Annotated in this window: 53 protein-coding genes and 4 pseudogenes (1 of these 57 only partly in view); 28 read left to right on the forward strand and 29 right to left on the reverse strand. The window is 70.3% G+C overall.

What is annotated here, in order from left to right:
• Positions 1-98 precede the first annotated feature (98 nt).
• From ABZ876_RS36030 to ABZ876_RS36040, 3 genes and pseudogenes are all read right to left on the reverse strand, one after another.
• Positions 99-635 carry an NUDIX hydrolase family protein gene (locus ABZ876_RS36030; protein ID WP_361789725.1) on the reverse strand — a complete coding sequence of 179 codons (537 nt, stop codon included), beginning with the start codon at positions 633-635 and terminating at the stop codon, positions 99-101.
• Positions 636-729: 94 nt separating this feature from the next.
• Entirely contained in the window at positions 730-954 is a 225-nt protein-coding gene (locus tag ABZ876_RS36035) for a hypothetical protein (RefSeq protein ID WP_361789727.1), read from the reverse strand.
• A gap of 65 nt (positions 955-1,019) precedes the next feature.
• A pseudogene (locus ABZ876_RS36040) lies at positions 1,020-1,482 on the reverse strand (carboxymuconolactone decarboxylase family protein).
• A 128-nt stretch (positions 1,483-1,610) separates the two neighbouring features.
• On the opposite strand from ABZ876_RS36040, the gene ABZ876_RS36045 reads away from it, so the two are divergent.
• Together ABZ876_RS36045 and ABZ876_RS36050 are read left to right on the forward strand one after the other, a co-directional pair.
• Positions 1,611-2,600, forward strand: a complete 990-nt coding sequence (locus tag ABZ876_RS36045) for a pirin family protein (protein WP_361789835.1) — start codon at positions 1,611-1,613, stop codon at positions 2,598-2,600.
• 41 nt (positions 2,601-2,641) lie between these two features.
• Complete coding sequence (locus ABZ876_RS36050; RefSeq protein WP_361789729.1) at positions 2,642-2,980, forward strand: GNAT family N-acetyltransferase; 339 nt, start codon at positions 2,642-2,644, stop codon at positions 2,978-2,980.
• 153 nt (positions 2,981-3,133) lie between these two features.
• Here ABZ876_RS36050 and ABZ876_RS36055 read toward each other — a convergent pair whose 3' ends face one another.
• On the reverse strand, positions 3,134-3,700 hold the full coding sequence (locus tag ABZ876_RS36055; protein ID WP_361789731.1) for a TetR/AcrR family transcriptional regulator: 567 nt from the start codon (positions 3,698-3,700) through the stop codon (positions 3,134-3,136).
• Positions 3,701-4,082: 382 nt separating this feature from the next.
• Here ABZ876_RS36055 and ABZ876_RS36060 point away from each other — a divergent pair, with 382 nt between their 5' ends.
• Positions 4,083-4,967: a glutathione S-transferase C-terminal domain-containing protein gene (locus tag ABZ876_RS36060; RefSeq protein WP_361789733.1), complete on the forward strand. Its 885-nt coding sequence runs from the start codon at positions 4,083-4,085 to the stop codon at positions 4,965-4,967.
• Between the two features lie 407 nt (positions 4,968-5,374).
• Here ABZ876_RS36060 and ABZ876_RS36065 read toward each other — a convergent pair whose 3' ends face one another.
• The 5 genes from ABZ876_RS36065 to ABZ876_RS36085 all read right to left on the reverse strand — a co-directional run bounded on the left by ABZ876_RS36065 (position 5,375) and on the right by ABZ876_RS36085 (position 11,527).
• Positions 5,375-7,594 carry an NADP-dependent isocitrate dehydrogenase gene (locus ABZ876_RS36065; protein WP_361789735.1) on the reverse strand — a complete coding sequence of 740 codons (2,220 nt, stop codon included), beginning with the start codon at positions 7,592-7,594 and terminating at the stop codon, positions 5,375-5,377.
• Positions 7,595-7,753: 159 nt separating this feature from the next.
• Positions 7,754-8,155, reverse strand: a complete 402-nt coding sequence (locus tag ABZ876_RS36070; protein WP_361789737.1) for a DUF4186 domain-containing protein — start codon at positions 8,153-8,155, stop codon at positions 7,754-7,756.
• Positions 8,156-8,336: 181 nt separating this feature from the next.
• Positions 8,337-9,434 (reverse strand): mechanosensitive ion channel family protein, encoded by a 1,098-nt coding sequence (locus ABZ876_RS36075; RefSeq protein WP_361789739.1) that lies wholly within the window; start codon positions 9,432-9,434, stop codon positions 8,337-8,339.
• Positions 9,435-9,651: 217 nt separating this feature from the next.
• On the reverse strand, positions 9,652-10,416 hold the full coding sequence (locus ABZ876_RS36080) for a crotonase/enoyl-CoA hydratase family protein (RefSeq protein ID WP_361789741.1): 765 nt from the start codon (positions 10,414-10,416) through the stop codon (positions 9,652-9,654).
• Positions 10,417-10,564: 148 nt separating this feature from the next.
• Positions 10,565-11,527: a lysylphosphatidylglycerol synthase transmembrane domain-containing protein gene (locus ABZ876_RS36085; protein WP_361789743.1), complete on the reverse strand. Its 963-nt coding sequence runs from the start codon at positions 11,525-11,527 to the stop codon at positions 10,565-10,567.
• A gap of 153 nt (positions 11,528-11,680) precedes the next feature.
• Here ABZ876_RS36085 and ABZ876_RS36090 point away from each other — a divergent pair, with 153 nt between their 5' ends.
• The 4 genes from ABZ876_RS36090 to ABZ876_RS36105 all read left to right on the forward strand — a co-directional run bounded on the left by ABZ876_RS36090 (position 11,681) and on the right by ABZ876_RS36105 (position 16,446).
• Entirely contained in the window at positions 11,681-13,600 is a 1,920-nt protein-coding gene (locus tag ABZ876_RS36090; RefSeq protein ID WP_361789837.1) for an ABC transporter ATP-binding protein, read from the forward strand.
• A 165-nt stretch (positions 13,601-13,765) separates the two neighbouring features.
• Positions 13,766-14,308 (forward strand): NUDIX hydrolase, encoded by a 543-nt coding sequence (locus tag ABZ876_RS36095; RefSeq protein WP_361789745.1) that lies wholly within the window; start codon positions 13,766-13,768, stop codon positions 14,306-14,308.
• A 98-nt stretch (positions 14,309-14,406) separates the two neighbouring features.
• Complete coding sequence (locus ABZ876_RS36100; protein ID WP_361789747.1) at positions 14,407-15,102, forward strand: hypothetical protein; 696 nt, start codon at positions 14,407-14,409, stop codon at positions 15,100-15,102.
• A 99-nt stretch (positions 15,103-15,201) separates the two neighbouring features.
• Positions 15,202-16,446 carry a SpoIIE family protein phosphatase gene (locus ABZ876_RS36105; protein WP_361789749.1) on the forward strand — a complete coding sequence of 415 codons (1,245 nt, stop codon included), beginning with the start codon at positions 15,202-15,204 and terminating at the stop codon, positions 16,444-16,446.
• Between the two features lie 199 nt (positions 16,447-16,645).
• On the opposite strand, the gene ABZ876_RS36110 is transcribed toward ABZ876_RS36105, so the two are convergent.
• Positions 16,646-16,981: a hypothetical protein gene (locus ABZ876_RS36110; RefSeq protein WP_361789751.1), complete on the reverse strand. Its 336-nt coding sequence runs from the start codon at positions 16,979-16,981 to the stop codon at positions 16,646-16,648.
• 47 nt (positions 16,982-17,028) lie between these two features.
• Between ABZ876_RS36110 and ABZ876_RS36115 the strand changes: the two genes are divergently transcribed.
• The 5 genes from ABZ876_RS36115 (at position 17,029) to ABZ876_RS36135 (ending at position 20,151) form a co-directional block, all read left to right on the forward strand.
• Positions 17,029-17,343: a type VII secretion target gene (locus ABZ876_RS36115; RefSeq protein ID WP_361789753.1), complete on the forward strand. Its 315-nt coding sequence runs from the start codon at positions 17,029-17,031 to the stop codon at positions 17,341-17,343.
• Between the two features lie 29 nt (positions 17,344-17,372).
• Positions 17,373-18,119, forward strand: coding sequence for a hypothetical protein (locus ABZ876_RS36120; RefSeq protein ID WP_361789755.1), 747 nt, complete (start codon positions 17,373-17,375; stop codon positions 18,117-18,119).
• 26 nt (positions 18,120-18,145) lie between these two features.
• Positions 18,146-18,544, forward strand: coding sequence for a hypothetical protein (locus tag ABZ876_RS36125; protein ID WP_361789757.1), 399 nt, complete (start codon positions 18,146-18,148; stop codon positions 18,542-18,544).
• A gap of 182 nt (positions 18,545-18,726) precedes the next feature.
• Positions 18,727-19,527, forward strand: a complete 801-nt coding sequence (locus ABZ876_RS36130; RefSeq protein WP_361789759.1) for a DUF427 domain-containing protein — start codon at positions 18,727-18,729, stop codon at positions 19,525-19,527.
• A 261-nt stretch (positions 19,528-19,788) separates the two neighbouring features.
• Positions 19,789-20,151 carry a DUF5335 family protein gene (locus ABZ876_RS36135; RefSeq protein ID WP_361789761.1) on the forward strand — a complete coding sequence of 121 codons (363 nt, stop codon included), beginning with the start codon at positions 19,789-19,791 and terminating at the stop codon, positions 20,149-20,151.
• Positions 20,152-20,595: 444 nt separating this feature from the next.
• Here the strand turns inward: ABZ876_RS36135 and ABZ876_RS36140 are convergent.
• A pseudogene (locus ABZ876_RS36140) lies at positions 20,596-21,344 on the reverse strand (transposase); the annotation flags it as partial.
• 106 nt (positions 21,345-21,450) lie between these two features.
• Between ABZ876_RS36140 and ABZ876_RS36145 the strand changes: the two are divergent.
• Both ABZ876_RS36145 and ABZ876_RS36150 read left to right on the forward strand, forming a co-directional pair.
• Entirely contained in the window at positions 21,451-22,074 is a 624-nt protein-coding gene (locus tag ABZ876_RS36145) for a hypothetical protein (protein WP_361789763.1), read from the forward strand.
• A gap of 446 nt (positions 22,075-22,520) precedes the next feature.
• Positions 22,521-25,364, forward strand: a complete 2,844-nt coding sequence (locus ABZ876_RS36150) for a lectin (RefSeq protein ID WP_361789765.1) — start codon at positions 22,521-22,523, stop codon at positions 25,362-25,364.
• Positions 25,365-25,436: 72 nt separating this feature from the next.
• Here ABZ876_RS36150 and ABZ876_RS36155 read toward each other — a convergent pair whose 3' ends face one another.
• The 14 genes from ABZ876_RS36155 to ABZ876_RS36220 all read right to left on the reverse strand — a co-directional run bounded on the left by ABZ876_RS36155 (position 25,437) and on the right by ABZ876_RS36220 (position 38,423).
• A complete protein-coding gene (locus tag ABZ876_RS36155) occupies positions 25,437-26,543 on the reverse strand; it encodes an ABC transporter substrate-binding protein (RefSeq protein WP_361789767.1) in 1,107 nt (368 codons plus the stop codon).
• Between the two features lie 229 nt (positions 26,544-26,772).
• Positions 26,773-26,874 (reverse strand): putative leader peptide, encoded by a 102-nt coding sequence (locus tag ABZ876_RS36160; protein ID WP_361789769.1) that lies wholly within the window; start codon positions 26,872-26,874, stop codon positions 26,773-26,775.
• Between the two features lie 138 nt (positions 26,875-27,012).
• Entirely contained in the window at positions 27,013-27,471 is a 459-nt protein-coding gene (locus tag ABZ876_RS36165) for an Rrf2 family transcriptional regulator (protein WP_361789771.1), read from the reverse strand.
• A 91-nt stretch (positions 27,472-27,562) separates the two neighbouring features.
• Entirely contained in the window at positions 27,563-28,462 is a 900-nt protein-coding gene (locus ABZ876_RS36170) for a TauD/TfdA family dioxygenase (RefSeq protein ID WP_361789773.1), read from the reverse strand.
• Between the two features lie 56 nt (positions 28,463-28,518).
• Positions 28,519-28,887, reverse strand: coding sequence for a ferredoxin family protein (locus ABZ876_RS36175; protein ID WP_361789775.1), 369 nt, complete (start codon positions 28,885-28,887; stop codon positions 28,519-28,521).
• Entirely contained in the window at positions 28,884-30,506 is a 1,623-nt protein-coding gene (locus tag ABZ876_RS36180; protein ID WP_361789777.1) for an FAD-binding protein, read from the reverse strand. Before ABZ876_RS36180 ends, ABZ876_RS36175 begins: the two co-directional genes overlap by 4 nt.
• Positions 30,503-31,858 carry an LLM class flavin-dependent oxidoreductase gene (locus ABZ876_RS36185; protein WP_361789779.1) on the reverse strand — a complete coding sequence of 452 codons (1,356 nt, stop codon included), beginning with the start codon at positions 31,856-31,858 and terminating at the stop codon, positions 30,503-30,505. Before ABZ876_RS36185 ends, ABZ876_RS36180 begins: the two co-directional genes overlap by 4 nt.
• Before the next feature lie 86 nt (positions 31,859-31,944).
• Positions 31,945-32,895 carry an ABC transporter permease gene (locus ABZ876_RS36190; RefSeq protein WP_361789781.1) on the reverse strand — a complete coding sequence of 317 codons (951 nt, stop codon included), beginning with the start codon at positions 32,893-32,895 and terminating at the stop codon, positions 31,945-31,947.
• The gene (locus ABZ876_RS36195) at positions 32,892-33,734 is read right to left on the reverse strand and encodes an ABC transporter ATP-binding protein (protein ID WP_361789783.1); all 843 of its coding nucleotides are present in this window, start codon (positions 33,732-33,734) and stop codon (positions 32,892-32,894) included. Before ABZ876_RS36195 ends, ABZ876_RS36190 begins: the two co-directional genes overlap by 4 nt.
• A 4-nt stretch (positions 33,735-33,738) precedes the next feature.
• Positions 33,739-34,773 (reverse strand): ABC transporter substrate-binding protein, encoded by a 1,035-nt coding sequence (locus ABZ876_RS36200; RefSeq protein ID WP_361789785.1) that lies wholly within the window; start codon positions 34,771-34,773, stop codon positions 33,739-33,741.
• A gap of 235 nt (positions 34,774-35,008) precedes the next feature.
• The gene (locus ABZ876_RS36205; protein ID WP_361789839.1) at positions 35,009-35,092 is read right to left on the reverse strand and encodes a putative leader peptide; all 84 of its coding nucleotides are present in this window, start codon (positions 35,090-35,092) and stop codon (positions 35,009-35,011) included.
• 179 nt (positions 35,093-35,271) lie between these two features.
• Complete coding sequence (locus ABZ876_RS36210) at positions 35,272-36,501, reverse strand: acyl-CoA dehydrogenase family protein (protein ID WP_361789787.1); 1,230 nt, start codon at positions 36,499-36,501, stop codon at positions 35,272-35,274.
• A gap of 13 nt (positions 36,502-36,514) precedes the next feature.
• Positions 36,515-37,030: a winged helix-turn-helix domain-containing protein gene (locus tag ABZ876_RS36215; RefSeq protein ID WP_361789789.1), complete on the reverse strand. Its 516-nt coding sequence runs from the start codon at positions 37,028-37,030 to the stop codon at positions 36,515-36,517.
• Between the two features lie 346 nt (positions 37,031-37,376).
• The gene (locus ABZ876_RS36220) at positions 37,377-38,423 is read right to left on the reverse strand and encodes an amino acid ABC transporter permease (RefSeq protein WP_361789791.1); all 1,047 of its coding nucleotides are present in this window, start codon (positions 38,421-38,423) and stop codon (positions 37,377-37,379) included.
• Between the two features lie 700 nt (positions 38,424-39,123).
• Here ABZ876_RS36220 and ABZ876_RS36225 point away from each other — a divergent pair.
• From ABZ876_RS36225 to ABZ876_RS36270, 10 genes and pseudogenes are all read left to right on the forward strand, one after another.
• Positions 39,124-40,251 (forward strand): LLM class flavin-dependent oxidoreductase, encoded by a 1,128-nt coding sequence (locus tag ABZ876_RS36225; protein ID WP_361789793.1) that lies wholly within the window; start codon positions 39,124-39,126, stop codon positions 40,249-40,251.
• An 8-nt stretch (positions 40,252-40,259) separates the two neighbouring features.
• Positions 40,260-40,484, forward strand: a pseudogene (locus tag ABZ876_RS36230) (hypothetical protein); the annotation flags it as partial.
• An 11-nt stretch (positions 40,485-40,495) separates the two neighbouring features.
• A complete protein-coding gene (locus ABZ876_RS36235) occupies positions 40,496-41,437 on the forward strand; it encodes an ABC transporter substrate-binding protein (RefSeq protein ID WP_361789795.1) in 942 nt (313 codons plus the stop codon).
• Positions 41,438-41,458: 21 nt separating this feature from the next.
• Positions 41,459-42,496 (forward strand): amino acid ABC transporter permease, encoded by a 1,038-nt coding sequence (locus tag ABZ876_RS36240; RefSeq protein WP_361789797.1) that lies wholly within the window; start codon positions 41,459-41,461, stop codon positions 42,494-42,496.
• The gene (locus ABZ876_RS36245) at positions 42,493-43,257 is read left to right on the forward strand and encodes an amino acid ABC transporter ATP-binding protein (protein ID WP_361789799.1); all 765 of its coding nucleotides are present in this window, start codon (positions 42,493-42,495) and stop codon (positions 43,255-43,257) included. The genes ABZ876_RS36240 and ABZ876_RS36245 overlap by 4 nt, the downstream gene beginning before the upstream one ends.
• A gap of 321 nt (positions 43,258-43,578) precedes the next feature.
• Positions 43,579-43,761 (forward strand): annotated as a pseudogene (locus tag ABZ876_RS36250) (TetR family transcriptional regulator); the annotation flags it as partial.
• A 34-nt stretch (positions 43,762-43,795) separates the two neighbouring features.
• Positions 43,796-44,191, forward strand: a complete 396-nt coding sequence (locus tag ABZ876_RS36255) for a hypothetical protein (protein ID WP_361789801.1) — start codon at positions 43,796-43,798, stop codon at positions 44,189-44,191.
• 409 nt (positions 44,192-44,600) lie between these two features.
• Positions 44,601-44,939 carry an ATP-binding protein gene (locus tag ABZ876_RS36260; protein WP_361789803.1) on the forward strand — a complete coding sequence of 113 codons (339 nt, stop codon included), beginning with the start codon at positions 44,601-44,603 and terminating at the stop codon, positions 44,937-44,939.
• A 168-nt stretch (positions 44,940-45,107) separates the two neighbouring features.
• Entirely contained in the window at positions 45,108-45,308 is a 201-nt protein-coding gene (locus ABZ876_RS36265) for a hypothetical protein (protein WP_361789805.1), read from the forward strand.
• 127 nt (positions 45,309-45,435) lie between these two features.
• Positions 45,436-45,624, forward strand: coding sequence for a hypothetical protein (locus tag ABZ876_RS36270; protein WP_361789806.1), 189 nt, complete (start codon positions 45,436-45,438; stop codon positions 45,622-45,624).
• Between the two features lie 91 nt (positions 45,625-45,715).
• On the opposite strand, the gene ABZ876_RS36275 is transcribed toward ABZ876_RS36270, so the two are convergent.
• The 3 genes from ABZ876_RS36275 to ABZ876_RS36285 all read right to left on the reverse strand — a co-directional run bounded on the left by ABZ876_RS36275 (position 45,716) and on the right by ABZ876_RS36285 (position 50,951).
• Positions 45,716-47,887: an FUSC family protein gene (locus ABZ876_RS36275; protein WP_361789808.1), complete on the reverse strand. Its 2,172-nt coding sequence runs from the start codon at positions 47,885-47,887 to the stop codon at positions 45,716-45,718.
• Between the two features lie 431 nt (positions 47,888-48,318).
• Complete coding sequence (locus ABZ876_RS36280) at positions 48,319-49,494, reverse strand: glutathione-independent formaldehyde dehydrogenase (protein WP_361789810.1); 1,176 nt, start codon at positions 49,492-49,494, stop codon at positions 48,319-48,321.
• Positions 49,495-49,784: 290 nt separating this feature from the next.
• On the reverse strand, positions 49,785-50,951 hold the full coding sequence (locus ABZ876_RS36285) for a hypothetical protein (protein WP_361789812.1): 1,167 nt from the start codon (positions 50,949-50,951) through the stop codon (positions 49,785-49,787).
• A gap of 953 nt (positions 50,952-51,904) precedes the next feature.
• Here ABZ876_RS36285 and uvrA point away from each other — a divergent pair.
• The 4 genes from uvrA (at position 51,905) to ABZ876_RS36305 (ending at position 55,674) form a co-directional block, all read left to right on the forward strand.
• Positions 51,905-54,373, forward strand: coding sequence for an excinuclease ABC subunit UvrA (gene uvrA / locus ABZ876_RS36290; RefSeq protein WP_361789813.1), 2,469 nt, complete (start codon positions 51,905-51,907; stop codon positions 54,371-54,373).
• 174 nt (positions 54,374-54,547) lie between these two features.
• Positions 54,548-55,210, forward strand: coding sequence for an SDR family oxidoreductase (locus ABZ876_RS36295; protein ID WP_361789815.1), 663 nt, complete (start codon positions 54,548-54,550; stop codon positions 55,208-55,210).
• A gap of 82 nt (positions 55,211-55,292) precedes the next feature.
• Complete coding sequence (locus tag ABZ876_RS36300) at positions 55,293-55,490, forward strand: hypothetical protein (protein ID WP_361789817.1); 198 nt, start codon at positions 55,293-55,295, stop codon at positions 55,488-55,490.
• A gap of 19 nt (positions 55,491-55,509) precedes the next feature.
• Complete coding sequence (locus ABZ876_RS36305) at positions 55,510-55,674, forward strand: hypothetical protein (RefSeq protein WP_361789819.1); 165 nt, start codon at positions 55,510-55,512, stop codon at positions 55,672-55,674.
• Between the two features lie 57 nt (positions 55,675-55,731).
• Here the strand turns inward: ABZ876_RS36305 and ABZ876_RS36310 are convergent, their stop codons facing one another.
• Positions 55,732-55,902: the 3' end of a hypothetical protein gene (locus tag ABZ876_RS36310; RefSeq protein WP_361789821.1), read on the reverse strand. The gene runs 192 nt beyond the window's last position; only the last 171 of its 363 coding nucleotides appear in the window; its start codon lies beyond the right edge, outside the window; it ends in the stop codon at positions 55,732-55,734.

The following is a 55,902-nucleotide window of genomic DNA, read 5'->3' on the forward strand; positions in this document are numbered from 1 at the left end:
GCGGCGCGCCCCGGCCCCCCCCCCCCCCGCCCGCCCCCCCCCGGGGGGCGGCGGGACCGGACGGGAGGGGCGCCGTGGGGTACCGCCGGGCGTGTCGTTCAGGACAGACAGCCGACGTGGGCCAGGGCCTGCTTGAGGACGACGCCCTGCCCGCCCGGCATGTCGGCCTGGACCACGGCCGAGGACGCCTCCTGCGGACTGAACCACTCGAGGTCGAGCGCGTCCTGGCGGGGGCGGCAGTCCCCGGCCACCGGGACGATGTAGGCGAGGGCCACCGCGTGCTGGCGGGGGTCGTGGAGCGGCGTGATCCCCAGGGTCGGGAAGTATTCGGCCACGGTGAAGGGCTGGAGGGAGGGCGGGACGCGGGGGAGCGCCACCGGCCCGAGGTCCTTCTCCAGATGCCGCAGGAGCGCGTCCCGCACCCGTTCGTGGTGCAGCACCCGCCCGGAGACGAGGGTGCGGCTGACGGTCCCGTCGGGACCGATCCGCAACAGCAGTCCGACGCTGCTGACTTCGCCGCTGTCGTCGACGCGCACGGGCACGGCCTCCACGTACAGGATCGGCATGCGGGCACGCGCCAGCTCGAGTTCGTCGGGAGTCAGCCAGCCGGGCGAGGTTTCGGTCGTGTCAGGCATTGCCTGATCGTACGTTCAACAGTCGGCGTCGTGCGTGTGTCGCTCGGCACCGTACGCACGTCACACGGACGGGGCCATGCGCGCGGCGGCGGTGTCACCTGATGTGCCGCGGCAAGGCCGCGGCCGCCGCGGGCGGTTCGCCGGGCGGACGCACCACCATCACCTGCCAGGCCGGCGCGTGCCGTTCGTACCGGTAACGGTCCAGGTCCGGGAAGTGCGAGGCGATGGACGGGGGCCTGACGCACACGTCCAGACCGTGGCGGACCGGCTCGGCCGCCGCGATGACGTCATCGGCCTCGAAGTTCGTGACGCGGTCCACGCCGGCGGCGCGAGCGGCCCGGTCGACGGAGTGGCGGACGGCCCAGCCGGGCGTGAATGGGGATGTCAGTCATCTCGTGCGGAGATGACCGTCCGGCTGTGGCCGTCGATCCGCCGGACCGGGTGCCTGCTCATGATCGAGAGCCGGTCGAACGCGTTGATGGTGATCGCCATCCAGACCACCGCGGAGATCTGGTCGTCCGTGAGCACCCGCCGGGCCGCCTCGTACGCGGGTTCCTGGGCGGCGTCCCTCGGATCCGTGGTGGCCTCCGCCAGGGCGAGTGCGGCGCGCTCCTTGGGTGTGAACAGCTCGGTGTCCCGCCAGGCCGCCAGCACGCCCGGCCGCTGCGCGGTCCGTGATCTGCGACACGCGGAGGTTGATCAGCTCGACGAGAGCACGATCGAGTCCCGTGCCGGCGGCGACGGCGTGCACCGCCTCCGATGTCCCGAGCAGTGCGCGGTAGGCCGCGGGGCTCTGCTTGCCGACGAAGATCCGCGGGTGGGCGGGGTGCGTCACGGGGCTGGTCAACTCGGGACTCCTTCGGTGGCCGCTTCCGGCCCGTCGCTCGATCGTGTACGTGACACCGCCATCGTTCTATGATCGCAACGAAAGTTGTTTAATATAAAACCATCATGGACGACCGGGAGGTAATCACGGTGAGCAACGTCGAGACAGAGCCGGTCGAGGTGCGCTGCAAGGCGGCGGCCGACGGCGGGCGGCCGACGCAGGGGCCGCGGGTCGATGTGCTCACCCCGCGTGACGTGCCGCTCGGCGGCCCCCGGGCGATGAGCGTGCGGCGCACCCTGCCTCAGCGGGCCCGGACCCTGATCGGAGCCTGGTGCTTCGCCGATCACTACGGTCCCGACGACGTCGCCGCGACCGGGGGCATGGACGTCGCCCCCCACCCCCACACCGGGCTTCAGACGGTGAGCTGGCTCTTCAGCGGCGAGATCGAGCACCGCGACAGCCTGGGCAGCCACGCCTTCGTCAGGCCCGGCGAGCTGAACCTGATGACGGGCGGGCACGGCATCAGCCACTCGGAGGTCTCCACCCCGCGGACCACGGTTCTGCACGGCGTCCAGCTCTGGGTCGCGCTGCCCGCGGAACATCGCCACGCGCCCCGGGACTTCCGGCACCACGTGCCCGAGCCCGTGCGCATCGACGGCGCCGAGATCAGGGTCTTCCTCGGCTCCCTCGCGGGAGCCTCGTCCCCGGTAGGGACCTTCACGCCCCTGCTCGGCGCCGAGATCGTCCTCGAGCCCCATGCGACGGTCACGCTCGCCGTCGACCCGGGCTTCGAACACGGGCTCCTCGTCGACCGCGGGAACATCCGGATCGCCGATGTGAGCCTGCGTCCCGCGGAGCTGGCCTACGTCCACCCCGGAACCGGCGCGCTGACCCTGACGAACGATTCGCAGGACCCGGCGCGAACGGTGCTGCTCGGCGGAACTCCCTTCGAGGAGGAGATCGTCATGTGGTGGAATTTCATCGGCCGCAGCCACGAGGACATCGTCAGGGCGCGGGCGGACTGGGAGAACCGTTCCGACCGCTTCGGCGCCGTCGAGGGGTACCCGGGGAACCGGCTTCCGGCGCCCGCTCTGCCGAATGCCGTCATCACGCCGCGCAGGAATCCACCGCGTCGCTGACCCGCGCTCCAAAGCGCCGACACCCAGTCGAAAGGCATCCCATGAGCCAGTCTTCCGCCGCTCCGGTCGTCGTGCGGGCAGACGCCAGGAACCGCTACGAGATCCTGGTGAACGGCAAGCGTGCCGGTCTGACCGCGTACCGCGACCGTGGCGCCCAGCGCGTCTTCTACCACACGGAGGTCGACGAGGCGTTCGCCGGACAGGGTCTGGCCTCCCGGCTGGTCCAGGAGGCGCTCACCGATGTGCGCGCCCAGGGCAAGCGCATCGTTCCGGTCTGCCCGTACGTGGCGAAGTTCTTGCAGAAGCACGAGGAGTTCACCGACATCGTCGACCCGGTGACGCCCGAAATCCTCAGCTGGCTGGACACCGAACGCGGCTGATCCCCGGCACCGCTCGCAGCCCCCGGCCGCCGGCCGGGCGGGCTGTCCCGACCGCGATGTGAGTGTATGGTCAGTCACTCGCTACGCGGGCGAAACGGCCGAGGAGGTGGAAGGCGCTTGGCCTCGAAACGCCCGCCGGGCCTCGCCCCCCGGTCAGTAGTGGGTGATCCCCGCCGTAAGGGTCCGTGTCCAGGGGGCCTCCACCTCGTCGGCCCCCATGGAGACGATCAGATGGCACAGCATGCCCACGGCGAAGAAGTTCTGGATCTGTTCTTCGCTGCCCCCGGACGCGCCGCGGACGTACTCCACCAGCCGGGCGTACCCCTGCCGGGCGGCCTCGCGCACCGCGGGTTCCGAGACGGCCGCCGCCTGGGCGTGCAGCTGGATCAACATCAGGTCGTTGTTGCTGATCAGCTTGGCGTAGGCGTCCCCCATGGCCGACAGCACCACCTCCGGGGAGCTTCCCCCGGCCTCGGCGGCCGCACGTTCCAGGCTCGCCCGCACCTGTACGAAGCAGTGCTCGACCACGGCGACGAACAGCAACTCCTTGTTGGGGAAGAGCCGGTAGACGTACGCCTGGGAGATGCCCGCCGCCTTGGCGACCTCCGCCGTGGTGGTGCCGAAGTACCCGCGCGCGGCGAATGCGCCGATCGCGGTGCGCAGCACCGTCTCGCGGCGTTCCTCGGCGGTGGACAACTGGCGGGGACGATCCTTCTGCATGTGAGTACTCAATCAGTCACACTCTGGACCGTCAAGGGACGGCCGGGTGCACCGGACCGTCGGCCGGCTCGCACCGCCCTCTTGACGCGGAACGGAGCCGGACCGACACTCCAGTAGGGATTTCCTAGTGGACAGGTAGGGAATGATGGGACGCCTGAAGCCGGTCAGCGGCCGTGTGCGGCGCACACGCCGGCAGTCCCTCCTTCTGACCTCCCGCCGGCACATCGATCTGCTGCGTGTCTGCAGCGCATCCGGCCCGCTGCGCTGAACCGGCGCTACCGGGCCCGCGCCACATCCCGTCGTCCCGCCGGAGAGCGCCGTCCGCCCGTGGGCCGCCACCCACCGCACCTTCGCGCAACCCGACTCGACTCCGGGGAGAGACATGTCCGCCCGTGCCCTGACCGCACTTCCGTCCGCCCATCCCGCCCCCGCCTTCCGCGGCAGGATCGGCTGCGACGCCCGTAGCGGCCACTACGCCGTACCGCGTCGCTACCGCCTCCACCTGTCCCTGGCCTGTCCGCGCTGTCTGCGGATCGCCGTCATCCACAGCCTGCTCGGCCTCGAGGAGGTCGTGCCCGTGACCCTGCTGCCCGCGGTGCCCGACGGACCCGCGGGCGAACACTCGTCGCTGCGCCCGCTCTACGAGGCGAGCGCCCATCGCTACCCCGGTGCCGCCGTGGCGCCGGTGCTCAGTGACGACTGGTCGGGCCGGATCGTCAGCACCCACGCCCCCGACATCATGCGCGACATGGCGCGCCGCTTCGGTGCGGGCAGCCCCGCGCTGTACCCGCAGGGCGCCGACGGGGAGACGGAGGGCATTCGGAGCCTGTGCGCACAGGGCATCGACGCGGCCGCCCAGCGCGCGGGACGCGCCGACGCCGATGCCGAGGAGCGGGACGCCGCGCTCGCCTCGCTGCTGTGGACCCTGCGTTCACTCGAGGGCCGCCTGGCCCGCCGGGAGTATCTGCTCGGCGAGCAACTCAGCGCCGCCGACGTGGAGTTGTGGGTCGGGCTGGTGCAACTCGACACCGTGCACCGCTGGCATCTGGACGCCGTCGCGGTGCAGCGCATCGCCGACCATCCGCACCTGTGGGCCTACGCCCGCCGGCTGGCCGCCCATCCCGCCTTCGGTCCGCACCTCGACCTCGACGGCATCGCCCGACGGCATCACGCGCGCTGCCGGGGACTGGAGGCCGCCGGCGCCGCGGTGCAGATCCTGGACTGGGCAGCGCACGTGCCCGACGGGCCGATGCCCCGGCCCTGTTGACCGAGCGGCGGCGCCTGCGCGCATGTATCACCTCGGCGCCGACTCCGGTCCGCGGGGATGCGGCTGTGCTGGTTGGTTCGGTTCTGGTCCGCGGGGATGCGGCTGTGCTGGTTGGTTCGGTTCCGGTCCGCGGGGACGCGATCGCCCTGGCTGGTTCGGTTCCGGTCCGCGGGGATGCGGCTGTGCTGGTTGGTTCGGTTTCGGTCCGCGGGGACGCGATCGCCCTGGCTGGATCGGTTCCGGTCCGCAGGGATGCGACCGCCCCGGCCGGATCGGTTCCGGTCCGCACGGACGCGACCGCCCCGGCCGGATCGGCTCCCCGCACGGACGCGACCGCCCCGGCCGGATCGGATCCGGCCGGGGCGGTCGTGGTCACGCCGGTGCGGGTGCTGCCGCGCAAGCCCCGCTTACGCGAGCGACGTCAGCAGCTGGTTCCAGGTCGCCGAGGGACGCATGACCTCGGAGGCCTTGGCCGGGTCGGGCTGGTAGTAGCCGCCGATGTCGGCCGGCTTGCCCTGGACGGCGATCAGCTCGTCGACGATCTTCTGCTCATTGGCGGCGAGCCCCTCGGCGAGCGGGGCGAACGCCTTGGCCAGCTCAGCGTCGTCGGTCTGCCGGGCCAGCTCCTGCGCCCAGTACAGGGACAGGTAGAAGTGGCTGCCGCGGTTGTCGATGCCGCCGACGCGACGGGTCGGGGACTTGTCCTCGTTGAGGAAGGTCGCCGTGGCGCGGTCGAGGGTGTCGGCGAGGACCTGGGCGCGCTGGTTGCCGGTGGTCTTCGCGTACTGCTCGAAGGACGGCACGAGCGCGAAGAACTCGCCGAGGGAGTCCCAGCGCAGGTAGTTCTCCTTGACGAGCTGCTGGACGTGCTTCGGGGCGGAGCCGCCGGCGCCCGTCTCGAACAGGCCGCCGCCCGCCATCAGCGGGACGACCGACAGCATCTTGGCGCTGGTGCCCAGCTCCAGGATCGGGAACAGGTCGGTCAGGTAGTCGCGCAGCACGTTGCCGGTGACGGAGATGGTGTTCTCGCCGCGGCGGATGCGCTCCACGGACAGCTTGGTCGCCTCGACCGGGGGCAGGATGCGGATGTCCAGGCCCTCGGTGTCGTGCTCCCGCAGGTACTCCTCGACCTTGGCGATCAGGTTTGCGTCGTGCGCGCGGGTCTCGTCCAGCCAGAACACGGCCGGGTCGCCGGTGGCGCGGGCACGGGTGACGGCGAGCTTCACCCAGTCCTTGATCGGGGCGTCCTTGGTCTGGCAGGCGCGGAAGATGTCACCGGCGGAGACGGTCTGCTCCAGCACGACGTTGCCGGCCTGGTCCACGAGACGGACGGTACCCGTGGTGGGGATCTCGAAGGTCTTGTCGTGGCTGCCGTACTCCTCGGCCTTCTGCGCCATCAGGCCCACGTTCGGCACGGAGCCCATGGTGGAGGGGTCGTAGGCGCCGTTCGCGCGGCAGTCGTCGATCACGGCCTGGTACACGCCGGAGTAGCTGGAGTCCGGCAGCACCGCGAGGGTGTCGTGCTCCTGGCCGTCCGGGCCCCACATGTGGCCGGAGGTGCGGATCATGGCCGGCATGGAGGCGTCGACGATGACGTCGGACGGGACGTGCAGGTTGGTGATGCCCTTGTCGGAGTCGACCATGGCCAGCGCCGGGCCCTCGGCCAGCTCGGCGTCGAAGGAGGCCTTGATCTCCTCGCCGTTCGGCAGGCCCTCCAGGCCCTTGAAGATGCCGCCCAGACCGTCGTTCGGGGTCAGGCCGGCCGCGGCGAACGTCTCGCCGTACTTCGCGAACGTCTTCGGGAAGAAGGCGCGCACCACATGACCGAAGACGATCGGGTCGGAGACCTTCATCATCGTGGCCTTCAGGTGCACCGAGAACAGGACGCCCTCCTCCTTGGCGCGGGCGACCTGCGCGGTCAGGAACTCGCGCAGCGCGGCGACGCGCATCACCGAGGCGTCCACGACCTCGCCCTCGAGGACCGGCACGGACTCGCGCAGCACGGTGGTGGAGCCGTCGTCGCCCTTCAGCTCGATGCGCAGCGCACCGGCCTCGGAGATCACCGCCGACTTCTCGGTGGAGCGGAAGTCGTCCACACCCATGGTCGCGACGTTCGTCTTCGACTCCGGCGTCCAGGCGCCCATGCGGTGCGGGTGGGTCTTGGCGTAGTTCTTCACCGAGGCCGGGGCACGGCGGTCGGAGTTGCCCTCGCGCAGCACCGGGTTCACGGCGGAGCCCTTGACCTTGTCGTAACGGGCGCGGATCTCCCGCTCCTCGTCGGTCTTCGGCTCGTCCGGGTAGTCCGGCAGCGCGTAGCCCTTGGCCTGAAGCTCGGCGACGGCCGCCTTCAGCTGCGGGACGGACGCCGAGATGTTCGGCAGCTTGATGATGTTGGCCGCGGGGGTCTTGGCCAGCTCGCCCAGCTCGGCGAGGTCGTCGTTGATCCGCAGGCCCTCGTCGAGGTACTCGGGGAAGACCGCGAGGATGCGCCCGGCCAGCGAGATGTCACGGGTCTCCACAGCGACACCCGCCTGCGAGGCGTAAGCCCGGACCACCGGCAGGAAGGAATACGTCGCCAGGGCCGGGGCCTCGTCAGTGTGCGTGTAAATGATGGTCGAGTCAGTCACCGGGTGCTCCGCTCCACGTCTGCAACATTGCTCGACATCAAGATATCTCGTGCGTGCACCCCACTCGACAGTGGCCCGCGCCCTGGAAGCCCCGAAGGGGCCGCCCGGGCGCCAGACCCGCGTCCCGGCGTGGCGGGAGGCCCGACCAGGCGGGTCGCGTCAGGGCCGGTCCTCCCATGCCGAGCCGGTGCCGGACCCCGGCGCGCCCACCATCTCGCGCTCGATCCACCGGCAGATCACTTCCACGACATAGGCACGCTCCGCACGGCTCAGCTCCCGGCCCTTCGGGATCCCGTGCCAGCGCTCCAGACACGTACGGCAGCATGTCGCGGTCGCGTGCTGGGCGACGAAGACCGGGTGGCCCCGGTAGGGGGTCTGCTTCCCGTCCTTGTACGGCTCGGCCGGTGCCAGCCGCTTGGCGATGAGGTCGTACGCGTGCCACCGGAGGGTGGAGGGGCCGCTCAGCTCGGCGGTGGCTCGGTCGCGTCCGCGCAGACGGAACTTCGCGCGGAAGGGATGGCGCGCGATCCGGTCCAGCCGTTGGTCGAGCGAGCGATCCATCCGGCCTGGAGCTCCGGGCCTCGGGTCACCGGGAGTCCGAGGTCCGTGCATCGGGGATTCGGGGGAAGGGTTCATGCTCCTTCGAGCATATGACGGCCGGACCGGCCCGGCCGGTCCGGCGAGCCCCACGGCGGCCCGCAGGCCAAGGGGTGTCCCGAAGGCCAAGGGGGGTGCCCGAAGGTCAGGGGCTGTTCCTGCCGCTGTGCTCGGCCACCACGTCGTCGCCGCTGCGAGGCGGCGGTATGGCGGCCGCGCCCTGGTGCAGCGCCACCGTCCGCGTCGGCGCCGGGATGCGGATCCCCTCGGCCCGGTACCGCTTGTGCAGGCGCTTGATGAACTCGTGCTTGATCCGGTACTGGTCGCTGAACTCGCCGACGCCCAGGATCACCGTGAAGCCGATCCGGGAGTCGCCGAACGTGTGGAAGCGGACCGCCGGTTCGTGGTCCGGGACGGCGCCCGTGATCTCCGTCATCACCTCGGCGACGACTTCGGTGGTCACCTTCTCGACATGTTCCAGATCACTGTCGTAACCGACCCCCACCTGCACCAGCACGGTCAACTGCTGCTCGGGACGGGTGTAGTTGATCATGTTGGTCTTGGCGAGCTCCCCGTTGGGGATGACGACCAGGTTGTTGGAGAGCTGGCGGACGGTGGTCTGCCGCCAGTTGATGTCGACGACATACCCCTCCTCGCCGCTGCTCAGCCGGATGTAGTCACCCGGCTGAACGGTCTTGGAGGCGAGGATGTGGATGCCCGCGAACAGGTTCGCGAGGGTGTCCTGAAGGGCGAGGGCGACGGCCAGACCACCCACACCCAGGGCGGTGAGGAGGGGCGCTATGGAGATGCCCAGTGTCTGAAGCGTCACCAGGAAGCCCAAGGCCAGCACCACGACCCGGGTGATGTTGACGAAGATCGTCGCCGATCCGGCGACCCCGGAGCGGGACTGGGTGACCGTCCGCACCAGACCCGCGACGACCCGGGCGGCCGTCAGCGTCACGACGAAGATGAGCAGCACGCTCAGGGACTGGTTGACGTGGTGCTGCACCGTCCGGGTGAGCGGCAGTACGGCCGCCGCGGAGGCCGCGCCGCCGGCGATGGCCGACCAGGGCACCACGGTGCGCAGCGCGTCCACGATGACGTCGTCGCCGCTCCACCGGGTGCGGCTCGCGTGCCGGCCCAGCCAGCGCAGCAGCACGCGCAGCAGGAAGGCCGTCAACAGGCCCGCGGCCAGGGCGATCCCGGCAAGCATCAGGTCGTCGAGAGTGAGCGCACGGTTCACCGGTCACCTCCCGCGCCGAAGAAGGGGCCCCAGGGCCGGATGTGAGGAGTCGTCACTTGCCACCTGCTCGTATCACGGGATGCACGATCACGCCCGGACCGGTGTCGGTCGTCCGGAGCGAGGATTCATCCTGCCGTATGACGGTGTCCGACCGTGAAAGGGGCGGCGTGGACCGGCCGTTCACCGTACGGAGGCGTGCCCTCGGCCCGGCCCGCGGTCACAGGTCCCTGAACGACCCGTGCCGCCCGGCCCCGGTCGCGAAGCGGCCCGCACCTTCCAGCCCCTCCGCCAGGACATCGATGCCGTAGCGGAGTTCGCCGCGCATCGCCGTCTGCTCGTCCAGTCCCTCCTGGTCGAGGACCGAGGCGCGGTCGCCGCGCAGGCACGCCTGCGGAAAGCGGGCGATCTCGGCGGCCAGTTCCTCCGCCTCGGCGCGAGCGCGGCCGGTCGGCACGACGCGGTTGGCGAGCCCCATCGCATGGGCCTCCCGGGCCGGCACCGCACGACCGGTGAGGATCATGTCCAGGGCACGGCTGGTGCCGATCAGCCGCGGCAGCCGTACCGTGCCGCCGTCGATGAGCGGTACGCCCCAGCGGCGGCAGAAGACACCGAACACCGCGTCCTCCTCGGCGACCCGCAGATCGCACCAGAGCGCCAGCTCCAGACCGCCGGCCACCGCATGACCGGCGACCGCCGCGATCACCGGCTTGGACAGCCGCAGCCGGGTCGGTCCCATCGGCCCGTCGCCGTCCTCGGCCACCCGGTTGCCGCGCTCGGTCCCGACCGCCTTGAGATCGGCGCCCGCGCAGAACGTCCCGCCCTCGCCCCACAGCACCGCCACGCGCGCCGACGGGTCCGCCTCGAACGCCCGGAAGGCGTCGGCCAGCGCGGCGGCGGTCGGCCCGTCCACCGCGTTACGGGCCTCGGGGCGGGAGAGGACGAGGGTGCTGACGTACCCCTGGCGTTCGGTCCGGACCGGCATCGGGCTGCCTCTCTCACGGGCGGGGAAGGGCTGACCCCGCGAGGTTACTCTCCGGTACGGTCGCTGTCGCCGTCCGGCGGAGAGCCGTGGGCGCGGTCGGGTGTCAGCCGCCGACGGGCGCCTGCGGCCGTGGCGGTGTGCGCCCCGTTCAGATCACTTTCAGCCGCACCAGCGCCCCCAGCGTCAGTGCACCCGGCAGCAGGGGCAGCCACACCGTGATGATCCGGTACCCGAGGACCACCGCCGTCGCCACGGCCACCGGACCGCCCGCCGCGGCCAGGGCGACGATCAGTGCCGCCTCCACCGAGCCGATCCCGCCCGGGGTGGGCACGGCGGCGACCGCGAGGGTCGCCGCCAGATACGCGACCGCCATGTGCACGGGCGGCACCGGGAGCGCCAGCGCCTGGCCCACCGCGGCGAGCCCGGCCGCCTGAAGCGCGGGGAACGCCAGCGAGCCGCCCCACAGGGCGAGCGCGCGGGCCGGCCGGGTGTGCACCGAGCGGGCCTCGCCCAGCGCCGTGCGCACGAACGAGAACACGGCCGTGCGCAGCCGCCGCACCACCAGGACGACCGTCACCGCGACGCACACCGCCCCGGCCGCCGCGAGCAGGATCGGACCCGCCGCCGCGGCGGGGACGAGAGAGCCGAGGTGAAGCGCGTCCGGGGACGTCACCAGCAGGACCAGCAGCAGAGCGACCCGGGTGATCGCCTCGGCGAGCATGTACAGCGCGAGCGCGGCCGACGAGCGTGCGAGCGGCACCCCGCACACCGTCATGAAGCGCAGGTTGACCGCGCTCGCGCCGAGCCCGGTCGGCAGCAGGTGATTGGCCGCGCCCGCTGCGAACTGCGTGGCCAGCAGCCGCCGCAGCGGCAGCCGCTGCACCACCGCGCCCTGCCGGGTGACGGCGGCCGCGACCCAGGTCAGACAGGTCGCACCGGCCGCGGCCACCAGCCACGGCCACTCGGCCGACCGCAGGTGGCCGAAGCCCTCCGCCAGCACGGACCGGTGCTCTGCCGCGACCACGAGCACGAGGACGAGCGGGAGCAGGCACAGGACCCGGCGGACCGGAACACGTCTGGGGAGTCCCTGAGGGAGACGTACGGCAGTCACATCGGCAGAGGCTTTCCGTGCCGCACCAACACGAGGTTGCGTACGCGGAGACGGAGGCTGACACGCCGGGCAAGGCACGGGAGCGCCCGCGCAGCCGTGCCCGCGCGCGTCGAGCCTCACGGCGCCGGAGGTTCTACCGTCGGACTCATGAGCATGGAGAGCACCGCCTGGCACCAGCTGCACAGTGTCATGACGGCACAGCGGGAACACCGGCCCTTCGCCCGTGCGACGCTGCGCCGCATCGGGGCCTTCGCCCGCCCGCACCGCCGGCGTATCGCGGAGTTCGTCGTGGTCAGTGTGGTGACCGCACTGCTCGCCGTCGCGACCCCCGTACTCGCCGGCCGCGTCGTCGACGCGATCGTGTCGCACGGCGACCAGGGCAGGGTCATAGGGCTGTCGTTGCTGATCGCCGTGATCGCGCTCGCCGAGGCGGCGCTCGGGCTCCTCGGCCGCCGGCTGTCGGCCACGCTCGGGGAGGGCCTCATCCTCGATCTGCGGACGGCTGTGTTCGATCATGTGCAGCGCATGCCGGTCGCGTTCTTCACACGTACCCGTACGGGAGCGCTCGTCAGTCGTCTCAACAACGACGTCATCGGCGCCCAGCGCGCCTTCAGCAACACCCTGTCCGGGGTGGTCGGCAACCTCGTCACGCTGCTGCTCACCCTGGCCGTGATGCTCACCCTGTCCTGGCAGGTCACCCTGCTCGCCCTGGCACTGCTGCCGGTCTTCGTGGTGCCGGCGCGGCGGATGGGCAGACGTATGGCACGGCTCCAGCGGGAGGCCGCCGACCTCAACGCCGCCATGGGGACCCGGATGACCGAGCGCTTCTCCGCGCCCGGCGCCACCCTCGTCAAGCTGTTCGGGCGTCCGGAGGAGGAGTCCGCCGAGTTCGCGGCGCGGGCCCGGCGGGTGCGGGACATCGGGGTGCGGACGGCGATGGCACAGTCCGCGTTCCTCACCGCCCTGACGCTCGTCTCCGCGCTGGCGCTCGCCCTGGTCTACGGCCTCGGAGGCTGGTTCGCCCTGCGCGGCACCCTGGAGCCCGGCTCCGTCGTCTCGCTGGCCCTGCTGCTCACCCGGCTGTACGCGCCGCTCACCTCCCTCGCGGGTGCCCGGGTGGAGGTGATGAGCGCCCTGGTGAGCTTCGAGCGCGTCTTCGAGGTACTCGACCTCAGGCCGCTGATCGAGGAGAAGCCGGGCGCGCGGAGTGTCCCCGCGGGGCCGGTGTCGGTGGAGTTCGACGACGTCCGCTTCGGTTACCCGGCCGCCGACCGGGTCTCCCTGGCCTCACTGGAGGAGGTGGCGACCCTGGACACCCGCGGCGGAGCCGAGATCCTGCACGGAGTCTCCTTCCGCGCCGAGCCCGGCCGGACGGTCGCGCTCGTCGGCTCCTCGGGCGCCGGCAAGTCCACCATCGCCGCTCTGCTGCCGCGGCTGTACGACGTCGACGAAGGCGCCGTGCGCGTCGGCGGGATCGACGTGCGTGAGCTGAGCGCGGCGTCCCTGCGCGAGACGCTCGGCATGGTGACGCAGGACGGTCACCTGTTCCACGACACGGTACGGGCCAATCTGCTGCTCGCCCGCGCGGACGCGACCGAGGACGACCTGTGGGAGGTGTTGGGCCGCGCCCGTCTCGACGGCCTCGTCCGTTCCCTGCCCGACGGCCTCGACACGGTCGTCGGTGAGCGCGGCTACCGGCTGTCCGGCGGCGAGCGCCAGCGGATGACGATCGCGCGCCTGCTGCTGGCCCGTCAGCGCGTCGTCATCCTCGACGAGGCCACCGCCCATCTCGACAGCACCTCGGAGGCGGCCGTCCAGGAGGCCCTGACGGAAGCCCTGGAGGGCCGTACCGCCGTCGTCATCGCCCACCGTCTGTCCACCGTACGGGCCGCCGACGTCATCCTCGTCGTGGAGTCCGGCCGGATCGTGGAGCGGGGCACGCACGAGGAGCTGCTGGCCGCGGACGGACGGTACGCGGAGCTGTACCGGACGCAGTTCGACAAGGCGCGGGTGTCCTCGCCGGCGACGGGGGCCGAGGCCCTGGCCCCGCCCGGGACGGAGGCCGTGGCGTAGGCCGCCGTGCGGGACGGCGACGGGCGTCGGCGGCAGCGTGCCTCGTACCGCCCGAAGAGCGGTATGCCGGGTGCCCCGTCCCCTCCTCCCTGCGCTCAGGAGCGCAGATCCCACCCAGACGGCCGGTGGCGCATGGCGTCGCGGTGCCTGGGCAGAACTCCCGGCATGGAGACCCGAGGACCCTGGAGGCGGCACCACCGGGAGTCCCTGTGCACGACCGCCCGCCTCGTGGCGTACCAGGACGAGGTCACGCGGCCCGACGGGCGCGCGGGCCGCTACGACTGGGTGCGGGTGCCCGACCAGGTGCGGGTCGCGGCGCTGGTCGAGGGACGCCTGCTGGTCGTCGAGCAGTACCACTACCTCACCGGCACGATGTGGCAGCTGCCGGGCGGTGACCTGGACCCGCAGGACCGCGACAGCCGGGCGGCCGCCCGTCGCGAACTCGCCGAGGAGACCGGCTACCGCGAAGGCCGCTGGACGGCGCGGGGCGCCCTGCATCCGCTGCCCGGGCTCACGCCCGCCCGCGTCCACCTGTGGAGCGCCGAGGGCCTGACGCCGGGCGAGCCCGCACCGGAGCCCGGCGAGACGGGCCTGGAGGTACGTCATATTCCGCTGGCCGAGGCGGTGAGGGCCGCGTGCGACGGCCGGATCGGCTGTGCCTCCAGCGCGGCCCTGGTTCTGGCCGTGGCGGCGGCACACATCGGCTGACGGCCCGGGACAAGGTCGGCTGACGGCCCGGGACAAGGTCGGCTGACGGCCCGGGACAAGGTCGGCTGACGGCCGGTGACAAGGGGGGACGAGACGGAATGACATGGTGGACCACGCTCCGGAACGGAGTGCGCCTGCACGGCCTACGGCTGCTCGCCGCCGTGGTGGTCGGCGCCGCGACCGGCCTGGCCGTCTTCAGCGTCACCCGGGTCAGCGGCCGCAATCTGTTCCTCATCACCGGAGGCCTGGCCGGCGCCCTCGCCGTGGTGATCCTCCAGGTCTACGGCCGCGCCGCGCGCCTCAGCGAGGTCACCGTCCGGGTCCCGCAGATCAGCGAGCTGACGTTCGTCGTGAACAACGACGCACGGCAGATGGCCTGGCACCTGTTCGTCGAGACGGCCACCCGGGTCTCCACCCAGCCCCTGGGCCACGACGAGGGCCTGCTGCGCGAGGCGCTCAGCTCTTTGTACGGGCTCTTCGCCACGACCCGCGACACCCTCAAGGCCGGCCGCCCCTCGAGGGCCGGCGTCGGCGGGCACACGGTCGAATACCTCGCGATCACCATGCTCAACCATGAGCTGCGCCCCTTCCTCTCGACCTGGCACCCCCGTCTGCGCGCCCACGAGCAGGCGCACCCTGACGCCCCCGAATCCGCCTGGTCCGACAACACGGCCTGCCGCGCCGCGCTGAGCGCGGTCCAGCGCAATCTGCACGACTACGCGCTGGGCTTCGCCCGTCTGGCCGGGGTGCACGCCCCGGAGACCCTGCTGGGCGGCGCCGACCGGCTGCCCTGACCACGCGGGCACGTGCTTGCGGTGGGCGGCCGAGCTGCGCGGACCGTAGCGTGAAGGGACGGGCGGCCACGGGGAGGGGCGGGAAGGGAGACGGTGACGATGCAGGGGTCGCAGATGGACTATGCGGCGCTGTTCTCCGCCACACCGAGCCCCTACCTCGTCCTGGCCCCCGACCTGGTGATCGTGGAGGTCAACCAGGCGTATCTGGACGCGACCCGGAGGACCCGGGACGACCTGATCGGGCAGCACATCTTCGAGGCCTTCCCGGACAACCCCGCCGATCCCGAGGCCGACGGCGTACGGAACCTGAACGCCTCGCTGCACCGGGTCCTCGTCTCCCGGGAGCCCGACACCATGGCGCTCCAGAAGTACGACATCCCCATCGCCGGGCGGCCCGGCGCCTTCGAGGAGCGCTGGTGGTCCCCCGTCAACACGCCGATCCGCGGTCCGGACGGAAGCGTGGCCTGGATCATCCACCGGGTGGAGGACGTCACCGAGTACGTCCACGCCCACGCGCACAGCGCCCGCCGCACCTCCCGGCAGCTCACCGAGCGCGAGGCCCTGGAGGCCGAGCTGTACGCACGGGCACGTGAGCTGCAGGTGCTGAACGAGGAGCTGCGGCAGGCCCACAACCGCGAGCGTCAGGTGGCCGTCACCTTGCAGGAGGCCATGCTCCAGTCGCCCGATCTGGCCCGGCACGAGAACGTGGCGGTGCGCTATCTGCCCGCCACCGGCTCACTCAACGTGTGCGGCGACTGGTACGACGTCGTGGACCTGTCCGACGGCCGCTTCTCGGTGGCGGTCGGCGATGTCGTCGGCCACGGCCTCGAGGCCGCCGCCGTGATGGGGATGCTGCGCAGCGCGCTGGGCGCGGCCATCCGTGCGCTGGAGCGGCCGGCTCAGGCCATGGAGGTGGTGGGCCTGTACGCCCGGTCGGTCGAGGGCGCCCTGAACACCACGGCCGTCAAGGCCATGGTGGACACCTACAGCCGCCTCATCATCTACAGCAACGCGGGACACCCGCCCCCCGTACTGGTGCACCCCGACGGCGACTGCGTACTTCTCGACCAGGCGACCGACCCGCCGCTCGGGGCCCGGCCCCAGCACGTGCCCCGCCCCCAGGCCGGCCAGACGTACACGCCCGGGGACCTCCTCGTGCTCTACACCGACGGGCTGATCGAGCGGCGCGACGAGCACATCGAGGTGGGCCTGAACCGCCTGACCGAGGCCCTGCGCCGCTACTGCAGCCTCAGCCCCGAACGCATGGCCGACGCGCTGCTCGCGGAACTCGGTGTGGCCGGCGGGGCCCGCGACGACATCGCGCTGGTCATCGTGCGGCTGTGAACGAACGGCGTGCGGACGCTTCCCACGCCGCCGCTGGTGCTCCGGGCGGCGTCGCCCGGCTGCGGCGGCGGATATCGGGCCCCAGGGCGGGACCCGTCGGCCGCGCTCCCGGGGGGAGCCACCGGCTGCCGTGATCGCCGCGGCCGCGAGTCTGCGCACTGCCACGGGAAGGAGATTGCACCGTGGCTCTCGCGCCGCTTCAGTCCAGCAGCACGCTCAACACCGCGAACCAGGCGACCTCGACGGCGAGGGCTCCGAGCAACCACGGCCACTCACGGCGCCGGTAGCCCCTGACCGAGCCCACCACGGCCGCCGCCATCAGCAGCGGACCGACGACGCCGACGAAGACGCCTCCGCCCACGAAGAGCAGGGCGAGGGACCCGAGTCCGGTCATCACCGCGAGGGTCAGCGACAGGGCCAGGACGTACCACCTGATGCGATGCCACACCTCCGCGCGGGATGCCCGGGAGTCCGGTGCGGAGAGCGGGGACCGCTCCAGCTCCCTGTGTAGATCGTCCCTGTGTGGATTCAGCACGTGGGGTAACGTACCGCAGGCCAAGGAACGATCACGGGGGAGCCCGCATGGGATTCGATGTCCACCCGGACGACCTCGACAGCTATGCCGCACAAGTCGCAAGGGCCGCCGAGGACTTCCAGCACGCCGGCCGCTACGCCCAGCAGAACGGCCATGTGGCGGTGTCCGACGACGGTCTCTTCGGGATGATCGCGGGGGCGCACAGCGGTGTCCTGGAACGCGTGAGCGCGGCGCTCACCAAGGCCGAGTCCGTGCTGCGGGCCGCCGAGACCGAACTGGCCAAGAGCGCCGCGTACTACCGCCGGACCGACCACGGCAACGCGGCCGGACTCGATGCCACCTACCCCACCAGCAAGCGCTGAACACCGCTCCCATGCATGGAGGATGCTGAGTGTCCGGGTTCTCCGACACCGTCGAGCCGTCGAGCCGTCTGACGCCGCCCAAGGCCCCCGAGGAGTTCTCCCAGGGCGCGCTGCTCGACATCTTCAACGACGTCAGCGACCTGGTGAGCCCCACATACTGGATCACCGAGGCCTACAACGTGGTCTTCGGATTCAACCCGCTCGACGAGGTGATCCAGTGGTTCGCGGGTGACTGGGAGTCCTTCGCCAAATGTGCCGAAGTGTGGCAGAACATCGGCAAGGCCTGTGACGACATCGCGAAGAATCTCAACTCCGGCAACGCGGCGCTGGATGCGACGTGGAACGGCAACGCCGCCGACGCGGCCTATGTGTACTTCGACGAACTGGCCAAGAAGCTCAACCAGAGCGGCCAGACCTTCGACTCCCTCGCCGACACCTACAAGCACCTCGCGCACGCCGCGTACTCCACCGCGGAGGGCATCAAGGGCATCCTCGGCGGTATCGCCGACGGCCTGATCATCACGGGCATCGAGCTGGCCGCGGGGACACTCATGTCATGGAGCGGCGCAGGCATGCTGGTCGGCTACGGCCTTGCCGCGCTGGAGATCACCGAGATCCTCAGGCTGTGGGGGCAGGCCACCGAGATGTTCGGCAAGGCACAGGCCATCGTCAACGGTGGAGTGGGCGCGCTCGAGGGCCTCGGGTCCGCCGTCTACAGCCACCTCCAGAACTTCCCGGCGGTCGGCGCCACCTATGACAATCCGGCCGTCGCTTAGGGCGCGGGCGAAAGGGAACGCGAACCATGGCTGACGAGGAACGCCGGATCGGCGACGCCGACCTGATGGACATAGCCCGCGACGAGGCCCGCGCCAGGGCCCTGCGCAAGTCCCTCCAGCGGCTGGCGGACAGCCGGTCGGGCAACAGCGCGCTCCAGGAGATGGCCCGGGAGGTCCTCTCCGGCCGTATCGGCCTGCGTGAGGCGCTGCGGGTCGGGGCGTACTCCGACGCGCTCGGCGAGCGCATCGCCGAGGCGCGCCGGGAGTACGAGCAGCAGTCCCCGGAGGAACGGGAGCAGCAGCGGACCGCAGCCCTGGGCTATCTCCAGGCCCAGCGCGAGGAGATCGAACAGGAGCGGCGGCAACAGGCCCCCCGCCCGGGCCCCGGCGCCGCCCGGCACAGCGGCCGGGACTGGCGGCTCTAGGGTGCGGTCCTCGTAGCCGCCGACGGCTGCGCCCACGAAACCGTCTCGGCGTGGGAGCGTGCCGACGGCACCGTCGAGGAGTACCCAGGGTGTGCGGCCGCCCGGACAGGTCGCGGCCTCGCGCGAGGACCGTGCCGATGTCGCCGTGGCGGCCCGGTGAGCAAGCCGAAGGAGAGCCGGTCATGCCCCCGTACCCCACCGCGCCGACAGTCAGGGCCACCCGGGAAGGGCTTCTGTGGGAGCCGAGTGAACGCTGGGTGCGCGGGCGCAAGGGCGATCTGACGGTCGTCGACAGCCGGCACCCCGTCCTGGTCTGGGAGCCGGGTGTCCCCGTCCCGCTCTACGCCTTCCCCCGCGCGGAGGTCCGAGCGGACCTGCTCCGTCCGGCGAGGAATCCCGCGACGGGCACGCACACCGGTTCGCAGGTCTTCTACGACCTCGAAGCCGGCGGTGAGACCGTCGAGAACGCGGCCTGGACCTTCCCCGCCGCCGACCTGGCCGACCACATCGCCTTCGAGTGGTTCCGACGCGTCGGCCGGGGGCTGGACCACTGGTACGAGGAAGAGGAGGAGATCTTCGTCCACCCGCGCGACCCGCACAAGCGGGTGGACGCCATCCCCAGCAGCCGCCATGTCGTGGTCGAGATCGACGGCACGGTCGTGGCGGACACCCGCCGACCGGTGCTGCTCTTCGAAACCGGTCTGCCGACGCGCTACTACGTTCCCCGCGAGGACGTCCGCCTCGACCTGCTGGAACCCACCGGTCACAGCACCGGATGCCCCTACAAGGGCACCGCCGCGTACTGGTCGTGCCGGGGCGAGCGCGACGTACCGCCGAACATCGTCTGGAGCTACCCGGAGCCGCTGCCCGCGGTGGGCGGCATCAAGGGCCTGCTCGCCTTCTACAACGAGGAGGTCGACATCACCGTCGACGGCGAACGCCTGGAGCGCCCCGTCACCCACTTCGGCAGCAGGCCGGTCTAAAGGTTGTCCCGTAACCGGTGGGGCGGTTGATGCGTTGGCTGGGCATGGGTGGGGTGATCTCTGCGGATGATCCGAAGGTCCGGCAGGCCGTGCCCGCCCCCGCTCCGCCCGTACCGGAGCCCGCCCCGTGGGGCTTCGGCCCGGACTCGTCCAGGCAGGTCCATCAGGGCCGCACGGCTCGACCTGTCAGGCCGAGGCAGTCGCTCAGGGCTGCGGCTACCGTCGTGGGGAGAGCAGATTGCCACCGGAGGAGGAACGACGATGGCCGGCACCGAAACGCTCGACCGCAGCACCTGGGAGACCGCCCTCAACCAGATGACCGAGGAACACCAGGGCGAGTTCGTCACCATCGAGGTACTGGACCCCGAGGTCGGGCACCAGTACGAAGCCAACCGGCTGCCCTTCGCCAGCATCGGGTACGACCCGAAGGACGACGTAGTGGCCGTCTCCGTCGGCGGACGGTCGCCGCGCTACCCCGTCGTCCTGCGGCACCTGGTATGGCACCCCAGGGAGATCGACGTCGCCACGCAGGGCATTCCCGAGCCGGCGGTCCGGACAGTCGACAAGGACGGCACCGCCACGCTGATCACCTTCTTCCCCCAGGAGTCCGGCACGGAGTCCTGACCCCTGAGGCGCGCCCGCCGCCGGCAGCCGTCACGGCACCTCGTATGACAAACCCATTGGTGATCACTAGATGGGTGACGGGCCGACTTGGGGATCTAGTGATCGTTTCAGGACCCTTGTGGTGTGGTGTGGTGTGGGGTCGCTCTGAGCTGGAGTTTCTGTGGAGCTTCGAAAGCTGCAGGACCTCTGAGGTGCAAGTTCAGTGATCGTCTCGGAAGTAGTGATCGGCGCGGGATTTCGCTATTGCTGCGTGGTCGGGCGGGCGGGTTTGTTCTGGTCAGAGGCGGCAGCATGCCGCCGAGAACGGACTGCTCGGCGACGAGGGTCCTGCGGCGGTACCCGCTCGAAGGCGGTGCCACTGCCCAAAGGCTGTCCCGTAACTGATCTTGTTGGCCCTGCGCACGGTGGAGCTCGTGCTGATCGGGTGGCCTGCGCGGCTTGGAGCAGGTTGTGCAGACGGGCGATGCCGAGCATGGCAGTGTGGCCGCTGTCGCCTTTCAGGCGGCAGTCGCGGAGGATCTTCCAGGTCTTCATCCGCGCGAAGACATGCTCGACGCGGGCGCGGACCTGCCTCTGCGAGTGGTGGTGCTCTTTCTTCCAGTCGCACAGCTCGCCGTCGGCCGGGCGGCGGTGTGGGATGACAGGTCCGGTGCCCTGGTAGCCGCCGTCAGCGATGGTGGTCGTCTCGCCCACCACGGCGGCTGCACCCGACTCGGTCCACGCCTCGCAGTCGTTGCGATTGCCTGGCAGTGGACGGCCCACGGCAACGACCAGGCGGGTATCAGCGTCCACGACGACCTGGTGGTTGGTCGAGCAACGACAGTTCTTCGACTGTGCGGCGATGGAGCGGTCCCGGGTGGGCACCAGCGTGCCGTCCACGATCAGCACGGTGCCCGGGCGGAACCGGCTGCGGGACCTGAGCGCGAGCAGTGGGCCGATGTGCTGCAGCATGCGGTCAGCGGCCGATTTGGACGCACCGAAGAGCGGTGCAAGCTGCCGCAACGTCAGGTTCGTCCGCCAGTAGGCAGCCAGCGGTAGAACCCGGGCCTGAAGCGACAGACCCCAGGGACGTCCCGGACACCATCGGCGCCCTCGCGCCGCAGCGCCGCGATCAACGTGCGGAATTCCCGCGGAGCCGGCCCGGTGAACGGGAGTATCCACGAGGCTTCCGATGCGGTGATCACACGAGACATCCCGTGATCTTCGCATTGGCCAGCAGGGTCCTCCCGGCCTGAGACGGGCAGCGGGGTCCCGGACGCCCCTGCGGGTGATGTTCTCGTCCTCTGCGATGCTGCGTCCATGGCTCTTCCTGGCTCCCGCACGAAGACGACCGATGTGTGGTCGCTGCCCGAAGACGAGCAACTCATCGGGCAGCGCATCAGCGAAGCCCTGCCACGGTCCGGCTGGCTGTGCAGTCACCCCGGCCCAAGGGGCCTTCACCAGGTGCATCTGCATCGCTCACTCGGGGAGGCTCTGAGCTGCGGTGGTCGGCAGGCGTTCCTGCCTCTGCCGGACGGGGCTCGCGCACCTGAAGATGTCCTGGTGGACAACGCAGTCGCCCCCAGATCCGACATCGGGCACTCGGCCGTCGTGCAGTTCCTTTGCTCACGTCGCATTCAGGACGGCGAGGGCGAAGTCTTCGAGGCCGGCCGTCTCGCAGTGCGCTGGTCCGAGCAGCAGGTCGGGCCTGAGAGACATCAGCTCCTGACCGGGGAGACGAGTCTTGCCTGGAAGGCCCTGCGAGCGGCGACCCGGCCGGCCATCGTCGAGAGCACGCAGGGCCGACGAATCTCCGGCATGAGGATCGGCCCTGCCGCCCATGACCTCGTGACCAGCAGCGGGATGCTGCTGACACGAGGCGGTGTCCAACGTCTGCATCTCGCCGCCGCGCCCCCAACCGGCCAGATGCGGGACAGGCTTTAGCGCCGGGGAGCGTTCGCCGACGGCCAGTCGGCCCGGCACCCGCACCACCTGTGCGCGCCGACGACCCGTCATATTGACGTGAGCACGTCCACTGGCTACGTTGCGACAAGTGCTCCAGGCCGGTCTGATGCGGCTGGAGCGGCGAGAGGACTTCGGAGTTTCCTGCGGCGCTCTTTGGATCGAACGCGCTCCACTCACTCACCCGCAGACAACGTTGTCACGGTGGTGATCTCGCATGGGTCGTTGTGGGGCCGCGGCCTCTCCCGTCGGTGGTCCGCAGGGGCCCGCCGGAGACCGGAGCCCGAGGCAACGTTGTCAACTCACGTGTGCCGTCTGCGCAGCCGGGGCCCTGGTCCCCGGCTGCACCATCCACCCCGCCTGCCGGGCCCTCACTCGTCGTCCGGCCCGGTGCGTCCCGAACACATGCCTTCAGGAGGCAGATCGCGATGTTCTCGATTCCGGTCGGCGGCCGCCGGCGTGGTCCCGGCAGACGTCCTGCTCACGGCCATCGGATCCGCACGGCTCTGCGCGCCGTCGTAGGCGCCGCCCTCCTTGGCGCCTACGCACTGCCCGCTCCCGTCGCCCTGGCGGCGGCACACCCGGCGCCCGGGAGAGCGGCCGAACTCGTGTCGTCACCGGCGGACCTGGTCAATCCCTTCATCGGCACGTCCAATGACGCCAACGACTTCCCCGGCGCGGACGTCCCCTTCGGCATGGTGCAATGGAGCCCGGACACTCCCTCGAGGCCGCCCGGCGGCGGATACGAGTACAAGGACTCCTCGATCACCGGATTCAGCCTCACGCACATCGCGGGACCGGGCTGCGGCGCCGCCGGCGACGTGCCGGTGCTGCCCACGGTGGGTGCCGTCGACGACGGCGCGACGGACACCTTCTCACACGCCGACGAGACCGCCTCGGCGGGCTTCTACAAGGTCGCCCTCGACAACAAGGTGACCACCGAGCTCACCACCACCACGCGCAGCGGCATGGCGCGCTTCACCTTCCCCGCCACCTCTCGTGCCAACCTGCTCTTCAAGCTGACCGGCAGTCAGAACGGCGGCACTGCGACACGTTTCGGCGTCGTGTCCGGTACCGAGGTCAGCGGCCAGGTCACCAGCGGGAGATTCTGTGGCGCCGGTAACACCTACACCGTCTACTTCGACATGGTCTTCGACCACCCCTTCACCTCGAGTGGCAGTACGCTCGCCCACCGGAAGAATCCGCCCGGGCCGTCCACCGAACGTGCCGGCAAGAATGCCCCCGAGCAGCCGAACAAGCCGCGACTGCACGGCTCGATGCCGAAGCCTGCCGCCGGCACGCCGGCGCCGCACGGCCCGGCCGCGGACAGCGCGGCCTCGAACGCGCACCTCACGTTCGACACGACCGTGAACCCGGTCGTCCAGGCCAAGGTGGGCATCTCCTACGTCTCCGTGGCGAACGCAGCCGCCAACCGTACGGCGGAGAACGCCGGCTGGAACTTCGACGCCGTGCGAGCCGATGCCCACAACTCCTGGAACACGGCACTCGGCAAGGTGCGGATCGCCGGCGGCACGGCAGACCAGCAGAAGATCTTCTACACGGCGCTGTACCACTCACTGCTGTACCCGAACGTCATCAGTGACACCAACAGGCAGTACTACGGATTCGACGGCAGGACGCACGTGGTCGACACCGGTCACAGTGCCGCCTACGCCAACTACTCCGGGTGGGACATCTACCGGTCCCAGGCACAGCTGGAGGCGCTGGTGAGCCCCCAGGTCGCCTCCGACACCGCCCAGTCGATGACCGACGACTACACCCAGACCGGGATCTTCCCCAAGTGGTCGGAGTACGACGGCGAGTCCTTCGTCATGGTCGGTGACCCGGCAGCCGCGATCATCGCCGACTACTACGCCTTCGGGGCGCGGAACTTCGACACGTCGAAGGCGCTGGCCGGTCTGCTGAAACAGGCGAGCACCGCCAACAACGACCGGCCGGGGCTGAACTATCTGGACAATCCGGGCTACGAGCCTCACGACGGCAGTTACGGTTGCTGCAACTTCTACGGCCCTGTCTCCACGACACTGGAATACGGCACCGCGGACTTCGCGCTCTCCGCCTTCGCCGGCGCCCTGGGCGACACCCGAAGTCAGCAGACATACGCCCATCGCGCGCAGGACTGGCGCAACACTGCGAACCCGGCCTCCGGGTTCGTCCAGCCCCGTAACGCCAGTGGGGCCTGGACGGGCGGATTCGATCCCACCAGCGGCAGGGACATGGTCGAGGGCGACTCCTGGATCTACTCGGGCATGGTGCCGTTCAACGTGGCCGGGCTCGCCACCGCCAAGGGCGGCAACAAGGTGATGAGCGACTACCTCGACACCGTGCTGCGCAGCTACACCGGAGCCCACGGCTACGCGTGGGTCGGCAACGAACCGAGCATCGAACTGCCCTGGGAGTACGACTACATCGGGCGGCCCTACAAGACCCAGGCGACGGTGCGCTCGATCCAGGATCAGATCTGGTCGAACACCCCCGCCGGGCTCGCCGACGGCAATGACGACCTGGGCACGATGAGCGCCTGGTACGTCTGGTCGGCGCTCGGCATGTACCCCATGACGCCCGGTACCTCGGACCTCGCCCTCGGCTCTCCTCTGTTCTCCCAGGCCGTGATCAGTCTGCCGTCCGGCGCGACGTTGACGATCAATGGCGACGGAGCCGCGGACGACGCACCCTATGTCCAGTCCGCGACATTCAACGGGTCCGCATGGAACAACGCCTACGCACCCAAGACCGCGATCACCGCCGGGGGGACGCTCAGCTACACGCTCGGCACCACTGCGAACACCAACTGGGCCACGGCCGCCTCCGCCGCCCCGCCCTCCTACCCCGGTGACACGTCCGCTCCGCCGAAGCCACGGGTGGGGCCCGTGACCTCGGGCGTGAACTCCGCGCAGTGCATCGACGACGCCAACTCCGGCACCGACGATCACACCGCGATCCGTCTGTGGACCTGCAACGGCACCTATGCCCAGGACTGGACGGTCGCGGCCGACGGAACCCTGCGCACCCTCGGCAAGTGCCTCGACGTGGTGAACAGCGGGAAGACCAACGGCACGCTCGTCCAGCTGTACACCTGTAACGGCACCGGCGCCCAGAAGTGGACGGCGGGCGCCGACGGCTCCCTGACCAATCCCAACTCCGGCCTGTGCCTGGACGATCCCCACTCGTCCACGACGGACGGCACCCAACTGCAGATCTACACATGCAACAGGACGGCGGCGCAGAGGTGGACGCTGCCGCCGGCCTGACGCGTGGGTCGCAGTATGCCCCCCGGGCGGGCCGGCGTTCCCCCACTCGCGCCGGCCCGCCCGGGCCACGCGTTACTCGGCGCCGAGACCGGCGTCGTCGGCCTTGTCCTTGCCCTCGGCCTTGAGGACCTTGTCGAGCGGCGTGAGGTCGTAGATGCCCTTCAGGTCCGGCTTGTCCAGCAGGCCGGCCTTCACCGCGTGCTCGGCCTCGGTGCTGAGGGTGGAGGCCAGCGGGTCGTCGAGGAAGGTGATCGACTTCCAGGCCGGGTCGATGACGTCGGCGGCCAACGCCTTGCCCGACAGCTTCTCCAGCGCCGCGTTGGCGGCCGCCTTCGCCTTCTCCGGGTTGGCGTTGATCCACCCATTGGTCTTCACGGAGCCGCGCAGCACGGCCTCGACGACGTCGGGGTGCTCCTTGAGGAACTTCTGGGACACGATGATGTTCGTGATCACGAACTTCTTGTCGGGCCACAGGGACGACTCGTCGAGCAGTGTCTTCGCGCCCTCCGCGACCAGCTTGGATGCGGTCGGCTCCGGCACCCAGGCGCCGTCGATGGAGCCGGACTTGTAGGCATCCGGGGTGATCTTGTTGTCCGTACGGACGACGGAGACATCACCCTTGCCGCTCTGCGCGTCGACCTTCCACCCCTGTTCCGCGATCCAGTTGAGGAACGCGACGTCCTGCGTGTTGCCGAGCTGAGGAGTGGCGATCTTCTTGCCCTTGACGTCCTGAAGGGATTTGATCTTCTTCGGGTTGACGACCAGCTTGACGCCGCCGGAGGCGGAACCGCCGATGATCCGCAGGTTCTTGCCGTTCGACTTGGTGTAGCCGTTGATCGCCGGGGACGGGCCGATCCAGCCGATGTCGATGGAGCCGGCGTTCAGCGCCTCGATCTCGGAGGGGCCGGCGTTGAAGGTGGACGCCTTGATCGTGGTGCCGCCGAGCTCCTTCTGGAACAGGCCCTCCTGCACACCCACGAGAGCGGTGGCGTGCGTGAGGTTGGGGAAGTAGCCGATCTTGACTTCGTCGGCGGAGAGCTTCTCGGCGCCCGCCGCGACCGCGGTCTTCTTGCCGTCGTCGGTCGCCTTCGAGCCGTAGCCGCAGGCGGTGAGCAGAAGGGGGAGTGCGGCTGTGACGGCGATGGTGCGCATGGTGGTGAGCGGTCTCGCGGCAGACACGGAGGTGTCCTCTCGGGGAATGGGTGATCAGGGAGGTACGAAAATGCGAGGCGACTGCTTGTCGGCACGCACCGGCACTCCACTCCTCGGCCGTCGGCGGCACGCATGCCGTCGCGGGCCGAGGCGTGGAACGTGGGAGGCGTGGTCAGCCGGGGGTGTCCGATCCACCGACGGGGCGGAGCGGGCAGGGAGGCGGCGTTGTTCCTGGAGAGAGTCGGCTTCTGTGGCGTCAGAGGGGCCGACAGATGGCACTGGACGTGCGGCCGAGGTCGATGTGCCGACGCGAGGTGAGAAGGGGCAGCATCCGGCCTGAGCGGTCGAGCGTTCGCATGCCACCCCCGTAGATCCCTAGTATTCCTACCTGGCTGATAGGGATCGTGGCAGAAGGTGACGTCGACCCCAAGAGGGTGTTCGCATGATGGGCGACGCTATCTCGCTTTTTGAGATCGACGGGAAATGGTCCAGCGTGTCAGGGGTTTACCCAGGCCCCCGGGGTGCTGGTCAACGCGGAGACTTCGGCGGGTAGTTGGGCCGACGCGACGTCGGCGAGCGACACGCCCTCGAGGATCTCGCGCACGTTGGACCGCAGTGCGATCCAGAGGGGGAGCAGTGACTCGGCGGGGCCTGTGTAGGACAGCTCCGGGGGGCGGACCCCGCGTACTGAGACCAGCGGCCCGTCCACGGTGCGTATGACGTCGGCGATGCTGATGGACTCGGCGGGCCTGGCCAGCCGGTAGCCGCCGTTGCCGCCTCGCTGGCTGAGCACGAGACCGCCTCGGCGCATGTCGTTCAGGATGCTTTCGAGGAACTTGTGCGGGATGTCCTGGGCGGCGGCGATGGCCTCGGCCTTCAACGGCCCGTGGTCCCGTGACGCGGCGAGCTGCAGCGCGGCACGTACCGCGTAGTCCGCCCTGGCTGAGATCCGCATGTGTGCATTATCCCGTATGGACTCGGCCGGTGTCCCTTGCGGGCGGGCCGCCGGGCAGGGGCGGGTGTCCCTTGCCCGGCGGCCGAGGTGGTCAGGCCGCGGCCGGCGTGTAGTGGGAGGCGTCGTCACCCTCGATGACGTGGCTGAGGGTGCCGTCGACACCGGCAGGGACGTCGCCGGCGACCGTCACCCGGTGCAGCAGGCGCGGGAGGTCGCCGTAGTCGTCGGGGGCGTAGTGCTGGGTGATGCGGTTGTCGAACAGGACGAGGTCGCCCGGCGTCCAGGCCACGCGCACGACGTTCTCGGGTCGGGTGACGTACGACTGGAAGATGCGCAGCAGGTCGCGGGAGTCGGAGGGACCGAGGCCGATGATGCTCTGGGCGAAGCCGCCGATGAACAGCCCGCGCTCCCCGGTCTCGGGGTGGACGCGGACGACCGGATGGGCGGTGCGGTACTTCCGGGAGACGAACCGCCTGCGGTGCTCGGCCGCCTTCTCGCTCTTCGGGGCGGCGTAGTCGTAGTCGTTGGTGTGTACGGCCCACAGCCTGTCCGCCAGCTCGCGCAGCGGCTCGGGCAGGTCCCGGTAGGCCGCGGCCGCGTTGGCGATGAGGGTGTTGCCGCCGTAGGGCGGTACCACGATGCTGCGCAGAGTGGAAGCCTTCGGGGGTGTCCGGACGAAGGTGACGTCCGTGTGCCAGTGGTTGGCGCGGATGCCCTCGTCGCCGTCGACGGGCAGGATCTGGGGCCGGCCTTCGACGGAGGGCACGGTGGGGTGTGCGGTGGTGAGCTCGCCGAAGAGGGAGGCGAAGCGGAGCTGGCCGGCGTCGTCGAGGTTATGGTCGCGGAAGACGAGTGCCTTGTGTTCCAGAAGTGCGGAGTTGATCTCGGTGACGACGGCGGGGTCGAGGTCGGTGGAGAGGTCCACACCGAGGATCTCGGCGCCGATACGGCCGCCGATCCTGCGGATGTCGAAGCCGGTGCCGGTGGTCATGTTCGGGTGTTCCTTTCGGGAGGTGATCAGCGAGGAGGTGGTCGGTCGGGAGGCCGTCAGGAGGTGATGGGCAGGGACGGGCCCTTGGCACCCGGCGGTCCGAGGGGAGGGCCGACGGCTCGCAGGGCGCCCGGTGTGCGGCCCCGCCCCCAGCCGATGTGGCGGCGGTAGCTGCCGAGCAGGCCGGTACGGTCCAGGTGCTCCTCGTCCCGGTCGGGGGAGTCGTCGGGCAGTGGGCGGGTCAGGGGTGCGACGTAGAGCGCGTCGGCCGGGCAGTTCGCCTCGCACTGGAAACAGGTCTGGCAGTCGTCGCGGCGGGCGAGCACCGGGATTCCGTCCTCGCCGCGGTCGAAGACGTTGGTCGGGCAGACCTTGATGCACTTGTCGCAGGTGATGCAGCGTTCCGCCGAGACCAGTTCGATCACGAGGCCACCTCCAGTGCCGCGGTCGGCGCCGTCGATGCGGTGGGCTCCGTCGTCAGGGGCTCGGCGCGGGTCCACACCTGGTCGAGGCCGCCGGTGACGATGCGGTGGTGCTGCCCGGGGTCGCGTGCCGGGAAGTCGAGCCGCTTGGCCATGCCCCGGCTCTCGGTGCGTGCGAGCGCCGAGGCGTACATCCAGCGGGCGTGCGCCGCCATCGCCGCAGCCTGCCGGGCCCGTACGGCGCCTCCGCCCCCGGCACGCAGGGATGCGCGCGACTCCTCCCAGAGGCTGTCGAGCGCCCCCAGCGAGGCGGTGAGCCGGTCGCCGTGGCGCAGATAGTTCTTCTCGTACGGCAGCACTTCGTCCTGGACGGCGGTGACCACGTCACGGAAGCCGTCGGCCGGACCGGGTGTCCCGGTGGGCCGGAGTCCTGCTCCGCCCGCTGCCGCCAGGCGCCTCGTGCCGGCCCGGGCACCGAGGGCGCGGGCATGGCGGGCAGCGCCCCGGCCCGCCCAGGTGCCCGAAGAGATGGCCCATGCGGCGTTGTGGCTGCCGCCGCCGGTGAAGCCGCCGCAGATCAGCTCACGGGTCGCCGCGTCCCCGGCCGCGTACAGCCCGGGGACGGTCGTGGAGCAGTCGTCGCCGGTGATACGGATGCCGCCGGTGCCGCGGACGGTGCCCTCCGCGAGCAGCGTGACGGCGAAGCGCTGGGTGAAGGGATCGATGCCGAGCCGGTCGAAGGTGAGGAAGAAGTTGGGCTGGGCCAGCCGCATCGCCTGTCGGGCAGCCGCGTCCGCCCGGTCCAGACGGCAGTACACCTTCTCGTCGAGCAGCGCACGCGCGATCACGGACCGGCCGCCCTGGCTGGCAGCACCCTCCAGTACGGTGCCGTCCTCTTGGTAGAAGGTCGCGAAGGAGTAGAACGCGGTCTTGGTGACGGAGGTGCCCTCGGGTGCGATGCCGTACGCGTTGGAGAACTCCATCCCGGACAGCTCCGCGCCCACCTCGGCGGCGAACAGTGCACCGTCGCCGGTGTTCACGTTGCAGCCGAGCGCGCCGCTGAGGAACGCGCAGCCGCCGGTGGCAAGCACGACCGCCCCGGCGCGTACCCGGTACGGCTGACCGGCCTGCCGCCGGTGCCCCCTGGCCCCGGCGACAGCGCCGGATGGGTCGGTGAGCAGTTCGGTGACCGGGCTGTGGTCGAGGATGCGGGCCCCGGCCCGCTGGACGCGGATCCGCATCCTGCGCATGTACTCCGGCCCCTGGAGTCCGATCCTGAGCTGCTTTCCGTCCGGCCCCGTGGGGAAGGGGTAGCGTGCGGCCGCCGCCAGCTCGTTCACGCCCGCGTACGTCTGGTCCAGCACCCGCCTCATCCAGCGCCGGTCGGCCAGGAACCCGCCCAGTGCCTCTCTGCTCGCCATGGCCGCTTCCCGGGCGGCGGGCTCCGGGGGGACGTACCAGACGCCGGTTCCGGCGGAGGCGGTGGCACCGCTCGTGCCGCAGTAGCCCTTGTCGGCGAGAACGACGTCCGCTCCGTCCTGAGCCGCCGTGAGCGCGGTCCAGGTGGCAGCTGGGCCGCCCCCGACCACCAGGACGTCCGTGGTGAGTTCCAGCCCGGTCATGCGGGCCGTCCTTGCGCTGCGGCCGCCGCGGTCAGCCGGTTGGCGGGACGGGCCAGACCGTAGTTCTCACGCAGGGTGCGCCCGGTGTACTCGGTGCGGAACAGGCCGCGCCGCTGCAGGATCGGCACCACGTGGTCGACGAAGTCCTCCAGGCCGCCGGGCAGATGGGGCGGCATGATGTTGAAGCCGTCGGCGGCACCCTGTGTGAACCACTCCTCGAGCTGATCGGCTATCTGCTCCGGCGTGCCGGCGTAGACCCGGTGACCGCGGCCGGCACCGAGGCGGGCGATGAGCTCGCGCAGAGTGAGGCCGTCGCGGCGGGCGAGCTCGGCGACGAGCGTGAAGCGGCTCTTGTTGCCGTTGATGTCCCGTTCCTCGGGCAGGTCGGGCAGCGGTCCGTCCAGCGGCAGCCCGGTCAGGTCGGTGCCGAGCATCGCGGACAGCTGGGCGAGCCCGTATTCGGGGACCTGAAGGTCGGTCAGTTCCTTTTCCAGCGCGCGGGCCTCGGCCTCGGTCGAGCCGATGACGGGGGCGATGCCGGGCAGGACCAGCAGCTGCTCCTCGGTGCGGCCGTAGCGGGCCAGCCGGGACTTGAGGTCCTTGTGGAAGGCTTGGCCGTCGGCGAGGGTCTGCTGGGCGGTGAAGACGGCCTCGGCGTACTGGGCGGCGAACTCCTTGCCGTCCTCCGACGAGCCGGCCTGCACGAGCAGCGGGTATCCCTGTGGGCTGCGCGGTACGTTCAGGGGGCCCTGCACCCCGAAATACCCACCACGGTGGTTGATCTCCCGCACCTTGTCGGTGTCGGCGTAGACGCCGCGCTCGCGGTCGAGCAGGATCGCGTCGTCCTCCCAGCTGTCCCACAACTTGGTGGCCACCTCGACGAACTCCCGTGCCCGCTCGTAGCGCAGCCGGTGCTCCAGGTGCTCGTCCTGCCCGAAGTTGCGGGCCTCGTTGACGGTGCCGGAGGTGACGATGTTCCAGCCGGCCCGGCCCCCGCTGATGTGGTCCAGGGAAGCGAACTTGCGGGCGGTGTGGAAGGGTTCGTTGAAGGTGGTGGAGACGGTGGCGATCAGGCCGACGTGCTCCGTGACCGCCGCCAGGGCGGACAGCAGGGTGAGCGGTTCGAAACCGCCGAGGGCGTTGTGCCGGACCTTGCCCCACAGGGCGAGACCGTCGGCGAGGAAGACCGAGTCGAGCAGACCACGCTCGGCGGTCCGCGCGAGTTGCTGGAAATACCGCAGATCGGTGACCCGTTCGGGCTGGGTGCGGGGGTGGCGCCAGGCGGCGTCGTGGTGGCCGGCGTTCATGAGGAAGGCGTTGAGGTGGAGCCGACGGGGGCTGGTGGCGGTCATGGGAATCCTCGGATCAGGAGCAGCGGGACGATCGGGAGGTGGGAAGGGGATCGGGGAAGGCCCAGCGGGACGTGAGGGTGACCGAGTCAGCCGCCGCCTGGTACGCGCCAGGAGCTGAGCCGCCGCTCCACGGTCACCAGCAACTGGTTGAAAGCAACGCCGATGACGGAGATCGTGAGTATGCCCGCGTACATCTGCGGGATCGCGAAGTTGAACTGCGAAGCGTTGATCAGGTAGCCGAGGCCCGCCTTGGCGCCGATCATTTCGGCGGCGACCAGAACCAGAATGGACGCCGCTCCGGCCAGCCGGATGCCGGTGAATATCATCGGTACCGAGGACGGCAGAATGACCTTCTGGAACAGCCGGATCGCGGGCAGGTCCATCGATTTCGCCAGCCTCAGCAGGGTCGGGTCGACATTGCGGACCGCGCTGACGGTGTTGAGCAGGATCGGCCAGGTGCACGCGTACACCACGATGGAGATCTTCGAGGTCTCGCCGATGCCCAGCAGCAGCACGAACACCGGAAGCAGGGCCAGCGCGGCGGTGTTGCGGAAGACCTCCAGCAGAGGCCCGAGGAGATCGGCGACCGGCCGGTACCAGCCGATCAGCAGGCCGAGCGGCACGGCGACGGCCACGGCGATACCGAATCCGCTGAACGAGCGCACCAGGCTGGCGCGTGCGTTGTCGGCCAGCTGACCGTCGGCGGCCAGCTCCCACCAGGCGCGGGCGACCTCGCTGAACGGCGGCAGGAAGGTTCGGTCGACCAGGCCGAGTCGCGGCGCGGTCTCCCACAGGAGCACCAGAGCCACGATCGCCGCGGACTTGGTTGCGCCCTTCACCAGCAGGTACGGCAGTCGGCTGACCGCCCGGCGGACACCGGCCGCCGGGAAGGGGACCAGGCGTGTGCTCGACGCCGGTGCACCGGGTGGCGGGAACGACGCGGAAGCGGCGGTGGATGCAGCGGGGACGGAATCGGCGGCGCCGGCGGAGGCCGGCGCCCTGGTCTTGTCGGTGGCCGTGCCGGTTGTGAAGCTCATACGGAGGCCTCCTCCTTCTCCAATTGCTGGGCCCTTGCCACCTCGTCGTGCAGCAGCGACCAGATGCGGTGCCGGTAGCGCGCGAACTCCGGGCTGGAGCGCAGGTCGTCCGTTGCCGTACGAGAGCCGAGGGAGACCGGCACGATCTGCTTGATGCGGCCCGGCCTCGATGTCATGACGGCGACGCGCTGTCCCAGGTAGACGGCCTCGTCGATGCCGTGCGTGATGAAGACGACGGTCTTGCCGGTGCGTTGCCAGATGCGCAGCAGTTCGTCCTGCAGCGACTCCCGGGTCTGGGCGTCCAGCGCGGCGAACGGCTCGTCCATCAGGAGCACATCGGGGTCGTAGGCGAGGCTGCGGGCGATCGCCACCCGTTGGCGCATTCCGCCCGACAGCTCATGCGGATGGCGGTCCTCGAACCCGGACAGGCCGACCAGGTCCAAGAACTCCCTGGCGCGTGCGGCACGTTCACGTCGTGGGGAGCCGGTGGCTTCCAGGCCGAACTCGACGTTTCCCTGCGCCGTGCGCCAGGGCAGCAGTGCGTACTGCTGGAACACGATGCCGCGGTCCAGGCCCGGGCCTGCGACCGTCTTGCCGTCCAACAGGATCTGTCCGCTGGTGGGCTGGGCGAGACCGCCGAGGAGATCAAGCAGGGTTGACTTTCCGCAGCCGCTCGGACCGACCAGGACCATGAACTCGCCGGCCGCTATCTCCAGGTCGATTCCGTCGAGGGCGGTGAACCGGGTCGCCTGTCCGACCTGACGGGCCGCTCGGTCCTTGACGGCGAACTCCTTGCTCACCTTCTTCAGTGCGATCTTGGGTGTGGTGTTCTCCGGCATGAGGTCAGCTCCCGCTCGTCGCAGGGGAAGAAGCCGCGTTGAACTTGTTCGTGTAGAGGTCGGCCAACGCGACCCGGTCCTTCTTTATGTCGCCGCGCTCGGCCAGCCAGTCGATCCACAACTGCAGTTCCTTGCCGGTGATCCGGCCCGCCCTCTCGGCGACCCCGAAGGACCGCCAGTACTTCAGCGGTGCGGTGTCCTCGTTCCGGCCGCGCTTCTTCACGATGTCCGCCATCCGGGCCACGACGTCGTCGTGCGCAGTGGAACGGGCCCACTCGATGGCTCTCCCGACGCCGGTGACGAAGACCCGGGCCGTGTCGGGGTTCTGCTTCAAGAAGCGGTCGGTCATCACATAGGTGCCGGCGCTGAACGCTCCGAGCAGCTGATAGTCGGTGAACAGCGGTCGGATGCCCCCGGCTGCCAGGGCTTTGTCGCGCAGGATGCCGCCGAGCACGGACACGTCTATCTGCTTCTGACGCAGCGTCTGCTCGGCGTTGACCGGAGGCACCACCAGAGGCTCGACCTTGCCGGCCTCCGCACGGGAGAGACCGCCTCGCTGCAGATAGATGTCGAGCATGGCCTCGGAATGGGCGCCGAGGGTGTTCATGCCGACCTTCTTGCCTATCAGGTCCCTGGCCGATCGGATCGGGCTGTCCTCGAGCACATAGAAGCCGTTGTAGGCGTACTTGTCGGAGCCGTAGTAGCTGATGACGGCCTTGATGGGGGCCCCGTTCGCGGCGAGTTTGACGACCGCGCCGTTGAACGCCCCGCCGAAGTCGACCTGGCCCGTGGCCGCGGACTGGATGTCCTGCGGCCCGCTGATCGTGTTACCGATCCACTTCAGCTTCACGTCCTCCAGATAGCCGAGATCCTCGGCCAGCTCCGGCAGGGTGACCTGGCCCGCCCAGCCCTGGTATCGAAGCGTCTTGGTCTGGCCCTTTCCGGAAGTGGCCCCCGTTGCGGTGCCGCAGCTCACGGCCACCGCTGAAAGACCGAGCAGAGAGAGGAACTGGCGTCGGTTCGATACCGTCGTGGCCATGGAAAGGTCCTGTTCGTGCGATGGGGGACTGGTGTGGAATCGTCGGCGTGAAGAAGCGCCGAAGGAAAGTGGTGCTCGGCGATGGGCTGCCGGCGAAGCGGACACCAAAAGGGGAAAGAGACCGCGTCAGGAATTCCTGAGAGGAATCAGTCGGCTACGGCGGCTACGGCGACAGTGGTGTGGTCGCGGCAGCCGACTGCGATATGGAGCGGGAGAGTGGTGCCCGTCAGCTTGTTCAGCCGCCGACGGCACAGATGGCGCTGGCCTGACGTCGCAGATCGACGTGCAGGCGCGCGGCGAGGTTCTCGGACTTGCTCACAGCCAAGAGAGTTGCAGCGAAATCCGGCCAAGTCAATGTCGCCTGCGCGTGCGTCTCACATTCTCAAACGCCCGACATATGAGTGAAGTGCGGCGTTCACAATTACCTGGACGCCGGGTTGTATGGCGCATGCCGATCAGGCCGACTCGGCGGGAGAACAGCCGAGCGGCATCGCACGGTCAGACAGGCAGGACGAACGGAGGGTGCGCACCGTTGAGGAAGTAATCCCCGACATCGCGGAGTCGGTGGGAGACGGGCTCATACAGGGTGTGGGTTCGCGCGTTGCGCCAGAAGCGGTCGAAGCCCAGCCGCGAGGACGCGGAGCGGGAGCCGATGATGTCGAGGGCGCGGGTGGTGGACTCCTGCGCAGCCCTGGAAGCGGCGGCTTCCGCCATGGCCACCAGAACCGAGGTGTCCGCGTACTCCTCGTAGGTGAGGTCCTCGCCGCGTGCCAGGCCGCTGTGCACGGCTTCCAGTGCCTGCTCGGTGAGTGCGGAGGCGGAGCGGGCGAGGACGGTGAGTTCTCCGTAGGCGGTCAGCACCTGCGGGTCCTGGGGAGAACCGAGCGGCCAGGCGGGGTGACAGGGTGAGTTGCCCGCCCTGCTGTACTCACGGGCCTCTGCGAGGACTCCCTCAGCCATGCCGAGAAGGAGCTGGACGGAGAGGAGACGTCCGACCGGCGCTGTGAGAGCAGCCAGGGGCGACAGGTCGTCCTCGTCCGCGGACAGGGATCCGAGTATGTCGTCGGCGGCGATCGGTACGGCGTCGAACTCCACGCTGCCGCCGGCCGCAAGCCGCTGGCCGAACGTGTCGGCGTCACCCTCGATCCGCACGCCGTGATGGGCGGGATCGACGAGGACGGCGAGTGGTTCGCCGGTGTCGGCTCGTACGGCCCGCACGGCGAGGCGGTCGGCGACCTGGACCCCCGTGGCGTAGCTCTGACGACCATCGAGCCCATAGCCACGGGATGCCGTGTTCAGCGTCAGAGGTGGTTCCTGACGGGCAAATCCACCGCCCCAGCACCAGTCCTCCGCCGCGGACCGGCGCTCGAACCGGGCGGCGAGAGCGGGCTCGGTGAAGAACCCGGCGCTCCATGACAGGAAGTAGTGACAGCCGATCAGTTGACCGATCGCGCCGTCGGCGGCGGCGATCTCCCGGACGACGGCGTAGGCCGTGCGCCAGTCCGCGCCGCCTCCCCCGAGCTCGGCCGGCACGAGGAGCGTCAGCAGTCCCGCCTCACGCAGTCTGGACACCTCGTCGAACGGGGGCTTGCCTGCTTGCTCCCTGGACACCGCGTCCGTGGCCAGGTCGTCCGCCGCCTCGCGGGCCACGCGCAGCCAGTGCGCACGGCCGGGCCCGGTCCGGTCGGATTCCGAGGCGGGTCCGGACGGCGCAGTGGCAGCGCCCATGGCGGTGGTCTCCTCAAGGTCGGTGGCAGGGTGCGGGGTTGAGGCCGTTTTGCCGGTCAGGTACGTACTTGTAACCCACGCGCCGTACGGTGACGATCCGGTGCCGGTGGGCTCTGCCCAGCTTGCGGCGCAGCCGCGCGATGTGGACGTCCACGGTGCGGCCGTCGCCGATGTGGTCGTAGCCCCAGATGCCGGCCATCAACTGCTCCCGCGAATGCACCTGGTTGGGATGCCGCACGAGATGGGCCAGCAGGCCGAACTCCAGGTAGGTGAGGTCGAGTTCACGTCCGTTCAGTTCTGCGGCATGGCGCACGGAATCGATGCGGATGACACCGTCTCCCGTCTGCTGCGCGGGAGGCCAGTCTCTGTAGGCGACCGGTCGGATCTCCGGCCGTGGCACATCCTCGGCGAAGAGCTGGGCGGGATCGGTGCCCTCGGGGACGAGCACAAGGTAGCCGACGAGGGGTGGGGAAGCGTGCGCCCCGGTGCCGCTCGCCGTGGGGTCGCCCACGAGGCGGAGACGGCGCATGTCGGGGACTGGTGAATCCGATGGGGTGGCCTGGGCCGGAAATGCCGTGGTCATGGCGGGCGCCCTTCAGAAGTACGTCGGGTCGACAGGCGTGGTAGACGGTTTTGCCTGATCACCCGGGATGAGAGGGAAGGAGCGGAGTCGGCACGCGCAAGGTGTGAGCCGCGTGCCCTACGCGCGACAGCAGGCGGCGCTGACGACGTGACCAAAGTCGACATGCCGACGACGAACCAGTCGTTGCTGCGTGCGGGACATGTGCATCATCCTGCGCACCCCCAGGGCGGGCCGTCAATGCTTCCCTACTAAATCAATAGGGAATGTGGGGCAGGCAACACTGCGGGTGGGCTCACCGGCCACGGTCGACCGCCCCGCGGGCGCCGGACGCGGTCGCCCCGGACAGGCCGGCACGCAGTGCGGTCAGACGGACCCTGAGCCTCCGCAGAGGTGTGGACGGCAGCGCGCGGGCGGAGCCACGCGCGTAGTGGCGCTCGACGTAGTACTGTCCGGCGCCGAGGACGGTCGTCACGGCGAAGTACCAGAGAGTGGCGACCATCAGCAGCGGGATGACCTGGTAGGTCTGGTTGTAGACCAACTGCACCGAGTACAGCAGGTCGTGCACGGCCAGCACGCTGACGATGCTGGTGCCCTTCAGGGTGCCGATCAGCATGTTCCCCGCGGTCGGGACGATGGAGCGCATCGCCTGCGGGATGACGATCCTGCGCAGGGTGCGCCGTCTGCCGATGCCGAGAGCCTGGGCGGCCTCCGTCTGGCCGGAGTCGACGGAGAGGATGCCGCCGCGCACCACCTCGGCGGCGTAGGCGGCTTCGTGCAGAGTCAGGCCGACGACTGCGGTGAGGGTCGGTCCGAGCAGGTTGACCGTCTTGACGGTGACGAACTGAGGACCGTAGGGGATGCCGAGGCCGAGCGTCGGGTAGAGGGCGCCGATGTTGAACCAGAACAGCAGCTGCACCAGCAGCGGGGTGGACCGGAAGATCCATACGTAGCCCCAACTCAGCGCGCTCAGCACGGGGTTGCCGGAAAGCCGCATGACGGCCAGGGAGGTGCCGAGCAGAAAGCCGAGCACCATCACCACGCCGGTCAGCCACAGGGTGAGCAGCAGACCGTCGAGCACGGCGGCGGTGGTGAAGTACCGGCCGACCACGTCCCACTGGAAGGCGTCGTTGCGGACGACGGAGTTGACCACCATCGCGAAGGCCAGCAGCGCCGCGGCAGCCGTCAGCCGGCGGCCGACATGCCGGCGCGGCACGATCCGTGGCGACTCGTCTTCGGGGCTTGGGCGGCCCGGGGTGTGGCCGGGGGCTGTCAGGTGTCCTGCGCGTGGGACGGATGCGGAGACACGGGAGGAATGGGCGATGTCGGATGGCGAGACCATCAGGAGGCTCTCCAGGGAGGGAGGCGCGGGCGTCGGAGACCACCCGGCGGCGCACGTTCGTGAATTCCGAGCAGGCCCGTGCGGGCACGGGTGGTGGCTGGATTCGGCGTCATCACGGTCGCCACGTCCCTCAACGCGGCCGGTGCGGCCGCCGCGCCGCGCGCGGCGGAGCCGGAACGGCCTCGATCGTATGGGCGCACCACGCGCATGTGTCAACCACGCACAGGAACCGCACAACGCCCGTCCGGCATCCGGGCCGTGGTTGACGAGAAGCGAGATGTACTGCTCAATTGATCGCATGAATGCCGAGCAGCACCTGGTCACCCGTGACCACATCGACTTCGGTCGGGTGTGGTCCGCCGCGTGTTGCGCCTGACGCGGCAGCGGGCCGTCTGACCGGCCCTTCCCTCCCTCGGTGACCCCGTCGCGGGCCGAGTTACTCCCTTCGCGGCACCGGCGTACGCGTGCGCGGAGTGCGCTGAATCCGCGTATGGACGGTCCTGCGAGATCCGACACCTGCTGCCGCCGTCCGACCCCGCCCGAGGCTCGTGCCCCGGCGTCATCACACCTGCCCACCACCCGGTTCACGGCACCCTGAAGTGCGGTCGCACCCCGGCCGCACCGAGGGATGCTCCGCCGTGCCCGCGTACTGCCCACGGAAGGGCACGGCGCCAGAGGACTTGAGGAAAGGCCATCCCCCATGCCCGTGGAGTTCCTCGGCATCGCCGCCACCAACGACGGCTCCGAAACCACCCCGCGCTCCGGCGCCGCCTTCGACAAGGAGTACACGCTCCGGCTCGCCCGGGCCCACGAGGAACACGGCTGGGACCGGGTGCTGTTCGCCTACGGTTCCGGCTCGCCGGATCCGGCGCCGGCCGCCGCGTATGTCGCGAGTCGTCTGGACCGTCTTCAGATCCTGCTCGCCCACCGGCCCAACGTCTCGTATCCCACCTTCGCCGCCAAGACCTTCGCCACCCTCGACCAGATCAGCGAGGGACGACTGACGGTGCACTTCATCACCGGCGGCAACGATCACGAGCAGGTCCGGGAGGGCGACACCCTCACCAAGGACGAGCGCTACGCCCGCACCCGCGAGTACATCCGGGTCGTCAAGAAGATCTGGACCAGTCGCGAGCCCTTCGACCACGAGGGTGACCACTACCGCTTCCACGACTTCGTCAGTGACGTCTTCCCCGTGCAACAGCCTCGCCCGGGCGTCTCGTTCGGCGGTTCGTCGCCCGCCGCCTACGCCGCAGGAGGCGCCGAGGCGGACATCTACTGCCTGTGGGGAGAGCCCCTGGAGAAGACCGCCGAGCAGATCGAAGCCGTGAAGGCCGCCGCAAAGGCCGCGGGCCGCACCGACGTGCCGCGCATCCAGGTCGCGTTCCGGCCGATCATCGCCCCGACCGAGGAACTGGCCTGGGAGAAGGCACACCGCACGGTCGGAGCCATCCGGGAGCGGCGCGAGGCGGGTCTCGTACGGCGTCACCGCGGTGGCGCCCCGGAGAACACCGGCTCGCAGCGGCTGATCGCCATCGCCGAGGCGGGGGAACGCTACGACCGGGCCCTGTGGACCCCGACGGCCGCCGCCACCGGTGGCGCGGGCAACTCCAATGCCCTGGTCGGCACACCGGAGACGGTCGCCGAGGCTTTGCTGGACTACTACGACCTCGGCGTCGACATCCTCTCCGCCCGCGGCTACGACCTGCTGGGCGACGCCATCGACTTCGGCCGGTTCGTGATCCCGCTGGTGCGCGCGGAGGTTGCCCGACGCGATGCCGAGCGGGCGGCGCGCGGCACCCGGAACCTCGCGGCGGTGGGCACATGACCTTCCTCGCCGAACTCGCCTGCCACGACGAGGAGTTCACCGCGCCGTACGGCGGTGTCCTGCTCCTGGTACGCGAGCGCGGAGAGCCGGTGGCGGACGGCGTCTTCCGCAGATACGACGCCCCGCCGTTCGGCACGGAGGCCGACCCGGAAACCATCGGCCCGCTGTCCTTCGAGAAGCACCTGCCGGCCGGAGCACGTTCGGCACGCACGGGAAAGGCAGCCGACCTGTGAACCTCCGAGCAATGAGAACCCGTCTCCGCGTCGCCGCCGGCATCGCGTTGCTGCCCGCGCTGGCGCTGACCGCCTGTGGAACCGGCAACACCCCCGGCGGCACAGCGGTGGGTGCCCAGGCGTCCCCTGCCCCGGCCGACGACCCGGTCGCCGCCGTACGCAAGGTGGACTCCGTCGCCGCCCTGCTGCCCGCCTACGTACGCAAGGCGGGCACGCTGCGGGTCGGCAGCTCGATCGGGTTCCCGCCCGGCGCCTACTACCCGAACGGCCCGGACAAGGCGCCCGCAGGCCAGGACATAGATCTCGCCGACGCGGTGGCCAAGGTCCTCGGCGTCAGACTGCAGCGTCAGGACGCCTCGTTCGAGACGATCCTGCCCGCCCTCGGCAGCGGCAAGTACGACTTCGGCACCGGAAACTTCGGCGTCACCGCGGAACGCCTGAAGACCATCGACTTCGTCACCTACATCAACGACGGCCAGGGCTTCGCGGTGAAGAAGGGCAGCACCGCACTCAGGTCGAAGGTCACCGACCTCACCCAGCTGTGCGGGCTGACCATCGGCACCGGGGCCGGCACCACCTTCGAGGCGACCCTCACCGCCCAGAAGGGAGTATGCGCGAAGGCCGGCAAGAAGCCGTACGACGTGAAGGTCTACTCGGAGAACGCGGCGACTCTCACCGCGCTTCAGCAGGGCCGCATCGACGTGATCATGTCGACCATCAACGGACTGCGCCACCAGGCGGCACAGTCCGCCTCGCAGACCGCCTTCCTCGGCGAGTACCACCGCCTCGACGTCGGCTTCGCCTTCAAGAAGGGATCCCCGCTCACCAAGGCGTTCCGGGCCGCCGTAAACGAGCTGATCAAGAACGGCTCGTACACCCGGATCCTCAAGAAATGGGGCACCACCGCCTCCGCGATCGACGCGTCGCGGATCAACCCGCCCGAACACGAGTAACCAGTGAGCAGGAACGCCACGATGGGACTCACCACCGACTCCGGCATCGCGCCACCCGGCGCGACCTCGCCGGCCGCCGGCCCTGGAGCCCGGCCCGTCCCGGACGACCCGGCAACGCTCAAGGTCGTCGCCGTCCGCCACTACGCCCGGTGGGCGGCGGCCGTCGCCGTGACCGTGCTGGTCGCCCAGTTCGTGCACGGGCCGGCCACCAACCCGGTCTGGGAGTGGGGCGTCTTCCGCGACTACGTCCTGTCCGAGACGATCGTCCAGGCCGTGTGGGTGACCCTCCAGCTCACCGCCTACGCCACCGTGCTGGGCTTCCTGCTCGGCACCGTCCTGGCCTTCATGCGGCTGTCACGCAGCCCCGTGCTCCAGACCGTCGCCTGCACCTACATCCGGGTCCTCCGGTCCATCCCGATGATCGTCCAGCTGGTGTTCTGGTTCAATCTGAGCGCGCTGTACCAGGAGTTGGGCATCGGCATCCCCTTGGGGCCGGTGTTCTGGTCCGTCGACAGCAACAGCCTCATCGGCACCATCGGCGCCGCGGTCATCGGGCTGACGCTGCACCAGGCCGCCTACGCCGCCGAGATCGTCCGCGGCGGTGTCATCGCCGTCGACCACGGGCAACTGGAGGCCGCCGCGGCGCTGGGCATCCCCCGGCTGCGGCAGATCCGCCGCATCGTGCTCCCGCAGGCCATGCGCGCCATCCTGCCCACCGCCGGAAACGAGATCATCGGCCTGCTCAAGGGCACCTCGGTGGTGTACGTGATGTCCATCGGCGAGCTGTTCCACCGGGTGCAGGTGATCTACGGCCGCAACGGCCGGGTGATCCCGCTGCTGCTGGTCGCCACCGCCTGGTATGTGGTCCTCACCTCCCTGCTGTCGGTCGCCCAGTACTACGTGGAGCGCCGCTACGCCAGGGGCGCCAACCGCACCCCGCCGCCCACCCCGATACAGCGCGCGCGGCGCTTCGTACGCGATGTGCGCGTGGCTGCGGCGCAGCGCAACCAGCCCGTCGTACCCCTGAAGGCCCCCGGACGCGTGGGAGACAGCCGATGAGCGAGGTGATGGTGGACGTCCACGGCGTCCACAAGAGCTTCGGCCCGCTGGAAGTGCTGCGCGGCGTCGACCTTCAGGTCCGCGCCGGCGAGGTCACCGTGATCGTCGGTCCGTCCGGGTCCGGAAAGTCCACGCTGCTGCGCACCATCAACCACCTGGAGAAGGTCAACCGCGGCTGGATCAGCATCGACGGCGAGCTCATCGGCTACCGCCGTCTGGGCGGCAAGCTGCACGAACTGAAGGAGAAGGACGTCCTGAAGCAGCGTACCCAGATCGGGTTCGTCTTCCAGAACTTCAACCTCTTCCCGCACCTGACCGTGCTGGACAACCTCGTCGAGGCCCCCGTCTCCGCGCTGCGCCGCCCCCGCAGGGAAGCGGAGGAGACCGCCCGCCGGCTGCTGGACCGAGTCGGTCTCGCCGACAAGGCCGACGCCTATCCACGGCAGCTCTCAGGCGGCCAGCAGCAGCGCGTGGCCATCGCCCGCGCGCTCGCCCTCGAACCGAAGGTGCTCCTGTTCGACGAGCCCACCTCGGCGCTCGACCCGGAACTGGTCGGCGAAGTCCTCGACGTGATCAAGGATCTGGCCCGCAGCGGAACCACCATGATCGTCGTGACTCACGAGATCGGCTTCGCCCGCGAGGTCGCCGACACCGTGGTGTTCATGGACGGCGGTGTCGTCGTGGAGCAGGGGCCGCCCGGGGCGGTACTCCACGACCCGCAGCACGAGCGCACCCGCGCCTTTCTCTCCAAGGTCCTCTGACCAACCGTGATCATCACCACCATCACCCACGACCACGCCGACCGGGTGCGCTCCTGCCAACGCCTCGCAGAGGAGTGGCACCGCCGATAAGCCGCTCCGAGGCTGGTTCCGGCTTCCGCGAAGGGGCGCTCACCGCACCGGTCGCACCCGCCCCACGGCCACTGCCGTTCGCGGTGTCCCGGCGACTGCGCACGGCCGTGGCGCGGACAGCACGGTGACCTCGATTTCCCGGTAAGCTGAAACAAGTTTCAGCGCGTGGTGAAACTTCGTCGCGGCCAGATCCGGCGAGTGCGGAACCGGCAAAGGAGATGGCGGGGCACGGTGGTACGAGCGGGCAGGGGTCCCCGGGGGGAGCGCGGCGCACAGGCGGATCGCATCCTGGCGGCGGCGCGCACGTCCTTCGCCGAGCGGGGTTACAGCGGGACCTCGTTGCGGGCCGTGGCGCAGGCCGCCGATGTGGACCCCACCCTGGTGAACTACTACTTCTCCAACAAGATGGGGCTGCTGAAGGCGGCGCTGGAGCCGCCGGAGGCCTTCGGTGAGGGCATTGCCGAGGCCGCCAAGGTGCCGCTCGAGGAGCGCGGGCGGGCCTTTGTGGAGGCGGCGCTGTCCATGTGGGACGATCCGGCCACCTCGGAGATCCTGCGTTCGATCATCCTCGCCGCAAGCCACGAACCCTTCGCCGGAGCGCCTTCGCGCCGTCTTCTCCGCTCTTGTCCTGCAGGTCGTGTCGGCGAGCCTGCCCGACGACGAGGCAGGGCTGCGCTCGGACCTGGTCGCCACACAGATCGTGGGTCTGGCCATGACACGTTACGTCTGGGCCGTCGACCGCATCGCCGACATGCCCAGGGAGCAGGTCGTCCGCCTGATCGGGCCGGTCGTGCAGCACTACCTCACCGGCACCTTGGGTGGCGATGTCTCGGAGGGGGCCTGACCGGTCGGTGGCCGCCCGGGCGGACCTCCCGTGCGTTTATTTCACACCCAATGGAAACTTCTCGTGCTTCAGGTGAGGCGACCGACGTAGCGTGGGCGTCGTTAATTTCCTGACGCGCGGAAATGAGGGGGTCATGGCCCAGATCCGGGCCGCTGGCGTCGAGCCCGATCGGCGTCGGCTCTACGGATGGCGGGCCACCGGTCGTCAGTGCCGGAGAACCCCACTTGTCCAGGTGATGACCTGGGACGGCGGCGTATCCGTCCCACTCCGCGAGGCTCGCCGGCCCCGTGCCGGTGTGTACCGCCCCGACGTGGACGCCTGGGCCTCCGTCCCCGTGGCGGCCTCTTCGATGAGGAGGCGGGCGCAGTCCCGGCGGGGAAACGGGGCGGCGGCCGAGCGGGTGGGCGTCATGTCGTGTAAGCCGCGGTCCGCGGCCCTGGCCCGAGACCTGGTCGCCGAGCGGCTCGCCGCCCTTGGTCTCACCCGCCTCGCCGATGTCGCCGAGTTGCTGGTGTCCGAGCTGGTGGGCAATGCGATCAAGCACGCGGGCGGCCGCACCCTGCTCATCACCGTTCACGCCACCGAGCGCGGCGCCCGGACGGCCGTCACCGACGGCTCGCGCAGCCTGCCCACCCTCGTGCGTGCCGGGGACGAGGGTGGGCGCGGCCTGGCCCTGATCGATGCGCTGGCCCTCCGCTGGGGCGCCGTCCCGCTTCCGTACGGCAAACGCGTTTGGCTCGAGCTGTAGACCCGCCGCGGTGGATGTGCTCTGACCAGTGCAGATGCCGTGGGCTTCTGTCGTTGTCGGTTGGCGTCGGCCGACCTCGCACGCGACGAGCCGTCTGTGATCGCGAAGCAGAGTGTTTGCACCGGGAATGGGAAGAAGTCAGAGCGGGAGGGAGGACAGGAGACAACCGTGACCGTCCTCGCGATCTTTCTCCTTATCATCGGGACGCTCTTGGTCCTTATTGGGGCGCTTCTAGTCCTTATTGGCACGTTTCTGATCGCCATCGGGATGGCCTTGATCCTTGCGGGGGTGGCTCTGATCGCCGCGGGCACGTTCTTGCTGATCCGGAGACTTCTCGGCCGTGATCGAACCCGGTCTCACCGCTGGTGACCTTGTGGGTGGCCCCCGGTGCAACCACAACTGATCACCGGCGGCCGTGACCTGCTGCCGCCTTCGCACGGGTGGTCGCCCGTCGTCTCTGGGCCTGTCGAGGTCCGGTCTGTCTGCGGCGGTCATCGTGGCCGAGCTGCTCCACACCGTCCGCCTCACCCTCAGGAACCGGACCCTCGATGCGGAGCCTTTCCTCGTCGTCGGCCCGATTGCCGGCATCCGCAAGGTGCTCATCGTGACGGCCGAGGCGGAGAAGTCCTTCCGGTGGAACGTCCAGGGGATCGAACTGCCGACCCTGGCGGGTCCGATGTCGTGATGGCGACACCGGCGTACGTGTGGGGGCGCTCGACGCGGCCGGGAGGCTATTCCCGTTCCAGGAGGCGCGGCGCTCTCTGCCGCCGGCGCCGTCACCCACCTCGGGGCGCGGGCCCTGATCCGTTACCTTCCGCAGCCAGGGCCGCCCGCACCCGCTGCTCCTCGCGAGCAGAGCCGACGTCCCGTTCCAGGGGTGTGCGGCTCACGGCTGTCGCGAGGTCTTCCAAGGCCCGTTTCTGCAGTTCCGCTTCGCGCCGCACGACCGGGCTCCCATTGCCGGCGGCGTCCTCCCACGCGTGGAGCGCCTCCTCCACGCGCCCCCAGTCCGGACTCCTGTGCTCGCGCACGTCGACTGCCGCCTGCGCGGTGTCCGCCTCCAGGGCCTCGGCGAGCCGCTCCGCCGCGGGGACGAGACGGCTGTCGGCCTCCGGGACGTGGCTCTCCATGAGCATCGCCGCCCGGCCGAACCCCTTGAGCGCCTCCTGCGCCTCCTCCGCCTCGCGCAACGTCAGGCCCCTGGGGCGGACCGGTTCCTGCTTCGCCCGGTCGTAGGCCTCCTGCCAGGCGGCACGTGCCTCCCTGCTCTCCAGCAGTGCCCTGCGCATGTCGGCGCGACGCTCCCGGGTCGGTTCGGCGTAGCTGCGGAGCACCGCGGCCGCGTAGCGGCCGTTGGCGGCGAGCCAGTCCGCAAGCCGCCCCGGCAGCCGGGGCGTCTCCCACGCGGGGAACACCACGTACGCCAGCATGGCCAGGGCCCCGCCGAGCAGGGTGAGCACCACCCGCTCCGGGACCGTCTGCTCCCATGCCTGGCCGCCCATGCCGAGCAGGAAGACGACGTACGCGGCGGTGAAGCACTGGGAGTAGGCGTAGCCGGTACGGATCACCGTGTACGACAGGCCCGCCGAGACCACCGCCAGCGCGCCGAACACATGGGCGTCCGGGCCCAGGGCCCGCACCATCCCGGTGGCGAGCGTGACCCCCGCCAGGGTCCCCACGAGACGGGCCACCGCACGCGCGTACGTCCGGTGGAAGTCCGGCCGCATCACCATCACCGAGGCGATGGGCGCCCAGTAGCCGTGGCCCAGGGGTAGCCGGGCGGCGATCAGATAGCCGAGCGTGGCCACCGCCGCCAGGCGGACGGCGTGCCGGAACACGGGCGAGTCCAGGCGGAGCTCACGGCGGACCGCCCCGACGACGACCGGGAGCAGCCGGAACATTGTCGGGCGCACCAGGAACTGGGCGCCCTCGGGGCCGGGCGGCGTGGGCGTCCTCCCCCGCACGCCGCAGCAGGCGATCTCCAATGCCTCGCCGAGCAGTTCCACGAGCCGTTCGGCGGCCTGCCGTGCGGGGCCCTCCAGCACCTCGTGCTCCTCGTCGATGCGCAGGACTTCCGTGCTCCTGGGTGACACCTCGGCGGGAGTGCCGCGGCGGATCGAACGGGCGGCCGCGTCCAGGACGTCGGCGGCCGCGCCGAGCAACTCCCGGGCGCGGTCCCGCCCGGGTCCCTCCGCCGGGGCGCCGACGTCCGGGTCGGCGAGCGCGGCGAGGACCGGCCGAATGCGTTCGGCGATGCCCCGGGGGCCGTGGAGGACGGGGGGACGGGTGCGGGCCTGTGATGGCGTCACGGCGGCCGCGTCCCGGGCCGTCATCAACGGCCTCGGGTCGAACGGGGCGGTCGGGTCGTGCCGCAGTCGGCGGGCGTAGTCCGCCACGGCGGCCAGGGCGTCGGCGAGCGCGTCACGATGCGCCCCCCAACGGCGGATCGGGAACAGCAAGATCAGCACGGCCTGCGCCACGCCTCCGAGCGCGATGACCCCGGCGTGCTCCAGGGCTCGCCCGACGCTCGTGGGCAGAGTGATGGTCACCAGCATGCTGCCGACGGTCGTCGCTGCGACGATCCCGGCGGTCGATCCGACGGCCCACGCCATCCCCGCGGCAAAGGCCCATACGGCCAGCAGCAGGAGGAACGTCACGAGTCGCCCCGCCGCCAGGTAGCCCACGAAGGTGCTGAGCGCCAGACCCGCGCCCGCGCCGAGCGCGATCACCTTGCGTGGACGCCAGGTGCGCTGGAAGGTGGCCCCACCCGCGGAGTAGGCACCGAGAGCGGCGGACGCGGCGTACGCGGGGGAGGCCAGCCACAGAGCCGGCCCGATGACCATCGCCACCCCAGCGGCCGTGCGCAGCGCGAGCAGGGGCTCCAGCCGCGTCTCCTCGATCGTGAGCCCGGATCGCACGACCTCCCCGAAGGCCCGCAGCCACGTCACGGGTGTGAGCCTAGCCGGAGCGCCCTGCCAGGTCGCGTCGGCCGCGCCGCCGCTTCCTGTGCGCTGCGGACAGGCGGGCGCACACCCCGGATCGGGTCGAACCCTGACACCACTTCTCGGACGCAACCTGACATGCCGGACGCCACTACAGACCTTGACGGAAGTCCTCGCGGATCGGTGAAGACGGCAACCATGGCTTCGACTTCAGGAGCGTTCGGACCCGGCCTGTCGAGCAGGCGCCCGGCAAGCCGGCCCGCAGAGGCGTCCGCCATCCGTTCTACCGGGCCGGACGCGGGCGATCGCCCCTGGTTCAGGTCCGACCGGAGAGCAAGCGAAACGCCGTCCGTCAGTCCCGGTGGAGCCGAGGTTGATCGCCACTCGTCGGCCGGACCCATCCCCGGGAACAGGCGGGCGGCGGCCCTCGGGTTTCCTTACCGCTTGTGGCCGTTGCCGTGTCCGTCGGGATGCATGACCACCTTGGTCCAGCCCTCGTCACGGGCGTCGAAGTGCTCGTAGGCGGTGGGGGCCTGGTCCAGGCTGAGCTCGTGGGAGACGACGAAGCTCGGCTTCGCCTTCCCGCCGGCGATCAGATCCCGCAGCGCCCGGTTGTACCTCTTCACCGGCGCCTGCCCGGTGCCCATGTGCTGGCCCTTGAACCACATCATGCCGAAGTCGATCGGGACCTTGCCATGCGCCTCCAGCTCCCCCTGGGCCTCGGCACCGCCGGGGTCCTCGGGCAGGAACACGCCCACCACGCCGATGTCGCCCGTGAACCTGACCGAGTCGATCAGTCCGTTGAGCGTGAGGCTGGCGTCCTCGTGCCCCTGGGGATCGTGTGCCTGGTAACCGACGCATTCACAGCCGTTGTCGGCGCCCAGACCTAGGGTGGCCTCCTTGACGACCTCCGCCGGCTTCTGCTTGGCGGCGTTGATCGGGATGGCCCCGATCTCCTCCGCCTTGCGCAGTCGGTCGGGCTGGTAGTCGGCTACCCAGACGCGGCCGGCGCCCTTGAGGATGGCGGAGTAGGCCGCCATCAGCCCGACGGGACCGGCCCCGAAGACGATCGTCTGGTCGCCCGGTTTGACGTGGGCCATCTCGGTGGCGTGATAGCCGGTGGGGAAGATGTCGGCGAGCATCACATAGTCGGTCTGCCGGTCGGCGGCGTCCTCGCCCAGACGCAGCGCGTTGAAGTCGCCGTAGGGCACGCGAAGCAGTTCCGCCTGGCCGCCCTGGTAGGGGCCCATGTCGGCGAATCCGTAGGCGGCTCCGGCGAGGGCCGGTTCCGGCTGCATGGTCAGGCAGTAATTGGTCAGGCCCTGCTCGCATTGCTTGCAGAAGCCGCAGGCGATGTTGAAGGGCAGGACCACATACTGGCCGACCTGGACCTTGCGGACGGCCGAGCCGACCTCCACGACCTGGCCCATGTTCTCGTGTCCCAGGGTGCGGCCAGGCTCGAACGAGGTGCGGCCCTCGTACATGTGCAGGTCCGAACCGCAGATGTTGGTGGTGGTGATCTTGACGATGATGTCGCAGGGGTGTTCGATCTTCGCGTCCGGTACGTCCTTCACTGCGACCGTTCGCGGTCCTTCGTATACCGCTGCTTTCATGATTACTTCCCTTGATGTCGCGGCATGGCGGTGATGGAGAGGGCGCAGAGAGCCTGACTCTCGGAAGTGCTGCGACGGGGTCAGGGGCTCCGGCACGCCTCTGGGAGCCGTTCACCTGGATTAGATGGAACGGTCATTTGCCGTCGGCCCGCCAGGCGGGGCATCGGCGCTCCGGCGGTGTTACGTCCGGGTCCCCGTCGGCCCCCGAGGCGAAACAACCGCGCACCGGCCGATCAGCGGAACCTCCGGACCCGGATGACCACCAACCGACGGAACATCTCCGACTGAGGTCACCCGCTGGTCCCCTCGTCCTGCAGCAGGCTGCGACGCTCCTGTTCGCGCTTGGAGTAGGCGGCTGCCCGGATCGCCTCGTCGCTCTCCAGGCCCGATCCCAGCGCGCCGCCCACCGTGGCGACCGAAGCGACGAACCAGGACAAGGTCAAGTACTCCGTGGCGTGCAGCGGGGTTCGTGTCGTGGAAGCGAACACCCGGTCGTTGAGGATGAACAGCGCCCACACCAGGTTGATGACCAGCAAACCCACGTAGCAGACGATCACCCCGATACCCACGGTCACGACCGTCGAGGCGTTGTAGAGAGCCGCCCTGTTCCTCGCCTCCGGCGAAACCTCATCCGTTCGATGCCACAGGTTCGCGTCCACGATCAGCCAGCCGATCATCACCGCGACAGACCCGACCGTGGCGATCACCAGGCGTGGCGTGCTCAGGGACGTGGCCAGGTTCCAGATGGTGGAGTTCACAGTGGCGACTGCTCCCGTGGCGAGTGCGGCCGCCAGGGCTTTCGACAGGCCCGGCACCAAGCGCCACGGCCGGTTGGCGCGGACCATACCGCCGAGCACTCTCAGGTAACCGCGCGGCCCACTGACGACGTACCGCAGATCGGCGATCTCCTCCTCACCGACCTGGCCCGGATGGATAGGCGCGAGACGACCGATGAAGGGCCCCCGCAGCGGCTGACTTCCCGCAGGCCCCTCAGCCCCCGTGGCCTGCAGGCCCGCCAAGCTGAGCACGGCTTCTTCCACGGCCTGCCGGGCCCTTGTCTGCAGCCGGAAGCCTCCCAGCGGGGGAAGGGACAGCAGCGCCAAGCCGTGTTCGTGACTCAGATCCACCACGAGCTTGCGCCCATGTGAGTGCAGCGGAAGGTCGGTGAGGGCCACGACGATGTCCCAGTTCCCCTCACGTCCGCGGTCCATGATCCGGCGCATCAAGGTGGGCGGGTCCTCGGCCCCTGCGGTGAAGGGCTCACTGACCACCTCGACGTCGAACCGTCGTCCCTGGCCCGACTTGTCGGCGAGCCGATCAGGAAGCGTCTGGGCCATGCGCTGCGCGATCTCCGTCGGCGCATCCGGATCCGCCAGAAGAGCCACGACCGTAACGTCCTGAGACGACACCCGCATGACTCCTTCTCGTCGGCTGCCCCCGCGGTCGCACGTGGCCACAGGATGCCCCCGAGGTAACGCCGACGCCGCGTGACACGCTGGCCCCCACCAGCAGGTGCAGGCGGTGCGGTCGGATCTCCTCGTCCTCCCCGTGCGGGGCCTGCTCCACCACGGGGCCACGGTTGCGTGCGCCACCGCGAACACCCGCGCGCGCCACCCCGGTCGGCACCGCACGCCGCGCCACCGGCCACTCCGCTTCGATGTCCGGTCCGGGAGCAGCGGCTCGATCCGCGCCCACGGCGCGTCGGTCAACGGCGCGCCCGGACTAGCGATCCGATGATCCGAACGAAACGGCCGACCCGGGCGGGATGGCCCGCGCCAACCGGCCCAGGCTGCTGTTCACGGGCCTCTTCCGAGCGCTCGCCGGCGTGTTCGCCACCGCGACGTTCGGCCTCGTCAGCAGCTACCTCCTGGCCACCCCCACGTGGGGCCGCTCTGCGACACGGTGTTCACCCTGCTGTCGGTCACCACGTTTTCCCGGTGCTCGTGCACGAGGCGGATCGCCATGGCACCCTCACCGACCGCCGAGGCCATCCGTTTGACCGAGCCGCTCCTGACGTCGCCGGCGGCGAAGACCCCGGACGGGTGGTCTCCAGCACGGGCGGGCCGCGCTGGTTCGACGTGTGTCAACATAGGCAGGTCTCGAACATCAAGGCGCTGCCGCTGCTGGAGCCCAGGTCTCCGGTGCGGTGGTGCCGTGCCGGCCGCCCTTGCCCCCCTCGGTCATGGCCGCCATGGGCGCATGCTCGCGACCTGGGCTGAGCCGCCGGGCGAGTGCGCCACCGGGAGGCGAACCACCGCGTACACCGAAGCGCGCCGGCAGGGGGCAGGCGAAGGCCCCGACCGGTTCGGGGGATCCCCGGCCGGGGCGGATCGAGAGTGGGTGCGAAGGGCGGTCGCCCCGTGACGGCGCCTGTCGCGCGGTTCCCGGCGCGATCAGGTAATCAGGAACGGTGGACAAGGACGCGACCGACCCCTTCGTGCATGTCCGGGGTGCCGGTGAGAACAACCTGCGGAACATCGATGTCGACGTTCCGCGGGACGCGATGGTCGCCTTCACCGGCGTCTCCGGTTCGGGCAAGTCCTCGCTCGCGTTCGGCACGCTCTACGCGGAGGCCCAGCGGCGCTACTTCGAGTCCGTGGCACCGTACGCCCGAAGGCTGCTGCAACAGGTCGGCGCACCGCACGTGCGGGAGATCACCGGACTGCCACCGGCCGTGGCCCTGCAGCAGCGACGCGGGTCGCCCAGCTCGCGCTCGACGGTCGGCACCCTCACCACGCTGTCCAATCTGCTGCGCATGCTGTACTCCCGCGCGGGCACCTATCCGCCCGGGGCCGCACGGCTGGAAGCCGAGTCGTTCTCACCCAACACCGCGGCCGGCGCCTGCCCGAACTGCCACGGACTGGGCGTCGTGCACGACGTCGCCGAGGACCTGCTCGTCCCGGACCCCTCGCTGAGCATCCGCGAGGGGGCGATCGCCGCCTGGCCGGGCGCCTGGCAGGGCGCCAACCTGCGCAGTGTCGTGAACGGCCTGGGGATCGACATCGACCGACCGTGGCGCAGGCTCAGGAAGAAGGACCGGGACTGGCTGCTGTACACGGACGAGCAGCCCTCCGTGTACATCGAGCCGGAGGAGGACCGCATCGACTACGGCTACCAGGGCAAGTTCTGGAGCGCCCGCAAGCACGTCATGCACGTCCTCGCCGACTCCAAGAGCGAGAAGATGCGCGAACGGGCGCTCCGGTTCGTCAGGAGTGTGCCCTGCCCCCAGTGTCACGGCAGCGGACTGCGGCCCGAGGCGCTCGCCGTGACCTTCGCCGGACGTTCCATCGCCGAGATCAACGCGATGCCGCTCACCGAGGTCGTGGCGCTGCTGCGGCCCGTCGCGGGGCGGTCCGAGGCCGACGCCACCACGTCGACCGCCCGATCCGGGGAGACGACCGAGGTCGCGGTCCGGATCTGCGGCGATCTGGTCGCGCGGATGGACGTACTGCTCGACCTGGGCCTCGGATATCTCAGCCTCGGGCGCCGCTCGACGACCCTGTCGCCCGGCGAGGCGCAGCGCCTGCGGATCGCCACCCAGCTGCGCTCGGGGCTGTTCGGCGTCGTCTACGTCCTCGACGAACCCTCCGCGGGCCTGCACCCGGCTGACGCGGAACCGCTGCTGGACGTGCTGGACCGCCTCAAGGCGGCGGGCAACTCGCTGTTCGTCGTGGAGCACGACATGGACGTCGTACGGCGGGCGGACTGGGTGGTCGACATCGGCCCCGGCGCGGGCGAGGGCGGCGGACGCGTGCTGTACAGCGGCCCGGTCGCCGGTCTTGAGCGGGTCGGGGAGTCGGCCACGAGCCGGTACCTGTTCGGGCGCGCCCAGCCGCTCGATCACCGCCCGCGCACACCGCACGGCTGGCTGCATCTGCGCGGCGTCTCCCGCCACAATCTGCACGACGTGTCCGTCGACGTGCCGCTCTGCGTACTGACGGCGGTGACGGGCGTGTCCGGTTCCGGGAAGTCGACGCTGGTGACGCAGGTGCTCGCCGAGGTCGTCCGCGGCCACCTCGGACTCGTACCCGAGGAGCCCGACGAGGCGCAGTTGGAGGTCGACGTCCAGGACGCGTCGGGGGTCGAGTCGTTCGACCGGCTGGTCCTCGTCGATCAGCGGCCCATCGGCCGAACGCCCCGGTCCAACCTGGCCACGTACACCGGGATGTTCGACGCGGTGCGCAAGCTGTACGCGGCGACGGACGAGGCCAGGGCGCGCGGCTACTCGGCCGGGCGGTTCTCCTTCAACGTGCCCGAAGGGCGGTGCGAGACCTGCCAGGGCGAAGGATTCGTCGCGGTGGAACTGCTGTTCCTGCCCGGCACCTACGCGCCGTGCCCGACCTGCGGCGGCGCCCGGTACAACGCCGAGACGCTGGAAGTCACCTACCAAGGCAAGAACATCGCGGAAGTACTGGCGCTGTCCGTCGACGCCGCCGCCAAGTTCCTGTCCGCCGTCCCGGCCGCCTCCCGCAGTCTGGAGACGTTGCGGGAGGTGGGACTGGGGTACCTGCGGCTGGGCCAGCCCGCGACGGAACTCAGCGGCGGTGAGGCGCAACGCATCAAACTGGCCACCGAACTGCAGCGAGCCCGCCGCGGGCACGCGCTCTACCTGCTCGACGAGCCGACGGCGGGGCTGCACCCCTCGGACATCGCGCTGCTGCTGCGACAGCTGCACCGGCTCGTCGACGCCGGCAACACGGTCGTCCTCGTCGAGCACGACCTGGACACGATCGCCACCGCCGACTGGGTCATCGACCTCGGTCCGGGCGGCGGCGACGCGGGCGGGCGGGTGGTCGCGACGGGCCCGCCGGCCAAGGTGGCGAGGGCCCGCCGCAGCGCCACCGCGCCCTATCTCGCGGCCCGGCTCGCGCGCTCCTGACGACAGAATCGCGATCGCCAATCCCCGAGCGCCTGCGGCGCGACCCGGTGGCCGGGTGGTCTCGCACACCAGCGCCGTGCGCGAGTGCGCCGACTTTACGGCAACCGCGGGACCCGACCTGCCGCGGCAGTCCCGCAGCCCGGCGTGAGCGGTCGCGTGTGGCAAGAATGACCCATGCACATTGTGATCGCGGGTGGACACGGAAAGATCGCGCGCCGGCTGACCCGGCTGCTCTCGGCGCGCGGCGACAACGTCACAGGGCTGATCCGCAACCCGGACCACGCCGACGACCTGCGCGCGGACGGCGCGGAACCGGTGGTGTGCGATCTGGAGCACGCCTCGGTGGACGAGGTGGCCGGCCACCTTGGCGGCGCCGACGCGGCACTGTTCGCCGCGGGCGCCGGACCGGGCAGCGGCGCGGCCCGCAAGCAGACGGTGGACCGGAACGCGGCCATCCTCCTCGCCGACGCGGCCGAGCGCGCCGGGATGCGCCGCTTCCTGGTGATCTCCGCGATGGGCGTGGACAGGCCGCCGCCGCCCGGCACCGACCCGGTGTTTGCCGCCTACCTGAAGGCCAAGGGCGAGGCGGACGCCGACATCGCCTCCCGTCCGGGACTGGACTGGACGATTCTGCGCCCGGGGATGCTGACCGACGACCCCGGTAGCGGCCGCGTCACGCTCGCCGAGCACACCGACCGCGGTCAAGTGCCGCGCGATGACGTGGCTGCGGTGCTCGCCGCCCTGCTCCACGAGCCCAGGACCGCCGGGCGCATCCTCGAGCTGATCAGCGGGTCCACGCCGGTCGAGGAGGCGGTGCGCGCCGTGGCCGGCGGCTGACGCCGCACTCCGCCCTCGCCCGGCTGCGGGTGATGACTCACACCCGGGCGCTTCAAAAGGCCTGCGCAGCGAGGCCGACACGGTGTTCCGCAAGCTGAGGGACATCGCCGCGCCGAGCGGTACACCCTTCGAGCACCAGTCGATCGGCTACGCCTTCGGGTACGTCGAGGCGATGTCGGAGAAGGGGCACGTCGAGGAGGCCCGGGACAAGCTGGACTGCCGTTCGCACGGTGAGGCCGCGGACGTTCCATCACGGCCTGAGAGGGGAGGATGGATATGAGCGGCGAAGGAGGCCCGTCATGAAATCCGGAGCCCGTGATTACGACGCCTGGTACTCGCGCACACCCTCGCAGGCCGAGGGCGAGCGGGACGAGACGGGCGAGCGTACCGCAACGGAACAGCACCCGGACGTCCCCCGGAGCGAGCCATCCCAGGCGGAGGGCGAGCGGGGCGACGACGCCTAGCGCAACTGGACGACCCGGCGCCGGGGGCCGGGTGAGGGTGCACTTTTTCCGGCGCTGTCACCGGTTCCCGGCCCGCCTGCCGTCCAGCAGTCCGTGCAGGTGCGCGGCGGCGTTCTCGATGTCCGCGTATTTCTGCTGTCCGGCGCGTACCTCGGCAGAGAGCACACCGCAGCGGTGGACGCGCTCGAAATCGCCGTAGGGGAACTTGTACCGGCCCTTGGTCTCCTC

Source organism: Streptomyces sp. NPDC046931 (genome assembly GCF_040644655.1).
Lineage (GTDB): Bacteria > Actinomycetota > Actinomycetes > Streptomycetales > Streptomycetaceae > Streptomyces.

What these genes read in the sequence shown, in the direction of transcription:
- ABZ876_RS36030 (WP_361789725.1), bottom strand. Translation starts at nt 635, where the DNA reads ATGCCTGACACGACCGAAACCTCGCCCGGCTGGCTGACTCCCGACGAA.
- ABZ876_RS36050 (WP_361789729.1), top strand. Translation starts at nt 2,642, where the DNA reads ATGAGCCAGTCTTCCGCCGCTCCGGTCGTCGTGCGGGCAGACGCCAGG.
- ABZ876_RS36055 (WP_361789731.1), bottom strand. Translation starts at nt 3,700, where the DNA reads ATGCAGAAGGATCGTCCCCGCCAGTTGTCCACCGCCGAGGAACGCCGC.
- ABZ876_RS36060 (WP_361789733.1), top strand. Translation starts at nt 4,083, where the DNA reads ATGTCCGCCCGTGCCCTGACCGCACTTCCGTCCGCCCATCCCGCCCCC.
- ABZ876_RS36070 (WP_361789737.1), bottom strand. Translation starts at nt 8,155, where the DNA reads ATGGATCGCTCGCTCGACCAACGGCTGGACCGGATCGCGCGCCATCCC.
- ABZ876_RS36080 (WP_361789741.1), bottom strand. Translation starts at nt 10,416, where the DNA reads ATGCCGGTCCGGACCGAACGCCAGGGGTACGTCAGCACCCTCGTCCTC.
- ABZ876_RS36090 (WP_361789837.1), top strand. Translation starts at nt 11,681, where the DNA reads ATGGAGAGCACCGCCTGGCACCAGCTGCACAGTGTCATGACGGCACAG.
- ABZ876_RS36095 (WP_361789745.1), top strand. Translation starts at nt 13,766, where the DNA reads ATGGAGACCCGAGGACCCTGGAGGCGGCACCACCGGGAGTCCCTGTGC.
- ABZ876_RS36100 (WP_361789747.1), top strand. Translation starts at nt 14,407, where the DNA reads ATGACATGGTGGACCACGCTCCGGAACGGAGTGCGCCTGCACGGCCTA.
- ABZ876_RS36105 (WP_361789749.1), top strand. Translation starts at nt 15,202, where the DNA reads ATGCAGGGGTCGCAGATGGACTATGCGGCGCTGTTCTCCGCCACACCG.
- ABZ876_RS36115 (WP_361789753.1), top strand. Translation starts at nt 17,029, where the DNA reads ATGGGATTCGATGTCCACCCGGACGACCTCGACAGCTATGCCGCACAA.
- ABZ876_RS36125 (WP_361789757.1), top strand. Translation starts at nt 18,146, where the DNA reads ATGGCTGACGAGGAACGCCGGATCGGCGACGCCGACCTGATGGACATA.
- ABZ876_RS36130 (WP_361789759.1), top strand. Translation starts at nt 18,727, where the DNA reads ATGCCCCCGTACCCCACCGCGCCGACAGTCAGGGCCACCCGGGAAGGG.
- ABZ876_RS36135 (WP_361789761.1), top strand. Translation starts at nt 19,789, where the DNA reads ATGGCCGGCACCGAAACGCTCGACCGCAGCACCTGGGAGACCGCCCTC.
- ABZ876_RS36145 (WP_361789763.1), top strand. Translation starts at nt 21,451, where the DNA reads ATGGCTCTTCCTGGCTCCCGCACGAAGACGACCGATGTGTGGTCGCTG.
- ABZ876_RS36150 (WP_361789765.1), top strand. Translation starts at nt 22,521, where the DNA reads ATGTTCTCGATTCCGGTCGGCGGCCGCCGGCGTGGTCCCGGCAGACGT.
- ABZ876_RS36160 (WP_361789769.1), bottom strand. Translation starts at nt 26,874, where the DNA reads ATGCGAACGCTCGACCGCTCAGGCCGGATGCTGCCCCTTCTCACCTCG.
- ABZ876_RS36165 (WP_361789771.1), bottom strand. Translation starts at nt 27,471, where the DNA reads ATGCGGATCTCAGCCAGGGCGGACTACGCGGTACGTGCCGCGCTGCAG.
- ABZ876_RS36170 (WP_361789773.1), bottom strand. Translation starts at nt 28,462, where the DNA reads ATGACCACCGGCACCGGCTTCGACATCCGCAGGATCGGCGGCCGTATC.
- ABZ876_RS36180 (WP_361789777.1), bottom strand. Translation starts at nt 30,506, where the DNA reads ATGACCGGGCTGGAACTCACCACGGACGTCCTGGTGGTCGGGGGCGGC.
- ABZ876_RS36185 (WP_361789779.1), bottom strand. Translation starts at nt 31,858, where the DNA reads ATGACCGCCACCAGCCCCCGTCGGCTCCACCTCAACGCCTTCCTCATG.
- ABZ876_RS36190 (WP_361789781.1), bottom strand. Translation starts at nt 32,895, where the DNA reads ATGAGCTTCACAACCGGCACGGCCACCGACAAGACCAGGGCGCCGGCC.
- ABZ876_RS36195 (WP_361789783.1), bottom strand. Translation starts at nt 33,734, where the DNA reads ATGCCGGAGAACACCACACCCAAGATCGCACTGAAGAAGGTGAGCAAG.
- ABZ876_RS36200 (WP_361789785.1), bottom strand. Translation starts at nt 34,773, where the DNA reads ATGGCCACGACGGTATCGAACCGACGCCAGTTCCTCTCTCTGCTCGGT.
- ABZ876_RS36210 (WP_361789787.1), bottom strand. Translation starts at nt 36,501, where the DNA reads ATGGGCGCTGCCACTGCGCCGTCCGGACCCGCCTCGGAATCCGACCGG.
- ABZ876_RS36215 (WP_361789789.1), bottom strand. Translation starts at nt 37,030, where the DNA reads ATGCGCCGTCTCCGCCTCGTGGGCGACCCCACGGCGAGCGGCACCGGG.
- ABZ876_RS36220 (WP_361789791.1), bottom strand. Translation starts at nt 38,423, where the DNA reads ATGGTCTCGCCATCCGACATCGCCCATTCCTCCCGTGTCTCCGCATCC.
- ABZ876_RS36225 (WP_361789793.1), top strand. Translation starts at nt 39,124, where the DNA reads ATGCCCGTGGAGTTCCTCGGCATCGCCGCCACCAACGACGGCTCCGAA.
- ABZ876_RS36235 (WP_361789795.1), top strand. Translation starts at nt 40,496, where the DNA reads ATGAGAACCCGTCTCCGCGTCGCCGCCGGCATCGCGTTGCTGCCCGCG.
- ABZ876_RS36240 (WP_361789797.1), top strand. Translation starts at nt 41,459, where the DNA reads ATGGGACTCACCACCGACTCCGGCATCGCGCCACCCGGCGCGACCTCG.
- ABZ876_RS36245 (WP_361789799.1), top strand. Translation starts at nt 42,493, where the DNA reads ATGAGCGAGGTGATGGTGGACGTCCACGGCGTCCACAAGAGCTTCGGC.
- ABZ876_RS36260 (WP_361789803.1), top strand. Translation starts at nt 44,601, where the DNA reads ATGTCGTGTAAGCCGCGGTCCGCGGCCCTGGCCCGAGACCTGGTCGCC.
- ABZ876_RS36280 (WP_361789810.1), bottom strand. Translation starts at nt 49,494, where the DNA reads ATGAAAGCAGCGGTATACGAAGGACCGCGAACGGTCGCAGTGAAGGAC.
- ABZ876_RS36295 (WP_361789815.1), top strand. Translation starts at nt 54,548, where the DNA reads ATGCACATTGTGATCGCGGGTGGACACGGAAAGATCGCGCGCCGGCTG.
- ABZ876_RS36305 (WP_361789819.1), top strand. Translation starts at nt 55,510, where the DNA reads ATGAAATCCGGAGCCCGTGATTACGACGCCTGGTACTCGCGCACACCC.